Annotated in this window: 54 protein-coding genes and 4 tRNA genes (2 of these 58 cut by a window edge); 33 read left to right on the top strand and 25 right to left on the bottom strand. The window is 68.1% G+C overall.

The window, feature by feature from the left end; all coding sequences use genetic code 11:
- The 8 genes from BM362_RS00880 to BM362_RS00845 form a co-directional block, all read right to left on the bottom strand.
- Positions 1-1,225: the 5' portion of a DUF4910 domain-containing protein gene (locus BM362_RS00880; protein ID WP_093571897.1), read on the bottom strand. 41 nt of this gene lie to the left of the window's left edge; 1,225 of the gene's 1,266 nt are visible here — the first part of the coding sequence; it begins with the start codon at positions 1,223-1,225; its stop codon lies off the left edge, out of view.
- The gene (locus BM362_RS00875) at positions 1,225-2,247 is read right to left on the bottom strand and encodes an NAD-dependent epimerase/dehydratase family protein (protein WP_067590272.1); all 1,023 of its coding nucleotides are present in this window, start codon (positions 2,245-2,247) and stop codon (positions 1,225-1,227) included. The genes BM362_RS00880 and BM362_RS00875 overlap by 1 nt, the downstream gene beginning before the upstream one ends.
- A gap of 4 nt (positions 2,248-2,251) precedes the next feature.
- Positions 2,252-2,896, bottom strand: a complete 645-nt coding sequence (locus tag BM362_RS00870) for a PIG-L deacetylase family protein (protein WP_093571896.1) — start codon at positions 2,894-2,896, stop codon at positions 2,252-2,254.
- Positions 2,893-3,681 carry a sugar phosphate nucleotidyltransferase gene (locus tag BM362_RS00865; RefSeq protein WP_067590278.1) on the bottom strand — a complete coding sequence of 263 codons (789 nt, stop codon included), beginning with the start codon at positions 3,679-3,681 and terminating at the stop codon, positions 2,893-2,895. The genes BM362_RS00870 and BM362_RS00865 overlap by 4 nt, the downstream gene beginning before the upstream one ends.
- A complete protein-coding gene (locus tag BM362_RS00860; protein ID WP_093571895.1) occupies positions 3,678-4,916 on the bottom strand; it encodes a class I SAM-dependent methyltransferase in 1,239 nt (412 codons plus the stop codon). The genes BM362_RS00865 and BM362_RS00860 overlap by 4 nt, the downstream gene beginning before the upstream one ends.
- Before the next feature lie 203 nt (positions 4,917-5,119).
- Complete coding sequence (locus BM362_RS00855) at positions 5,120-5,992, bottom strand: LLM class F420-dependent oxidoreductase (RefSeq protein WP_093571894.1); 873 nt, start codon at positions 5,990-5,992, stop codon at positions 5,120-5,122.
- Entirely contained in the window at positions 5,989-6,858 is an 870-nt protein-coding gene (locus BM362_RS00850; RefSeq protein WP_067590287.1) for an LLM class F420-dependent oxidoreductase, read from the bottom strand. The genes BM362_RS00855 and BM362_RS00850 overlap by 4 nt, the downstream gene beginning before the upstream one ends.
- 39 nt (positions 6,859-6,897) lie before the next feature.
- Positions 6,898-7,860 carry a YncE family protein gene (locus tag BM362_RS00845; protein WP_093571893.1) on the bottom strand — a complete coding sequence of 321 codons (963 nt, stop codon included), beginning with the start codon at positions 7,858-7,860 and terminating at the stop codon, positions 6,898-6,900.
- Positions 7,861-8,007: 147 nt separating this feature from the next.
- Between BM362_RS00845 and htpX the strand changes: the two genes are divergently transcribed.
- Positions 8,008-8,856 carry a zinc metalloprotease HtpX gene (gene htpX / locus BM362_RS00840; protein ID WP_037816322.1) on the top strand — a complete coding sequence of 283 codons (849 nt, stop codon included), beginning with the start codon at positions 8,008-8,010 and terminating at the stop codon, positions 8,854-8,856.
- A 5-nt stretch (positions 8,857-8,861) separates the two neighbouring features.
- Here htpX and BM362_RS00835 read toward each other — a convergent pair whose 3' ends face one another.
- The 3 genes from BM362_RS00835 to BM362_RS00825 form a co-directional block, all read right to left on the bottom strand.
- Positions 8,862-9,656: a MerR family transcriptional regulator gene (locus tag BM362_RS00835; RefSeq protein WP_093572680.1), complete on the bottom strand. Its 795-nt coding sequence runs from the start codon at positions 9,654-9,656 to the stop codon at positions 8,862-8,864.
- A 17-nt stretch (positions 9,657-9,673) separates the two neighbouring features.
- The gene (locus BM362_RS00830; protein ID WP_067590293.1) at positions 9,674-10,162 is read right to left on the bottom strand and encodes a VOC family protein; all 489 of its coding nucleotides are present in this window, start codon (positions 10,160-10,162) and stop codon (positions 9,674-9,676) included.
- Between the two features lie 107 nt (positions 10,163-10,269).
- A tRNA-Tyr gene (locus tag BM362_RS00825) sits at positions 10,270-10,351 on the bottom strand.
- Positions 10,352-10,469: 118 nt separating this feature from the next.
- On the opposite strand from BM362_RS00825, the gene BM362_RS00820 reads away from it, so the two are divergent.
- Positions 10,470-10,961 carry a YajQ family cyclic di-GMP-binding protein gene (locus tag BM362_RS00820; RefSeq protein ID WP_067590297.1) on the top strand — a complete coding sequence of 164 codons (492 nt, stop codon included), beginning with the start codon at positions 10,470-10,472 and terminating at the stop codon, positions 10,959-10,961.
- A 25-nt stretch (positions 10,962-10,986) separates the two neighbouring features.
- Here the strand turns inward: BM362_RS00820 and BM362_RS00815 are convergent, their stop codons facing one another.
- From BM362_RS00815 to BM362_RS00800, 4 genes are read right to left on the bottom strand one after another with little or no spacing between them, the layout of a single operon-like run.
- Positions 10,987-12,195, bottom strand: a complete 1,209-nt coding sequence (locus BM362_RS00815; protein ID WP_093571892.1) for a tyrosine-type recombinase/integrase — start codon at positions 12,193-12,195, stop codon at positions 10,987-10,989.
- Positions 12,185-13,570 carry a replication initiator gene (locus BM362_RS00810; RefSeq protein ID WP_093571891.1) on the bottom strand — a complete coding sequence of 462 codons (1,386 nt, stop codon included), beginning with the start codon at positions 13,568-13,570 and terminating at the stop codon, positions 12,185-12,187. The genes BM362_RS00815 and BM362_RS00810 overlap by 11 nt, the downstream gene beginning before the upstream one ends.
- Positions 13,570-13,824, bottom strand: a complete 255-nt coding sequence (locus BM362_RS00805; RefSeq protein WP_093571890.1) for a hypothetical protein — start codon at positions 13,822-13,824, stop codon at positions 13,570-13,572. Before BM362_RS00805 ends, BM362_RS00810 begins: the two co-directional genes overlap by 1 nt.
- 42 nt (positions 13,825-13,866) lie before the next feature.
- Complete coding sequence (locus BM362_RS00800; RefSeq protein WP_093571889.1) at positions 13,867-14,265, bottom strand: hypothetical protein; 399 nt, start codon at positions 14,263-14,265, stop codon at positions 13,867-13,869.
- Positions 14,266-14,388: 123 nt separating this feature from the next.
- On the opposite strand from BM362_RS00800, the gene BM362_RS00795 reads away from it, so the two are divergent.
- The gene (locus BM362_RS00795; protein ID WP_093571888.1) at positions 14,389-15,210 is read left to right on the top strand and encodes a sigma-70 RNA polymerase sigma factor region 4 domain-containing protein; all 822 of its coding nucleotides are present in this window, start codon (positions 14,389-14,391) and stop codon (positions 15,208-15,210) included.
- On the top strand, positions 15,179-16,009 hold the full coding sequence (locus BM362_RS00790) for a hypothetical protein (protein WP_244287005.1): 831 nt from the start codon (positions 15,179-15,181) through the stop codon (positions 16,007-16,009). Before BM362_RS00795 ends, BM362_RS00790 begins: the two co-directional genes overlap by 32 nt.
- A 397-nt stretch (positions 16,010-16,406) precedes the next feature.
- Here BM362_RS00790 and BM362_RS46735 read toward each other — a convergent pair whose 3' ends face one another.
- Both BM362_RS46735 and BM362_RS00785 read right to left on the bottom strand, forming a co-directional pair.
- A complete protein-coding gene (locus tag BM362_RS46735; protein ID WP_143132347.1) occupies positions 16,407-16,883 on the bottom strand; it encodes a hypothetical protein in 477 nt (158 codons plus the stop codon).
- A gap of 455 nt (positions 16,884-17,338) precedes the next feature.
- Complete coding sequence (locus tag BM362_RS00785) at positions 17,339-18,034, bottom strand: hypothetical protein (RefSeq protein WP_093571886.1); 696 nt, start codon at positions 18,032-18,034, stop codon at positions 17,339-17,341.
- A gap of 198 nt (positions 18,035-18,232) precedes the next feature.
- On the opposite strand from BM362_RS00785, the gene BM362_RS00780 reads away from it, so the two are divergent.
- Together BM362_RS00780 and rfbA are read left to right on the top strand one after the other, a co-directional pair.
- Positions 18,233-19,381 (top strand): hypothetical protein, encoded by a 1,149-nt coding sequence (locus BM362_RS00780; protein WP_093571885.1) that lies wholly within the window; start codon positions 18,233-18,235, stop codon positions 19,379-19,381.
- Positions 19,382-19,455: 74 nt separating this feature from the next.
- Positions 19,456-20,337 (top strand): glucose-1-phosphate thymidylyltransferase RfbA, encoded by an 882-nt coding sequence (rfbA, locus tag BM362_RS00775; RefSeq protein ID WP_093571884.1) that lies wholly within the window; start codon positions 19,456-19,458, stop codon positions 20,335-20,337.
- Between the two features lie 554 nt (positions 20,338-20,891).
- Here the strand turns inward: rfbA and lon are convergent.
- The 4 genes from lon to BM362_RS00755 form a co-directional block, all read right to left on the bottom strand.
- A complete protein-coding gene (gene lon / locus BM362_RS00770; RefSeq protein ID WP_093571883.1) occupies positions 20,892-23,294 on the bottom strand; it encodes an endopeptidase La in 2,403 nt (800 codons plus the stop codon).
- 132 nt (positions 23,295-23,426) lie between these two features.
- Entirely contained in the window at positions 23,427-24,254 is an 828-nt protein-coding gene (locus BM362_RS00765) for an SAM-dependent methyltransferase (RefSeq protein WP_093572679.1), read from the bottom strand.
- Entirely contained in the window at positions 24,251-25,099 is an 849-nt protein-coding gene (locus BM362_RS00760) for an SAM-dependent methyltransferase (RefSeq protein WP_093571882.1), read from the bottom strand. The genes BM362_RS00765 and BM362_RS00760 overlap by 4 nt, the downstream gene beginning before the upstream one ends.
- A gap of 34 nt (positions 25,100-25,133) precedes the next feature.
- Positions 25,134-26,075, bottom strand: a complete 942-nt coding sequence (locus BM362_RS00755) for a GNAT family N-acetyltransferase (RefSeq protein ID WP_093571881.1) — start codon at positions 26,073-26,075, stop codon at positions 25,134-25,136.
- Between the two features lie 249 nt (positions 26,076-26,324).
- Here BM362_RS00755 and BM362_RS00750 point away from each other — a divergent pair, with 249 nt between their 5' ends.
- From BM362_RS00750 to BM362_RS00725, 6 genes are all read left to right on the top strand, one after another.
- Positions 26,325-28,946, top strand: coding sequence for a putative bifunctional diguanylate cyclase/phosphodiesterase (locus BM362_RS00750; RefSeq protein ID WP_093571880.1), 2,622 nt, complete (start codon positions 26,325-26,327; stop codon positions 28,944-28,946).
- 79 nt (positions 28,947-29,025) lie between these two features.
- Positions 29,026-29,098 (top strand) — tRNA-Thr (locus BM362_RS00745).
- Positions 29,099-29,247: 149 nt separating this feature from the next.
- A tRNA-Met gene (locus BM362_RS00740) sits at positions 29,248-29,320 on the top strand.
- A gap of 49 nt (positions 29,321-29,369) precedes the next feature.
- Positions 29,370-29,534 carry a 50S ribosomal protein L33 gene (gene rpmG, locus BM362_RS00735; RefSeq protein ID WP_005152047.1) on the top strand — a complete coding sequence of 55 codons (165 nt, stop codon included), beginning with the start codon at positions 29,370-29,372 and terminating at the stop codon, positions 29,532-29,534.
- Positions 29,535-29,660: 126 nt separating this feature from the next.
- The gene (locus tag BM362_RS00730; RefSeq protein ID WP_067583582.1) at positions 29,661-30,110 is read left to right on the top strand and encodes a MaoC family dehydratase N-terminal domain-containing protein; all 450 of its coding nucleotides are present in this window, start codon (positions 29,661-29,663) and stop codon (positions 30,108-30,110) included.
- Positions 30,107-30,505 carry a MaoC family dehydratase gene (locus tag BM362_RS00725; protein ID WP_043827683.1) on the top strand — a complete coding sequence of 133 codons (399 nt, stop codon included), beginning with the start codon at positions 30,107-30,109 and terminating at the stop codon, positions 30,503-30,505. Before BM362_RS00730 ends, BM362_RS00725 begins: the two co-directional genes overlap by 4 nt.
- Positions 30,506-30,853: 348 nt before the next feature.
- Here BM362_RS00725 and BM362_RS00720 read toward each other — a convergent pair whose 3' ends face one another.
- A complete protein-coding gene (locus BM362_RS00720; protein ID WP_067583585.1) occupies positions 30,854-31,762 on the bottom strand; it encodes an SGNH/GDSL hydrolase family protein in 909 nt (302 codons plus the stop codon).
- A gap of 50 nt (positions 31,763-31,812) precedes the next feature.
- Positions 31,813-32,715: a TIGR03619 family F420-dependent LLM class oxidoreductase gene (locus tag BM362_RS00715; RefSeq protein ID WP_167545173.1), complete on the bottom strand. Its 903-nt coding sequence runs from the start codon at positions 32,713-32,715 to the stop codon at positions 31,813-31,815.
- A 434-nt stretch (positions 32,716-33,149) separates the two neighbouring features.
- Between BM362_RS00715 and BM362_RS00710 the strand changes: the two genes are divergently transcribed.
- The 6 genes from BM362_RS00710 to BM362_RS00685 all read left to right on the top strand — a co-directional run bounded on the left by BM362_RS00710 (position 33,150) and on the right by BM362_RS00685 (position 36,777).
- Positions 33,150-33,222, top strand: a tRNA-Trp gene (locus BM362_RS00710).
- 32 nt (positions 33,223-33,254) lie between these two features.
- A complete protein-coding gene (gene secE / locus BM362_RS00705; protein ID WP_161269654.1) occupies positions 33,255-33,689 on the top strand; it encodes a preprotein translocase subunit SecE in 435 nt (144 codons plus the stop codon).
- A gap of 76 nt (positions 33,690-33,765) precedes the next feature.
- Positions 33,766-34,587 (top strand): transcription termination/antitermination protein NusG, encoded by an 822-nt coding sequence (nusG, locus tag BM362_RS00700; RefSeq protein WP_067583594.1) that lies wholly within the window; start codon positions 33,766-33,768, stop codon positions 34,585-34,587.
- 82 nt (positions 34,588-34,669) lie between these two features.
- Positions 34,670-35,104, top strand: a complete 435-nt coding sequence (gene rplK, locus BM362_RS00695; protein WP_009072206.1) for a 50S ribosomal protein L11 — start codon at positions 34,670-34,672, stop codon at positions 35,102-35,104.
- 74 nt (positions 35,105-35,178) lie between these two features.
- Positions 35,179-35,898, top strand: coding sequence for a 50S ribosomal protein L1 (gene rplA / locus BM362_RS00690; protein ID WP_037816302.1), 720 nt, complete (start codon positions 35,179-35,181; stop codon positions 35,896-35,898).
- Between the two features lie 69 nt (positions 35,899-35,967).
- On the top strand, positions 35,968-36,777 hold the full coding sequence (locus BM362_RS00685) for an alpha/beta fold hydrolase (RefSeq protein WP_093571875.1): 810 nt from the start codon (positions 35,968-35,970) through the stop codon (positions 36,775-36,777).
- Positions 36,778-36,781: 4 nt separating this feature from the next.
- On the opposite strand, the gene BM362_RS00680 is transcribed toward BM362_RS00685, so the two are convergent.
- Positions 36,782-37,801: a hypothetical protein gene (locus tag BM362_RS00680; protein WP_093571874.1), complete on the bottom strand. Its 1,020-nt coding sequence runs from the start codon at positions 37,799-37,801 to the stop codon at positions 36,782-36,784.
- A gap of 318 nt (positions 37,802-38,119) precedes the next feature.
- Here BM362_RS00680 and rplJ point away from each other — a divergent pair, with 318 nt between their 5' ends.
- The 13 genes from rplJ to BM362_RS00615 all read left to right on the top strand — a co-directional run bounded on the left by rplJ (position 38,120) and on the right by BM362_RS00615 (position 51,125).
- Positions 38,120-38,674, top strand: a complete 555-nt coding sequence (rplJ, locus tag BM362_RS00675; protein WP_067583603.1) for a 50S ribosomal protein L10 — start codon at positions 38,120-38,122, stop codon at positions 38,672-38,674.
- A 48-nt stretch (positions 38,675-38,722) separates the two neighbouring features.
- Positions 38,723-39,109, top strand: coding sequence for a 50S ribosomal protein L7/L12 (rplL, locus tag BM362_RS00670; protein WP_067583609.1), 387 nt, complete (start codon positions 38,723-38,725; stop codon positions 39,107-39,109).
- Between the two features lie 455 nt (positions 39,110-39,564).
- Positions 39,565-40,743 carry an ABC transporter ATP-binding protein gene (locus BM362_RS00665; protein WP_067583612.1) on the top strand — a complete coding sequence of 393 codons (1,179 nt, stop codon included), beginning with the start codon at positions 39,565-39,567 and terminating at the stop codon, positions 40,741-40,743.
- 32 nt (positions 40,744-40,775) lie between these two features.
- Positions 40,776-41,528, top strand: coding sequence for an MlaE family ABC transporter permease (locus BM362_RS00660; RefSeq protein WP_051165981.1), 753 nt, complete (start codon positions 40,776-40,778; stop codon positions 41,526-41,528).
- 2 nt (positions 41,529-41,530) lie between these two features.
- The gene (locus BM362_RS00655; protein WP_037360186.1) at positions 41,531-42,367 is read left to right on the top strand and encodes an MlaE family ABC transporter permease; all 837 of its coding nucleotides are present in this window, start codon (positions 41,531-41,533) and stop codon (positions 42,365-42,367) included.
- On the top strand, positions 42,364-43,695 hold the full coding sequence (locus BM362_RS00650; RefSeq protein ID WP_067583614.1) for an MCE family protein: 1,332 nt from the start codon (positions 42,364-42,366) through the stop codon (positions 43,693-43,695). The genes BM362_RS00655 and BM362_RS00650 overlap by 4 nt, the downstream gene beginning before the upstream one ends.
- Positions 43,692-44,720, top strand: coding sequence for an MCE family protein (locus tag BM362_RS00645; RefSeq protein WP_067583617.1), 1,029 nt, complete (start codon positions 43,692-43,694; stop codon positions 44,718-44,720). The genes BM362_RS00650 and BM362_RS00645 overlap by 4 nt, the downstream gene beginning before the upstream one ends.
- On the top strand, positions 44,717-45,703 hold the full coding sequence (locus tag BM362_RS00640; protein WP_067583620.1) for an MCE family protein: 987 nt from the start codon (positions 44,717-44,719) through the stop codon (positions 45,701-45,703). Before BM362_RS00645 ends, BM362_RS00640 begins: the two co-directional genes overlap by 4 nt.
- Entirely contained in the window at positions 45,700-46,881 is a 1,182-nt protein-coding gene (locus BM362_RS00635) for an MCE family protein (RefSeq protein ID WP_067583622.1), read from the top strand. Before BM362_RS00640 ends, BM362_RS00635 begins: the two co-directional genes overlap by 4 nt.
- Position 46,882: 1 nt before the next feature.
- The gene (locus tag BM362_RS00630) at positions 46,883-48,115 is read left to right on the top strand and encodes an MCE family protein (RefSeq protein ID WP_198545391.1); all 1,233 of its coding nucleotides are present in this window, start codon (positions 46,883-46,885) and stop codon (positions 48,113-48,115) included.
- Positions 48,115-49,377: an MCE family protein gene (locus BM362_RS00625; protein ID WP_067583625.1), complete on the top strand. Its 1,263-nt coding sequence runs from the start codon at positions 48,115-48,117 to the stop codon at positions 49,375-49,377. Before BM362_RS00630 ends, BM362_RS00625 begins: the two co-directional genes overlap by 1 nt.
- A 36-nt stretch (positions 49,378-49,413) precedes the next feature.
- Entirely contained in the window at positions 49,414-50,022 is a 609-nt protein-coding gene (locus BM362_RS00620) for a hypothetical protein (RefSeq protein WP_244287004.1), read from the top strand.
- 26 nt (positions 50,023-50,048) lie between these two features.
- Positions 50,049-51,125 carry a hypothetical protein gene (locus BM362_RS00615; RefSeq protein WP_244287003.1) on the top strand — a complete coding sequence of 359 codons (1,077 nt, stop codon included), beginning with the start codon at positions 50,049-50,051 and terminating at the stop codon, positions 51,123-51,125.
- Between the two features lie 60 nt (positions 51,126-51,185).
- Here BM362_RS00615 and aroQ read toward each other — a convergent pair whose 3' ends face one another.
- Positions 51,186-51,632 (bottom strand): gamma subclass chorismate mutase AroQ, encoded by a 447-nt coding sequence (aroQ, locus tag BM362_RS00610; protein ID WP_093572678.1) that lies wholly within the window; start codon positions 51,630-51,632, stop codon positions 51,186-51,188.
- A gap of 720 nt (positions 51,633-52,352) precedes the next feature.
- Between aroQ and rpoB the strand changes: the two genes are divergently transcribed.
- Together rpoB and BM362_RS00600 are read left to right on the top strand one after the other, a co-directional pair.
- The gene (gene rpoB, locus BM362_RS00605; RefSeq protein WP_067583631.1) at positions 52,353-55,856 is read left to right on the top strand and encodes a DNA-directed RNA polymerase subunit beta; all 3,504 of its coding nucleotides are present in this window, start codon (positions 52,353-52,355) and stop codon (positions 55,854-55,856) included.
- An 88-nt stretch (positions 55,857-55,944) separates the two neighbouring features.
- Positions 55,945-57,042: the 5' portion of a DNA-directed RNA polymerase subunit beta' gene (locus tag BM362_RS00600; RefSeq protein WP_067583634.1), read on the top strand. Its footprint extends 2,814 nt past the window's final position; only the first 1,098 of its 3,912 coding nucleotides appear in the window; it begins with the start codon at positions 55,945-55,947; its stop codon lies beyond the right edge, outside the window.

The raw sequence follows: 57,042 nt of genomic DNA, 5'->3' as shown, positions 1-57,042 counted from the left end.
CCGCGGCCACGGCACCGAAGGGCAGGTCCGCCCGTTCGGCGATGTCGAGGAGGCTGTGGTCGCCGTCGGAGAGGCTGAGCACCCACAGCATGGCCAGCTGCGCTTGTTTCGCGTCGCTGCGCCCGCCGAGCGAGTCGTACAGTCCGCGCTTGCCGAGCTGCGGTTCGCCGTACGGGCTGAGGTTCACGTAGCGCCGGTTGCGGTCCAGCACGGAAAGCGCCGTCCGCAGCGTGTCGAGGGTGTCGGCCATCGAATCCGGGTCGACGAAGGACGGGTTGTCCGCCGAAGTGTGGTACTCCGGGTAGCCCGCGTACGGCGTGCGGGTGAGCGAGCCGACGCCGAGGTTGAAACCGGGAGAGCAGAACTGGCGCTCGTCGTAGCCGTACGGCGAGAACTCGCGGATCTCGTGCGGTTTGTCCTTGAGGATGTGCGCGAAGACGCGGTCGATGTCGGCGTCCCCGCGTCGGCTGCGCTTGTAGGTCAGCGAACCCCGGTCTCCGGCACAGGCCAGCACGACGCCGTGCTTGACCTGCTCGATGCGCTCGGAATTGCGCGCCAGCCAGGTGATCGCGCCGATCGTGCCGGGCATGAACAGGAACCGGTAGGTGTAGTACGGCTTTTCTCCGGCCAGCGCGTGCGCGAGCGCGACGGCGACCGCGATGCCGGCGAGGTTGTCGTTGGCCAGCGACGGATGGCAGAGGTGGCACGAGACGAGCACCTCGTCGGACACCTCGCCCGGCACGACATGCTCGCCGTAGGTGAGGTGGCCGTCGGCGAGCGTCGAGTCGATTTTGACGTGGTAGTCGCCGTCCGGCAGCGTGTCGAGGACGTCTTGGGCGAGGCAAAAACCCCAGGTGGGGGAGTAGTAACTGGTGCGGTACGGGATCAGCGACGGCTGCTCGGGCAGCGTGTGCAGGTGCGTGCGCAGCTCGGTGAGGCTGACGACTCGGTCGACCGGGACGCTGTAGCCGACCACGTGCAGGTTTGACTTCCGGAAGTCGATCACCCGCCGTCCGGAGGAATCCGCGACGAAGGCGTCGCGGATGTTCCACTCCGGCGGCACGGTCCAGTCCAGCACCTCGGTGCCGCTGGGCACCTCGTACCGGTCGAGCGGGAGGTGCTCGCCGATGACGGCAAGGGTCTGCCGTACGCCGTCGCCGGTGATGCTCCGGCAGAACGGGTACAACCGTTCCACCAGAGCGTGCATTTCGGGCCCGGTGCGCATCAGGCGTGCCGCAGGGTGGCGTCGACGGCACCGGCGGCCCGCCGGTCGCTCAACCAGTTCAGCCGGGTGAAGCGGCGCTCGAACTGTTCTTGGGTGAGGCTGTTGCGGCGGTAGGCGTCGAACAGTTGCAGCGCACCGTCTTTCACGCCCCACTTGCAGTCGAACGCCGGGACCGCGTCGCGGAACCGGGAGAAATCGACCCGGTACGAACGCGGGTCGGCCCCGGCCTCGCCGGTGATCCGCAGCTTGGCGCCAGGCACCACCGCGACGACCTCTTCGGCGATTTCGGCGACCGTCACGTTATTGCGCTCGGTGCCGATGTTGAACGCTCTGTTGTGCACGGCTTCGCGCGGGGCTTCGAGAGCGGCGGTGAACGCGTGGGCGATGTCGTCGGCGTGCACCAGCGGCCGCCACGGTGTCCCGTCGGAAAGCACGAGGACCTCGCCGGACAGGTAGGCGTGGCCGACCAGGTTGTTCAGCACGATGTCGGCGCGCAGCCGCGGAGAGAAGCCGAACGCGGTGGCGTTGCGCAGGTACACCGGGGTGAAGTCGTCGTCGGCGAGGTCGGAAACCTCCGCTTCCACGCGGACCTTCGACTCCGCGTACGGCGTCACCGGCCGCAGGGGCGCGTCCTCGTCGACCAGGCCACCGCCGCCGGAAGCGCCGTAGACGGAGCAGGTCGAGGCATAGAGGAACCGCGAGACCCCGGCGTCCTTCGCGAGTCTCGCGAGCTTGACTGACGCGTGGTGGTTGATGTCGTAGGTCAGTTCGGGCGCGAGCGAGCCGAGCGGGTCGTTCGACAGCGCGGCGAGGTGGATCACGGCGTCGAAGCCCGGCAAGTGGGTGGCTTTCACGTCCCGCAGGTCGACGGCCAGCCCGACCGGATCGCGCGGGGCCGGGCCGAGCACACAAGCGGCGAACAGGCCCGAGTCGAGGCCGACGACCTCGTGTCCCGCCGCGGCGAGCACCGGAGCCATCACCGTGCCCAGGTATCCCGTGTGCCCCGTGAGCAGCACGCGCATGTCTTCAGCCCCTTAGGTCGATGACGAGTTTGTTCGTCTCGAACGCCTCGGCGTAGCGTTCTTGGCATTCGATTCCGCGAATCCGCGCGAGGCCGAGGAACGCCTCGCGGTCGTACCACGGCCGGTGCTGCTGCGAGCCGTAATGCTGGTGCAGCAGTTCGATCTTGCGCTGCATGACGTCGTCGGACATCGGCGAGTACGCGGGCAGCCGGCCGAGGTCCCCGTCCCATTTGACGATCTCGTAGCCCAGCGTCAGATGCCCGCGGAACACCGTCGGCACGAGCTGGGCGAGACCGCGGTGGTCCTGGTGCGCGTCGATGGTGCGGGGCGCGAACACGACGTCCGGATCGGTGCGGCGGCGGAGGTCCTCCAGTGCGTTCTTGGCTTCCTCCCAGTGCGAGGGGAGCCGGCCGTCCGGCAGCTTGAGCACGGTGACGTTCAGCTCGGCGCCCGGACAGAACGCGGCCAGCGCGGCGCGTTCCTCGGTCTCCCGGTCGGTGCCGCCGCCGGACAGCACCAGCGCGTCGACCTGAAGCCCGGGGCGCTGCCCGCAGATTTCCAGCAGCGTGCCGCCCGCCCCGATGGCGATGTCGTCGCAGTGCGCGCCGAGCACGACGATGCTCCTCACCTCGGCACCGAGGCGGATCACGAGTGCACCTTTTCGCGTTCCCACAACGCCCACGGCCGGTCGCCGTGCGTGTAAGCGGCGTCGAGTGCGTAGCGTTCCTTGACCGTGTCGGTCGGCTTCCAGAACCCGCGATAGGGGTAGGCGAGCAGCCGGCCGCGCTTGGCGAGTTCGCCGCAGCCGTCGGCGACCAGATCGCCGTTCTCCGGGATGTGGTCGAAAACCTCCTGCCGCAGCACGAAGTAGCCGCCGTTCTCCCACAGCGGGAGCTCGCTGACCGGTGTGATCGCGCCGATCCGGCCGCCCTCGTCCATCTCGACGCAGTGGAACGACGACTGCGGCGGCACGACGAGCATCGACGCGCCCGCGTCGCTGCTGGCGAACCGCTCGACGATGGTGTCCAGCGGCGCGTCGGTGAGGACGTCGGCGTAGTTGGCGAGGAACATCTCCTCGCCGTCGAGATAGTCGCGCACGCGGCGCAGCCGTTCGCCGATCGGCGACTCGATGCCGGTCTGCACGAAGGAGATCGTCCAGTCGGCGATGTCGGTGGACAGCAGTTCCGGTTTCCCGCCGCGCAGCACGAAATCGTTGGACGTCGTTTCCTCGTAGTGCAGGAAGAAGTCCTTGATGTGGTGCGCGCCGTAGCCAAGGCACAGCACGAACTCGGTGTGCCCGAAATGCGCGTAGTAGCGCATCACGTGCCAGATCAGCGGGCGCGGCCCGACCATCGCCATCGGCTTGGGCACGTCGGACGCCTCGCTGCTGCGCATCCGCATTCCGTAGCCGCCGCAGAACAGAACGACCTTCACTTCACTGCCACCTCGACGATTTCCAGGCGCGGAATCGGGAAGACGAGCTTGCCGCCCCACGCGCCGACGTAGGAAAGCTGCTCGGTCAGCTCGTCCCGCAGGTTCCAGGGCAGGACGAGCACGTAGTCCGGCCGGTCGGCCGCGATCCGGTCCGGCTCCACGACCGGGATCCGGGTGCCCGGCGTGAACCGGCCGTGCTTGTACGGATTGCGGTCCACCGTGTAGGCCAGCAGGTCCGGGCGGATGCCGCAGTGGTTGAGCAGCGTGTTGCCCTTGCCGGGCGCCCCGTACCCGACGACCGTTTTCCCGGCTTTGCGGGCGGCGAGGAGAAATTCGAGCAATTCGAGCCGGACGCGGGTGACCCGGTCGGCGAATTCGGTGTAGCCGGACAGCTCGTGCAGCCCGGCCGCCTTCTCCCGCGCCAGCACGTCGGTCATCCGCGCGCTCGGCTCCCCGGCGGCCGCCGCGGGCCGCGCCCAGAGCCGGATCGACCCGCCGTGCGTGGGCAGGAGTTCGACGTCGACCACGGTCAGCCCGCCGCCCGCCAGCGCCCGCCGCGCGGATTCGACAGTGTAGTACTGGAAATGCTCGTGGTAGATCGTGTCGTACTGGTTCTTCTCGATCAGCGTGAGCAGATGCTGCACCTCGATCGACACCCAGCCGTCGTTCGCGACCAGCGCGCGCAGCCCGTGGGTGAACCCGCGGATGTCCGGAATGTGGGCGTAGACGTTGTTCGCCACGACCAGGTCCGCCGAACCGTGTTCGGCGCGCACCTCCCGGCCGGTGTCCTCGGAGAGGAACGCGGTGTGCGTCGGCACCCCGGCCTCGCGGGCGGCTTGCCCGACGTTCACCGAAGGTTCCACGCCGAGACAACGGATTCCGCGCTCCACGACGTGCTTCAGGAGATATCCGTCGTTGCTGGCGACCTCGACGACGAAAGACCGGTCGGTCAGCCCGAGCCGTTCGACCGCGGCGTCGGTGAACCGTTTCGCATGCTCGACCCACGAGGTGGAAAAAGACGAGAAATAGGCGTAATCGGTGAAAGTATCGGCCGGGTCGAGCAACGGCGGGAGCTGCGCGAGCCAGCATTCCGTGCACACTTCGAGATGCAGAGGGAAAGTCGGTTCGGGTTCGGCCAGCTGCGCGGCGGTCAGGAACCGTTCGCACGGCGGGGTCGCGCCGAGGTCGACCACGCTGGCGGTTCTTTCCGAACCGCAGAGTCGACATGTGGTCATGTACCGGGCTCCTCCGACTCGTGTGCGCGATCTGCGTAGGGCAGGTCGATTCGCACCCGGCCGTCGTTACAGCACGCCGGGAACGTCGGCGGAGTCGATTCGGAACCGAGACAATGACAGCGGCGGAATGCCGCGAGGTGCTGCGGCGAACGGGTGGGCGGCCTGCACCGGATGGCGCAGCACCTCACCCGTTCGTCAGCGGATCACAGTTTTTCCGCCGCCGGGATCACTTCGGTGGCGAACCGTTCGAGCACCGTGGGATCCGGCACGCCGTGCGCCCAGCCGGTCGCGACGCTGAATCCGAGCTCCGACAGCCGGCCCAGTTCATCCAGCAGTTGCCCGGTTTTCTCGCCGTTTTCACCGGTGTCGAGCCGCAGCGAAGCGGTTTTCGTGATCTCGGCGTAGTCGCGGCCGGCGTCTTCGCAGTGCTGCTTCAGGACTTCCAGTTTGCGCGGGAGGTCCGCGTTGGGCAGCATATTGCAGATGTCGCCGTACTGCGCGACGAACCGCAGGGTCTTCTTCTCGCCGCTGCCCCCGATCATGATCGGCGGATGCGGCCGCTGGATCGGCTGCGGGCTGTTGAGCAACCGCTCACCGCTGACGTGCGTGCCGGCAAAGGGTTCGTCGCCATCGGCCCACATCTGGCGGACGTAGCGGAGCGCGTCTTCGAGTTGCTCGAACCGCTCCTTCATCGGCGGGAACCGGAACCCGAGTGCGCGGGATTCCTCCTCGTTCCAGCCCGCCCCGATGCCGAGGATCGCCCGCCCGCCGGACAGCACGTCGAGCGTCGTCGCCGCCTTCGCGAGCAGTCCGGGGTGCCGGTAAATGACGCCGGTGACGAGCGTGAGCAGCTTGACGCGCTCGGTGTGCGCGGCCAGGAAGCCGAGCGTGGTCCAGGCTTCCAGCATTTCGTGCTCGGGCGGGCCGTAGCTGGAAATCTGGAAGAAATGGTCCATCACCGACAGGTATTCGAACCCGGCCTCGTCCGCGGTACGGGCCACCCGCGCCAGGTCGGCGCCGAGCGCCGCCGGGCCGTTCGGCCAGGTCTGCTGAGCCAGGTGCAACCCGAGTTTCATGCCAACTCCTTAACCGCCGGAATGATGTCTTGCGCGAAAATCTCGATCCTGCTTCGGTCCGCGCCGCCGGGCATCGGGCCGATCACGGCGTGCACCCCGAGCCGGTGCAGCCGGTGCGCCTCGGCGAGAAATTCGCCGGTTTTCTCCCCGGACGGACCGATGTCCAGGTAGTGGTAAACGGTCTTGGCGATCTCGGCGTAGTCGCGGCCCTCGGTTTCGCAGTGCCGCTTGAGCACGCCGAGCTTCCGTTCGAGATCCGGGCCGTTGCCGATGTTGCAGAAGTCGCCGTACTTCGCGACCAGTCGCAGCGTCTTCTTCTCGCCGCCACCGCCGACCATGATCGGCGGCCGGTGCGGCGGCTGCGGACTGTTGAGCAGTCTTTCGGCGGTGAAATGCTTGCTGGCGAACGGTTTGTCGTCCTCGTCCCACATCTGCCGGACATACCGCAGGTTCTCCTCGAGTAGCTCGAACCGCTCCGAGGCGGACGGAAACGGAAACCCGAGACCGCGGGCTTCTTCCTCGTTCCAGCCGGCCCCGATGCCGAGCATCGCCCGCCCGCCGGACAGCACGTCGAGCGTGGTGACCGCCTTCGCGAGCAGTCCGGGATGCCGGTAAATCGCGCCAGTGACGTAGGTGAACAATTTCGCGCGCTGGGTGTGCGCGGCGAAGTAGCCGAGCGTCGTGTACGCCTCAAGCATCGCGCGGTCGCTCGGGCCGACGCTGGGAATCTGGAAGAAGTGGTCCATCACCGCGAGATACGCGAACCCGGCGTCGTCGGCCGCCCGCGCCGTCTCGGCCAGTTCCACACCGAGTGCGGCGGTCCCTCCCGGCACGGTGAAGTCGGGGACCTGGAGGCCAAGTTCCATACCCGACACCGTATACCTGGAGTAACTTCATGCGAGCAGTCAGAAATCGCGCACGACGTTGATCGTGCCGTGCAGCGGGTCGGTCACGTACACCGTGCGGGTGCGCTGATCCACCGCCACCGCACCCGGATTCACCCCGAGGCTCAGCTCGCCGGCAAGAGTTTCGGTTCGTCCGTCCACACGGGACAGTCCATTTTGCCCGCCGTTGGTGTACACGACATCGCTGCCCTGATGCACCGCGAGCGACGACGCCTCGCTGCGCAGCGGCACCGTCTTGACCGGTACCCGCGTCGATCCGTCCACAATAGACAAATGGTGGATCGCCGAATTCGCGACGAACACCGCCCCGCTCAGTTCATGGACACCGATCCCGGCCGGAGCAGCCCCCACCGGAACGCTCGCGGTGAACGCCCCGGCGTCAAGGTCGCAGATCTCGACCGAGTTCGTGCTCGGGCTGGTGCAGTAGGCGCGCCGCCTGCCGCGGTCGAGCGCGATCCCGGCGAGTCCCGGCTTCGGCGCGGGCAGCAGGTCCCGCTGAGTGAGACTGATGCTGTCCAGCACCGCGAACGTGCCGGTCTTGCCGCTCACCGCGTACACGAGGTCGGCCTGCGGATCGATCGCGAGCGCCGACGCGCCCGCCCCCGCGCTGACGCCGCTCAGGAACCGGTGCGTCTGGCTGTCGAACGCGAGCACCGTGCCGCCGGCCGGATTGGCGACGTAGATCCGGTCGGTGTCCACCGCCACATCGCTCGGTTCCCCGCCCACCGCGAGCGTCGCCACCACCCGCTCCGCGTCCGGATCGAGGACGACGACCATGCCGGACGCCTGGTCGGCCGCGTACACGAGCCCGGTGACCGGACTCACCGCGAGCGCCGAAAGTGCCCCGCCGACCTGCACGCTGGTGACCCGCCCGGCCGCTGCCGCGGTACTGCCGAGCAGCGCCGCCGCGCCCGCGCTGACCAGGCCGAACAGCCCTCGCCGGGACAACTGGGAACCTCGCATCGCTCACCTGCCCCGGTCGGTTGGGTTGCCCGCCGACCCTAACTCGGACAAGGATCGGGTGAAGGAACTTCGGGTCCCCCGATCGCGTTGTTTCCAGTGAGTAACCCACCTTGCGGCACCTGCCAGAGCGGACGGAGGCGAGCGCGCGTGCACAAGCACCACAACGGGCTGAAGACGGCGATGCTGCTCGGTCTGCTTTCGGCGATCATCGTCGGGATCAGCGGATTGTTCGGCCGTGGAGCCCTGGTGATCGGCCTGATCGTGGCGCTCGGGATGAACGCCTACGCCTATTTCAACTCCGAGAAAATGGCCCTGCGCGCGATGCACGCGCGGCCGGTGTCGGAGGTCGAGCAGCCCGCGATGTACCGGATCGTGCGAGAGCTGGCGACGTCCGCGCGGCAGCCGATGCCCTCGCTGTACGTGAGCCCCACCGCGGCGCCCAATGCCTTCGCGACCGGGCGCAACCCGCAGCACGCGGCTGTGTGCTGCACCACCGGGATCCTGGAGCTGCTCGACGAGCGCGAGTTGCGCGCGGTGCTCGGGCACGAGCTGTCGCATGTGTACAACCGCGACATCCTGATCTCATGCGTCGCCGGGGCGCTGGCGAGCGTGGTCAGCGTGCTGGCGAATATCGCGTTCTTCTTCGGCGGGAATGACCGCGAAGGCAACCCGTTCATGTCGCTGCTGCTGGTCCTGATCGGCCCGATCGCGGCCGGGGTGGTGAAGATGGCGGTGAGCCGGTCGCGGGAGTACCAGGCGGACGCTTCCGGGGCTGAGCTGACGGGGGATCCGCTGGCGTTGGCTTCGGCGTTGCGGAAGCTGGAGCGGGGGACGCGGGCCGCGCCGTTGGCTCCGGAGCCCGCGGTGGTGTCGCAGTCGCATTTGATGATCGCGAACCCGTTCCGGCCTGGGGCCGGGTTGAGCAAGATGTTCTCCACACATCCGCCGATTGAGGATCGGATCCGGCGGCTGGAGGAGATGGCTCGGGGCCGCTGACAGCGTTACTCCCACACCGCGGTAGCCGGATCCACCCCTTGCCCGATCGCGTTGGCGAAAATCACGTCCCGTAGCCAGCCCGCGAGCCCAGGCGCCAACGCGTCGTAGTACTCCGCGTACCCGGTCTCCTCCACGAACTTCCGCCCGAGACACACCTGCATCGAATGCGTGCAGTCGAAGTATCTCGACAACGTCGCCCGATGCCGCTCCGCGAGCGTGTTCGCCTCCGCCGACCCAGGCTCAACCCCCGCCCGCCGCGCCGCCGCCAGGTCCGCGTGGAGCGTCTCGTGCTCGGCAGCGGCCTCCTGCCAGTCCCGCGGGGTCAGTTCGGTGGTCCGCTCGCGGTACTCCGCCCACTGCTTGGTGCCGCCCCAGCGTTCCGCGGCCTCGTCGACCCACTCCGGATTCCACTCGGACCCGAAGATCCCGACCTGCTGCTCCGCCGTCAGCTGCATCCCGCCGCGGGTCGCCGCCGCCATGCGGTCCACTGCGGACACCATGTGCTCCAACCGCGCGATCCGGTCTCGCAGCTCGCGCCGTTGCCGGGTCAAATGCGCGTGCGCGTCGGCGGTCGGGTCGTCCAGAAGCCGCCCGATCTCCGACAACGGGAAGCCCAGCTCGCGGTAAACGAGCACCCGATGCAGCCGCGCGATGTCCTCGGCGGAGTACACCCGGTAGCCGGCCCTGGTACGCCCGCTCGGACGCACCAGGGCGACCGCGTCCCAGTGATGCAGGGTTTTGACACTCACGCCGACCAGTGTCGCCGTGCGTCCGACAGTGAGGCCGTCTTGCTCGGTCACGCCCTCAGTGTCGCAGCTCACGGCCGTGGCACGTCGATCCCCGCAGCACGCAACCGCTCCGCGACGGGTCCGTCCGGATCGATCGGCTCCGCCGCAGTCATCACGACTTTCGTGCCCTCCGGCGTGACGACCGTCAACTCCCGCGAGTTCCACGGCATCAACTCCGGCCCGCTGGTACAGCCCGGCGCGATTTCCGCACACCGCTTGGCGATTTCGTCGAGTTCGCCGAGCACACAGGAAAAACTGATACTGACCGCACTCGGAGCCGCCGGGGTCCCCGGCTTGAGCAGCACGTCCTGAAACGCCCAGCGCCGCAGGTGCACGACCTGGCCCGGCAAGGTGAACAGGTTGTCGAAGCCGAGCCCGCGAAGCCAGAAGTCAGCCGAAGCTTCGAGGTCGGCGGTGGGCACGTTCGGAAACATCGGCATCCCGTAAAAGCCGAGATAGTTGCCCGGCGACACCGCGTCGAAGGCGGGAGCCGGAACCGGGCCGCGAAATTCGTTCATGCGGGAGAGCCTGGAGCCTCCTGCCGCAGGAGGGTCAAGCCCGAGCCGGAAAGCCGCGGATACACGAGAACAGCCCCGTGACTGGATCACGGGGCTGTTCTGTGGTGTGGCAGGTGAGGGATTCGAACCCCCGAAGGCTGAGCCGTCTGATTTACAGTCAGATCCCTTTGGCCGCTTGGGTAACCTGCCATGGCCGGGCGAACCGGCCGGGAAGAAGGATACCCAACGGCCCGGACGGGCGGTCAACCGGGATCCCCCGGCGCTACGCTGGGGGTCCCTGACGAGCTGAGACAAGGTGTGAGGACACGTGGCGGATCCCTCTTTCGACGTGGTGAGCAAGGTCGACCGCCAGGAGGTGGACAACGCGCTCAACCAGGCCAGCAAGGAACTGGGCACGCGGTTCGACTTCCGCGGCACCGGAACCGGCATCAACTGGTCCGGCGAGGAAGCCATCGCGATCGAGTCGGAGACCGAAGAGCGCGCCCTCGCGGCGGTGGAGGTCTTCAAGGAGAAGCTGATCAAGCGGAACATCTCGCTGAAGGCCTTCGAGGCGGGCGAGCCCGCGATCTCCGGCAAGATTTACAAGATCAGCGGCAAGATCCTGCAGGGCATCGCGTCGGACAAGGCGAAACAGATCGCGAAGTTCATCCGCGACGAGGGCCCGAAGGGCGTCCAGGCCCAGATCCAGGGCGACCAGCTGCGGGTGTCGGGCAAGAAGAAGGACCAGCTGCAGGAGGTGATCTCGTTGCTGAAGGGCAAGGACTTCGAGATCGCTCTGCAGTTCACCAACTACCGCTGATACACCCTCGTTGACCTGCGGGTATCTACTTTCCGGTGCCCGTGGGTACAACCCGGGTACAACCCAGTGCGGAGTCGACCAGCGTCCGCGTCTGGTCCACCGCGTCCGGCCAGTAGCCGACGTAGGTGTTGAGCGTGACCGTCGGCGTGGTGTGACCCATGGCGAGCTGAACGGTCTTGACGTTCGCACCGCCGAAGATGAGCACGGTGGCGAAGTAGTGCCGTAGGTCGCGCAGGCCGAAGCCCTCGGGCAGGCCAGCGGCTTTCACGGCCGGACGCCAGATGTACGACCAGTCGGCCCGGTGGATCGGCCGGCCGTCGCCCCGGGTGAACACGAGGTCAGCGGGGCGCCGAATCGGCCGGCGAGGGTCGGTCTCGTCGTCGATCTCCTCCGGCATCGACCGGAAGGTCTCCAGGTGCCCCCGAAGGCTGTCCGCGACCAGCGTGGGCAGCTCGTTCGTCCGGCGGCTGTTCTTGGTCTTGGGCGGTGCCAGGTAGGGCGTGCGCCCCGCGACGACCGTCAATTGGTGCCGCACGTGGACTTCGCGGGTCTCGAAGTCGATCGAGTCCCGCTCGAGACCGAAGATCTCGCCACCGCGCCAGCCGCACCCTGCAGCGAGGTAGACGATCGGCCGGTACCGCTCGGGTAGAGCGTCGTGCAGCGCGTGCACCTCTTCTGGACGCGCGATGTAGTACTTCGCGTCGTCGATCTCCGGAAGGCGGACGCCGACGCACGGGGTCGTCCCGATGCGCTTGTCTGCCACAGCCGCGTTGAACAGCGGCACGAGCGTTCCGAAGTACACGACCGCGAGCGTGCTCGGGGCGAGCTTGGTGGATCGATCCTTGACCCAGCCACGAATGTGCGAACTGCGGATCTGCGCGATCGGCAGGTGCCCGAGCACCGGCACGACGTGACGCCGGATGACCCGCTCGGTCCGCTCCGCGGTGCTGGGCCGGTGCAGCAACGTGCTCCGCCACTGCTCCGCGAAGTCCGCGAGGGTCAGCTTTCCGGCGCGCGGGTCGACGTACAGGCCGCGCGAGATGTCGGCCTGAATGTTGGCGTCGTGCCGGTCAGCGTCCGCACGGCGCTCGAACAGCTCGGTCCGAGGCTGGCCGGTGTCCGGGTCGTCCCAGCGGACGCGCCAGCGCTTCCCACGGCCGTGGCGCTTGGACCGCAGCCGCTCCCCCGTTTCCGCATCGCGTTTGCGCAGATACCAGAGGTCGTCAACGGCCATGATCGGCTCCGTCGTCCTGCCCGTCGAGCTTGCGGTGGGCGAGGTGGAGCTCCGAGAAGACAGCGGCGAGGCGCCGTTCTGCCTCGTTGTGGTAACCGATGCCCGTCATGGCCCAGTCGTTGACGGCGTGCAGGGCCACGGCGTCGGCGATGCCAAGCGCTTCGCGTTCCTGGTCGAGGCGGTACTCGGTGCGGGTCCGCCGGATCTGCCCGAACGTGGTCGAGTAGCGGCGCGACTTGGTCAGGAAGTGGCCACGGAACCCGAGCATGTGCGCCCACTTCCGCAGATTGAGGTCCTTGAACTCCTCCATCCCGCCAAGACGCCAAGCGGTGCGCATGAGCTGCTTGTGGTGCTCGCTGATCGCGAGTTGCTCGATGTGCTCGGCCGACCGGATGCGGAAGTCGCTGCCTTCGGTAAGGCGAGTGCCCTTGGTCGCGTACTTGGCGACGTAGCCCGCGACGCGCTGGTCACGCCAGCCGGCCGAATCGTCCCGCGACGCGGCGATCGTCTCGACGTCGACCTGATCGCCCCAGGTCAGGTCACGCACACCGGTTGCAGCTGACTCGGGGCTGTAGACCACGACTGAGGCCGCCGCGTCCTGAATGACGGCGGTCAGCAGCGCGTCCGTGACCTCGGCGGGCGGGGGCGGCCCGGCCGGACCGTCCGCACCGTCGATGCGGACGACAGCGTGGAAGTGGATCAGGCCGCGCCGCTGGTACTCCGCCACCTTCGCGTACGACAGGCGCATGACCTCGCGCAGCTCCGTTGGACGCAACCCAAGGGCGCGTGCGAGCTTGCGGTTCACGGCGATGGTGAACCGACGCCACAGCTCCCCCGCGTGCGCCTGCCAGAGCACCGAGCCCACATAGTCGTAGGTCGTGGGGTCCAGCGGCGTACCCAAGGCGTCGTCGTACTGGGAATGCAGGACACCACAGGAGCAGCGGCGAAACGCGCCACCTCGGAACGGTCGTGAGTGGACCTTCCCGAACGAGGGCGCGGTCAGGGTCGCGAACACCCGCAGGTGACCACCCACCGTCTCCGGCACACCCTTGCCGCCGGACAGACCGGCCCGGATCAGGTGGAAGGTGTCGTGCGCGTAGTGCGCTGAGCAGGACTCACACACGGAGGCGCGCCGGTTCTTGCACGGCACAAAGACGCTGCCGGAGAATTCCGAGACGACAGTGCCTGCACCGTCGACCAACGTGGACGACCCGGACATGCGCACCGGCTTCACGCACCCGCGAGCTGCCCGAACCTTCCCCGCCCAGGTGTCGAAGTCACCGCGAGCGAGCACGTGCGCCAACGCCGGGTCGAGGTCCCCGAATTCGGTGTACGCGGACACCAGCTCACGGAAGCCCATCGGAGCAGCGCCCATCAGGCAGCCACCCCCGATCGAGCGGAGCCGGGCCAACCGACCGAGGTCGGAAGCGCACGCCAGTTGACCTCGCGCGGGACTCGGTGCCAACCGTCGAAGAACGGCAGCTCCAGCACTTCTCCACGCTCGACCAGGCGGTTCCAGCGGTCCGGCTGGACACCCATGTTCAGCACCAGGTCCATGACCCAGTCGGGCAGCTCAGCGAACCGTTCCTGGCAGTACGGGACGCCGCTGCCCGGGTCGAGGTCGGACAAGCGGACACGTTCTCCGAGCCGTCGAGAAGCCATGGCCATGGTTCAGACCCCCACGCAGACACACACGACGGCGGCACCGACACGGCCCGTCATGGATCCATCCACATCGGACATCGCGAGCGAGCCCCAGCAGTCCGGGCAGACTCCGGCAGGACCTGAGCGGTGGCCACGACGAGCAACCGAGCGGAGAAACCGGGCCAGCGAGTAGTACTGGAACGGGCCGACCACCGAGTACGTCTCCCCCTGGTCCACCAGGGCGTCCCACTCAGCCTGAGTCAGGCCAACCACATCGGTGATGACGTCTTCGATGTACGGCGGGAGGTCGCCGAACTTGTTCCGCGCGTACGGGTCCAAGGTCAGCGGGTTCTCGTCGGAGAAGCGGAATCGGTCCGGGATCACCGTCACGTACGGCTCGTCTTCCAGCAGGGCCAGCGCGCCCATGTCAACCTCCGGTTTAGGGCCCTAAACTCTCTGAGCGAGAGGCGGTCGTCAGTCGTTTAGGGGTGGTAAACCGAGGTTACGCCCACCTGGTGATCAGCGTCAAGGGGGTCTAAACTCTGCACGATGAGCAGCGAATTCGAGGCCGTGCGGCGGGAGCCCGACCCTCTCCGTCAGGGTCGGCGCGCGACTGAGCTACTCACCGTCTACCAGCAGCAAGCAACCGAGCTGGCACGCCTCCGACGCCACGCGATCGAGCGGGCACACCGCGAGCTAGGGCTGAGCTACACGGAGATCGCGGCGAAGCTCGGCATCACCAAGGGGCGCGTCACCCAGATCCGAAGCACGGCACCTGTACCTGAGCGGGCGTTCTTCGGCGTCGGCCCCGTCAGCGTCGGTGTGCCGTATCGGTACCAAACGACCGACCGTGAGCGGCCGTTGATCGCGGCGGAGGACGCTAAGACCACCGAACAGCTCGACCGGTTCTTGGACTCGATGGCCTTCACGACCTCGCAGTTCCAGATTGAACCGGATCGGGAGAACCCGCCGGCCGGGGACACCGTGGTCGTGTGCGGGCCGAAGTCAGCACCTGTGGGCGCATGGCTGCTCGACCAGGACCCGACCCTGAGCATGGTCGAGGATGACGGCCGTTGGTGGATCGAGGAGACCGCCACGGGTGACCGGCACGGCTCCCCCTCAGATGCTGCGGAAACCGAATCCATCGACGTTGCCTACGTGGGGCGGCACCTCGTCGACGATCGTGTGGTCGTGCACATCGCGGGTATCCACGGGATCGGGTCCCTCGGAGCGACCGACTACCTCGTGAGAAACCTCGGATGGGTGTTCGGCACGACGGCGGACAAGCCGTGTTCGCTGGTCGTCCGAGCCGAGTACGACGGCCTGAACATCGTCCACAGTGAACTTGCAGCCGGACCTTTCGTGTGGTGATCACATGCGCGCAGTAGTCGCCCAGCTCCCCGCGTCCGAAGACAGCGACGACAAGGCGTTCCTGACCCCAAACGCGGTCGTGCTCTTGGACGGAGCGTCCGCGTTCCGCCCTGTGCCCGTGCCTCCGGCGACGTACGCGAGTCAGCTCGGAGCCAACCTCCGGGACCAGCTACTTGCCGAACCGTCTGGCGACCTGCGGACGATGCTCGGACGGGCGATCAAGGAGACGGCTGCCGGACTGGAGCTGGTGCCGGGGCGTTCTCCGTCGAGCACGGTCACGATCGCTCGCGAGACGGGCGGATGGGTCGACGTGCTGGCGCTCGGAGACAGCGTGGCCGTCCTGCCTAATGAGGTGATCACGGATGACCGCATGGACGCGCTGGACCTCGAACCACGTCGTACATACCGGGAGCGGTTGTCTGCCGGTGGCGGATTCGACGACCGACACCGTGAGATCCTCCGCAGCCTTCAAACCGAGCAGGCCGCTCGGCGGAACCGTGAAGGCGGGTACTGGATCGCCGAGGCCAGCGAGAAGGCCGCTCAGCACGCCCTGATCGAGCGACGTCGTGTTGACGAGGTTCCGTGGCTGGTGCTGGCTACTGATGGCGCCTACGACCCGATGAAGCACCTTGGCTTGAACGATTGGCCTCAGGTCTCTGCCATGGATACAGACTCGCTGCACGGGCTCTTGGTGCAGTGCCAGGCGTGGGAATCCGGAGTTGATCCGTCCGGAGAGGCGCTGCCACGCGCCAAGCGCCACGATGACAAGAGCCTGGTGGCCGTGCTGCCCGGAGCGTGACACGCGTAGCCGGTGAGAAGTTTCTTTACTGGATCAAGGCGGCCCCTCCGGGGCCGCTCGGCCCCATGCCTTTGCCCCGGCCAAGCCCTCGCGGGGGCGTGCGGCCTGGCGGCCGGTCCCCCGCGAGTCGGCCGGGGCGAATGGGCCGATGGACGCGGTAAGTCGCAGATCAGAGATGTCCTCGCCGGACGGGCAGGTCTCCGAGATGGCCGGCAGGGCTCGCACGTTGCGTCCGTGGTTGGCCAAACGGCATCTCGCCGACCTCCCAAAGGGCTATCACGCCGCGTCAAGGGGGCGTTTTCGCAGTTCAGGCACCCAGGGCGGAAGGTGCCCCCTTGACACGACGTGATCGGGCTGCGCCAGGTCGACGAGATGCCGAGAGGCCACCCACTTGTGGTTAGAGACACGGTTGACTTGCGTCAATTTTAATGTCCAGGCAAGTTTGCCCCTGCACCAGCCGGTAGAGATAAGTAAAAGTACCTCGATCAGGGCGCGTTATGGTTACGTCCGGGAAACCGGATGACAGACCGGGCGGAAGTACTGAAGACAACGCCCGAACAGCCTGAACAGCAGTCGGAGTACCGAATATGTACATATCATTCAGGCGGTCTTGATAGTTAGACCTTGCCGAGTTGAACTCGTTAGCTCTTGGACATATTGAGTACAACGACTCCAGAGTTGCATGAGGCTGCGGCGCACAGCCATCGAGCAGGTCGTTAGTTGCGACAGAGTACTGGTTGGCGGCGTCGAGGTACGCCTTATATACCGGCTCGCGCTTAGCTCTAGCCTCTTCTGTTCGCTGACTGTCAATTTGCCGCTGCTGAATATCGCGATCTTTTTCGATCGTTGCGTTCGTCGTGATGATGGTGGTCAACGATGCAACTATGGCAACAAGAAAGCTTGCACCAGTCGACACAATTACAGTAAAAGAACCCGTTTCACGGAAAGGCTTCTTGGCTTCAGTAGGCGCCTTTGCGACTACTGCGGACGATTGGCGTCGGATGCCACTGTAGAGCCTGCGGCTCCTCATCGATCGTACGCGCGGTTCAGGAACGCTCACTCTGCGTCCTCGCGACGATGTAGATGTACCTCAACATGGTTGATCAGTCGCGCGCACTGACCCGTCGTTACATCGCAAGACGTCGGCGCGATGTGATGCGGGTACAAATCCGGTACAGACGGCACCAGCCAGCGCTGACCAACGACGACCGCCAACGGACACAAACCCGCAGCTCAGAGTCCCACGGCGGCACGTTTGCCCAGGTCGGACGCAGTTCACCAACTACCGGTGAGCGACGGCGCTGCGGACGCCAAGCCGTCCGCAGCGCCTCACCAGGCGGTAAAGGTCCACTCCGCCTCGAACGTCTCCACCGCCACATACGTGGGTCCGGTGAGCGCGAACTCCCCGGTCGTCTCGCCGATGTGGTTCACCGCCAGACGCGGGTAGCCGTCGGCAAGCACCCAGACTCCGTTCGAGCCCTTCGAACCTGTGAAGAACTTCCCCATGACCATGCCTGGGGGCACCGCGAGGACCGCGTCCCCGTGGCCGTTGTACGGCTTGCCCGGTTCGACGGCAGGCACTCCGCGGTAGTCGGTGATCGTCGCGGTCCACGAGCCCGTTGCCTCGACCGCCAGCGTGTGCACCGATGTGCCGCCGGGGGAGACGTTGAACCAGGCCGTCCCGTGGTAGGCGTCACCGTCGTTGACCAGCAGGCTTTCCGTGCCGTCGGTCGTCACGGCGACGTGTCCGGTGCACTTCGGGCAGTCGAAGGTGAGAAATCCCGAGACCCCGGACGGCCAGGTCAACGGCACGGTCGCGGTGTTCTTGCCCTGGTGGGTTTCCGCCGGGTGCTCGGCGAGGCGCGGCTTCTCCGGTCGCGGCGGCAGAACCGGCGCGGGGGTGTCGCCGGGTTCGTCTTCCATCGGGTACACGATCGCTCCGATGCCAGTCGGCCGCGGGGAGCACGACGCGGTGAGCGCGACCGCCGCGCAGACGGCGGCCAGACGCACGGCAGTGCGGCGCATGATCCCCCCTAGCTTGCCCCGACGGGGCCTCCGGATGATCTTTCGTCACGCTTCGCCCAGTCGTTACGAAACGGGCACCCCGAACAGCCCAGTGATCTCCTCGAAGGGGTGGACTCACGCGGGTGACCAGGAGAAATCGATGGTGGCGAGGCGACCACGTGGTGTAATCGCCCGTCCGGTCGTGAGAGGAGTTTCTGGATGCGCCGCTGGACTCCCGTGCTTGCTTTCCTCACCTCGCTGGCGGTCCTCGTGACCGCGATCGCGCCCGTCGCGGAAGCCGCCGGCAAGAAGCTGCTCGTACCCGGCTTCGGCTCGTACCCGCGGCTGATCCGGCTGGAGTACTCGCCGTTCGGTCGCGGGACCATCATCGCGTCGCTGACCAGCGAGGACGGCAACGGCCGGTTCGCGCCGATCCTGGAGAGCACCGACGAGGGCGCGAGCTTCCACCAGATCGGCGAGATCCGCGACCCCGACGCCAAGCTCGGCCAATGCTGCGGAACCCTCTACGAACTGCCGCGGCGGGTCGGCCGCATGCGGGCGGGCACGCTGCTGTGGGCGGCGACCTACCGGCAGGACGCGGGACCGCAGCGCCGGATGGGGATCAAGGTGTGGGCCAGCCGCGACGGCGGCCGCGACTGGCGGTATCTGTCCGAGGCCGCGCTCTCGCACAACCACGACGGCGTCTGGGAACCGGAGTTCACTGTGGACGCCGGCGGCACGCTCTGGCTGCACTACGCCGACGAGACGCAGGCGCCGAAGTACGGCCAGGTGCTCAACCGCGTCGCCTCGACCGACGGGGTCAACTGGGGCACCAAGCAGCTCACGATGGCCATCGGGCCGTCCCGGGTGCGTCCGGGCATGCCGATCATCCGCAGGCTGCCCGACGGCCGGTACTGGTTCGGCTACGAGATCTGCAACTACCGCGACCGCTACTGCGATCCGTACTACAAAATCTCCGCCGACGGCGCGAACTGGGGCGACCCGGCCGACCCCGGCACCAGGGTGAACACCGCGAGCGGCAACTACTTCCAGCACGCACAGACCACCACCCTGTTCCCCGGCGGCCCGAACGGCGTGCGGCTGGTGATGGTCGGCCAGATCTACACGACCGCCGACGGCACCCCGGTGTCCGGAAACGGGCAGACGCTGCTGGCCAACGACAACTTCGGCGCCGGGGACTGGTACGAGCTCCCCGCGCCGGTCCACATCACCGGCATCTACAACAACTACTGCCCCAACTATTCGTCCACCGTGCTGCCGGTCGAGGGCGGGAAGAACGTGCTGGAGATCGCCACCGAGTACGCGAACGGCTGCCAGGCGTTCTTCGGCAAGGGCCCGGCCTTCTGAGTTGAGGGAAGCCCCAGACGGCCTCCATGCTCACTCGGTACGGTGAACACCACCACCGCACGCGAGGAGGGGCTGTGAAGGGCATCGTGCTCGCCGGGGGCAGCGGAACACGTCTGCATCCGATCACGCAGGCCGTGTCGAAGCAGCTGCTGCCGGTCTATGACAAACCGATGATCTACTACCCGATCTCGGTGCTGATGCTGGCCGGGATCCGGGAGATCCTGATCATCTCGACGTCAGCCGACCTGCCGAACTTCCGCCGCCTGCTCGGCGACGGCAGCCAGTTCGGGCTGTCCTTCTCATTCGCGGAACAACCGAGCCCGAACGGCCTCGCCGAGGCGTTCGTGATCGGCGCGGACTTCGTCGGCGACGATTCGGTCGCGCTGGTGCTCGGCGACAACATCTTCTACGGCCAAGGCTTCTCCACGACCCTGCGCACCGCCGCGACCGACCTCGACGGCTGCGTCCTGTTCGGCTACCAGGTGAAAGACCCCGAGCGCTACGGCGTCGGCGAGGTCGACGAGAACGGCACCCTGCTGTCCATTGAGGAAAAACCCGAGAAGCCGCGGTCGAACAACGCGATCACCGGACTGTACTTCTACGACAACGAGGTCGTCGACATCTCCCGCAACCTGAAGCCCTCCGCGCGCGGCGAGCTGGAGATCACCGACGTCAACCTCTCCTACCTGCGCCGAGACCGCGCCAAACTGATCGAGCTGAGCCGCGGTTTCGCCTGGCTCGACACCGGCACGCACGATTCGCTGCTGGAAGCCGGTCAATTCGTGCAGGTACTGGAACACCGGACCGGAGTGCGGATCGCGTGCCTGGAAGAGGTCGCGCTGAAGATGGGCTTCATCAGCGCGGACGAATGCCACGCGCTGGGTACCAAGCTGGCCAAGTCGGGGTACGGCGAATACGTGATGAACGTGGCCGTGCTCGCGGGGGCGCAGAGCTGATCCTTTCCGGAAGGGATCTTGAGCTGCGACCTGGGGGTCTGGGCCGACGATCCCCAGCCCGCTACGCCAGCCTTCGCGAGGGCTCGGGCCGGCTCGTCCTTGGCCGCGCGTTCTGTCGCGACTTGCGATCCAGCGCTCGCGCGTGTTGTCCTTGGCCTGGCTCGAAAACGCGGCTTGACGGTGTTCAATCCGCAGACCGGCGAAGTGCATCGGCCGAACGTGCTGGACCTGACCCGGTGCGACGGTTCCCGCGTGGAAAACGATCGAGGCGGCGCTGGGTCGGTTGTCGGCGAAGAGCCGGTGCGCCGTCTTGGAACGCGGCGACCACTATGTCCAAAATGGACACGGGAAGTTCGCGCTGGAGCGCCAGGACGGCGTTACCGCACGGAGGCGAAAGCCTGGCGGAGGTGGTGACGGCGTTCACCGGCTCCGCGGAGGGCGATTCGTCGTGGGTGGAAGGCTTTGAAGGGGGGAAGCTCGACTTCTCTTGACGTGCTGCGAAGGGCTCCTTGGGGGAATCAGATTCCCCCAAGGAGCCCTTCACGGACCTACGATCAAGCAGCCTGCCGAATCTCCGAAGAAGCCGGCGTCAAAGCCAACTCCAGCACCTCCCGCACATTCGCCACCGCGTGCACCTCCAGCTGCGAAAGCACCTCAGCCGGCACATCATCCAAATCCGGCTCGTTCCGCTGCGGGATGATCACCGTCTTCATCCCCGCCCGGTGCGCGGCCAGCAGTTTCTGCTTGACCCCGCCGATCGGCAGCACCCGCCCGGTCAGCGAAACCTCCCCGGTCATCGCCACATCGGCCCGGACCACCCGGCCCGACAGCAGCGAAGCCAGCGCGGTCGTCATCGTGATGCCCGCGGAAGGACCGTCCTTCGGCACCGCGCCCGCCGGGACGTGCACGTGGATTCCCCGCTCTCGCAGGTCTCCCACCGGCAGTTCCAGCTCCGCGCCGTGCGAGTGCAGGTACGACAGCGCGATCTGCACCGACTCCTTCATCACCTCACCCAGCTGCCCGGTCAGTTGCAGGCCCGAAGCTCCGCTCTCCGGATCGGCCAGCGACGCCTCGATGTACAGCACGTCACCGCCAGCGCCGGTGACTGCCAAACCCGTTGCCACGCCTGGCAAAGACGTCCGCTGGGTCGCCGTCGGCAGCGACGATTCCGGTACGTGCCGTGGCCGGCCGAGGTAGGTTTCCAGGTCCGCCGCCGAAATCGACAGCGGCAGCGAGACCGAACCCAGAGCCACCTTCGTGGCGATCTTCCGCAGCACCTTCGCGATCGTCCGGTTCGCGTCGCGCACCCCGGCCTCGCGGGTGTACTCCGCGGCGATCCGGCTGAACGCCTCGTCGGTCAGCACCACGTCGCCGGGCGCCAGGCCGGCTCGTTCGAGTTCGCGGGGGAGCAGGTGATCCCGCGCGATGGTGACCTTCTCGTGTTCGGTGTAGCCGTCCAGCGTCACCAGTTCCATCCGGTCCAGCAGCGGGCCGGGGATAGTCTCCAGTGCGTTGGCCGTCGCGAGGAAGACCACATCGGACAGATCCAGTTCGACCTCGAGGTAGTGGTCGCGGAACGTGTGGTTCTGTTCCGGGTCCAGCACTTCGAGCAGCGCGGCCGTCGGGTCGCCGCGGTAGTCGGCTCCGACCTTGTCGATTTCGTCGAGCAGCACCACCGGGTTCATCGAGCCGGCCTCCTTGATGGCCCGCACGATCCGGCCGGGCAGCGCGCCGACGTAGGTGCGCCGGTGGCCGCGGATCTCGGCCTCGTCCCGGATGCCGCCCAGCGCGACGCGCACGAACTTGCGTCCCATCGCCTTCGCGACCGATTCGCCCAGCGACGTCTTGCCGACCCCGGGAGGGCCGGCGAGCGCGAGCACGGCACCGGAACGCCGTCCGCCGACCGGGCCGAGGCCCGATTCCGCGCGGCGCTTGCGCACGGCCAGGTACTCGATGATCCGTTCCTTGACGTCGTCCAGACCCGCGTGGTCCGCGTCGAGCACGGCCCGCGCGGCGGCGATGTCGTAGACGTCCTCCGTCCGCTCAGTCCACGGCAGCTCCAGCACCGTGTCGAGCCAGGTCCGGATCCAGCCGCCCTCGGGCGACTGCTCGGACGTCCGCTCCAGCTTGTCGACCTCGGCCAGCGCGGCCTTGCGCACCTCGTCCGGCAGATCGGCGGCTTCCACCCGGGCGCGGTAGTCGTCGTCGGCCGCGGCGCCGTCGAGTTCGCCCAGTTCCTTGCGGATCGCTTCGAGCTGGCGGCGCAGCAGGAATTCCTTCTGCTGCTTCTCCATCCCGTCCGCGACGTCCTTGCGGATGGTCTCGGTGACCTCCAGTTCGGCCAGGTACTCCCGGCTCCACTCAAGGGCCTTCTCCAGCCGGACGCTGATGTCGAGCGCGCTCAGCAGCTCCAGCTTCTGGTCGGTGGACAGGTACGGCGCGTTGCCTGCCAGGTCGGCGATCGCGGACGGCTCCTCGACCTGCTGGACGGCGTCGATCATCTGCCAGCCGCCGCGTTGCTGCAGCACGGAGATGACCACGGCCTTGTACTCCGCGGCGAGCTGCGCGGTGCGGTCGTCGGAAGTTTCGTCCGCGGCGTCGGCGTGCACCCAGCGGGCCGCGCCGGGGCCGTCGGCGATCCGGCCGACGGAAGCGCGCGCCGTACCGCGGAGCAGCACCGCGGTCTTGCCGCCGGGAACGCGGCCGATCCGTTCGACGGTCGCGACGGTGCCCAGTTCGGCGTACTCGCCGTGCACGCGCGGGACGATCAGGACTTCGGCCTTGCTCGCCGCGCCCGAGCGGATCCCGGGGAACGACGCGGTCGCGGGGGTCTTGGCTTGGGCGGACTCCACTGCGGCCCGGGTCTCTGCGTCGCCGAGGTCGAGCGGGACCACCATGCCCGGCAGCACGACGTCGTCATCGAGCGGGAGGACGGGCAGGAGGCGGGGGTCGGACATGTGCACTCCTCGAATAGTTGAGTCGTAGGTGCTCAACTCTCTGAGGGGCGGGTTTGTTTCCCCGGGAGTGTTCGCTGGGAGAGAAGCCGGGGGGTCGTGAGTGGCAATCCCGGTTCTCACCGGCATGAACACTCACGACGGTTTTCGCGCGACCGCACCCCAGGCAAACGGCCGGACCTCCGCCGCGAACTCCGACACCGCTTCGTCCGGCCGCCAGTCCGGCAGCGCGCTCATCCCCGGCTCCAGCAGCGGCCAGCCGCCGAAGAACGGCAGGATCTCCTCGTCCGAGCGCAGGTACGCCGGGTTCGACGTGTCCCGGTACGCGTCGACGAACGCGCGGACCTCGGCCGCCCGCTCCGGCGGCGCGTCGTCCCGGCAGGTGCCGTGCGTGACGGCCAGCCACGAGCCGGGCGCGAGCTGGTCGCGGTAGGCGGCGACCAGCTCGTCCGGCCGGTCGCCGGGGCCGAGGAAGTGCAGCACGGTGATCATCAGCAGGCACACCGGCTGCGACCAGTCGATCAGCTCCTGGGTGATTTCGTCGGCGAAGATCGCCTCCGGATCGCGGATGTCGCGTTCGACGATCCCGGCCCATTCGGTCGCGTCCTCGCTTTCGAGGATCACTCGCGAATGCGCCGCCGCGACCGGTTCGTAGTCGACGTAGACGACCCTCGCCGGCAGCTGGTCACGGACGATCTCGTGCACGTTGCCCGCCGTCGGCACGCCCGACCCGAGATCGACGAACTGCCGGATCCCGGCGTCGAGCGCGGCCCGCACGACCCGGTTCATGAACGCCCGGTTCTCCCGCGACATCGGCCGGATGAGCGGCCACACCTTCTCGACGCGGCGGCCGAATTCCCGGTCCACCGCCCAGTTCTGGGTGCCGCCGAGGTACCAGTCGTAGATCCGGGCGGCGGAGGGCTTGTCGACGTCCACGCCCCGCGGTGCGTCGGGGGCGGTCACGGCTTGCGCGCCACCGCGCACCAGGCGAACGGGCGAGCCTCCGCCTCCACGGCGTTCAGCTCGCGCTCCGGCCGCCAGTCCGGCAGATGGGTGATCCCCGGCTCCAGCAGCGGCCAGCCGCCGAAGAACGGTTCGATCTCGTCGCGGTCCCGCAGCCACATCGGATTGCTCGTCTTGCGGTACTGCTCGACGAACCACCGCAGTCCCTCCAGCGCGGGACCGCTGCCGTCGCCCTCGCTCATCTGCGAGATCGCCAGCCAGCTGCCGGACACGAGCTTGTCCCGATAGGCGCGCACAATGCCGTCCGGATCGTCGTCCGGGCCGACGAAGTGCAGCACCGCCATCAGCATCACGCACACCGGCTTGTCGAAGTCGATCAGCTCGCGGGTGCGCGGGTCGTTCAGCACGGCCCGGGGATCGCGCATGTCGGCCTGGACGATCCCGGCCCAGTCGGTGGCCGCCTCGTCCTCAAGGATCAGCGTCGCGTGCGCCACGGCCACCGGCTCGTAGTCGACGTACACCACGGTGGCCTCGTCGTCGTCGCCCAGCGCGCCCTCGACCACCTCGTGCACGTTGCCCGCGGTCGGCACGCCGGAGCCGAGGTCGAGGAACTGCCGGATGCCCGCGTCCAGCGCGGCGCGCACCACGCGGTTCATGAACTCGCGGTTCTGCTTCGCGCCAGGCCGGGCGAGCGACCACATCTTCTCGACGCGGCGGCCGAACTCCCGGTCCACCGCCCAGTTCTGCTTGCCGCCCAGGTACCAGTCGTAGACCCGCGCGGCCGAGGGTTTCTCGACATCGACGCCTTCCGGCGCTTTCGGCGCAGCGTCGGGTTTCTCGGTCACTGGGGCTCCCCTCGGATCGCCTGGCAACGCCAGACTAGCGAGAACGCACGGCGGGCCTTCGCTGCCAGCCGGTCCACAGCGGCCGGTAGCCCTGCGCGTACCAGAACGGCGTCGACCGAGGGTTCGCCACGGCGTGGTGCAGCAGCACGACATCCGCGCCTGCCTCGTCGAAGACCTGGTGCGCGTGCGCGGCCAGCGCGGTGCCGACACCGGAGGACCGAGCCGCCTCGGAAACCGCCAGCGAAGACAGGTAACCCACGCGAGTAGCGGCCACCCGGTGCCGGATCCAGCCGGTCTCGTCGGGCATCTGCAGCACGACCATGCCGAGCGGCTGGCCGTACAGCTCCGCGATCCAGACCTGCGGCTCAGGCCGTTCGAGGTGGTGCAGCAGCTCCTTGGTGATCAGCTCCTCGACGCCGGGGCGGAGCGTGATCCGGCCGAACTGCGCGTCGTACCGCTGCAATTCGAGCTGCAGCGCGACCGCGGTGGAGAGGTCGTCCGGCGTCGCGTGCCGGATGCAGACGCCCGGTGTCGCGTCGGGTCCGGCGGCCATCCGCTGCGCCGGGCGGACCGCGAGCACGCCGACCGGGGCGAAGCCGTGCCGGAGGAGTTCGGTGGCTCCGGCGGTGTCGCGGCTGGGCCGGGAGAGCACCGCGGCGCACTCCGTATCCCCCACTCGGGCGAGGGACCGCAGGTGTTCATCCCATCGAGTGAGCAAGGCGTCGAGTCCGGCGGCCGGATCGGGGCCGGCCAGCTGGACCTCCAGCCGGTGCTCGACGAGTGCCCGCCACATCGACTGAGGGCTGTCCGGGCCGAGCCCGGTGCAGGTCGTCAGACCGGCCGCGGTGGTGTCGCCGACCTCGGCGGAAAGCAGGACGGAATCCCCTCCGACCTCGAAGGGGAGTGGCGCGGGAAGCAGTGCGTCCACCGTGGCGATGCGCGCCGCATGGCCGGTGGCTGTCACGTCGTTGTGCATACCGCCATTGTCCGCCGACGGATGCGGAAAAGACCCCCAGAACACTCCCCGGCCCGGGGGTTCCGGGGCGAACCGGGAGTTTCACTCCTTGGTCCACGCAGGTCAGAGAAGAACGCCCATTGTTAACCCTGGGGTGATCTCCTACTGTCTCGAAAGGGACGCCGGTACGCCCTACGGGGTAAGGTGGCGCCCTCGCCCACACCTGACGTCACGGACGAGCGCGACCGGGCAGCCGGGAAGGAAGGTCGGATGCCGGACAGCAACGCCCATCCCGGTACCGCGCCGGAGGCGATGGGCTCGGGAGGAGCTGGCTCCGCACCGGCCGACGGCCGCACGGACGAAAGCCGCTTCCGCGTTTACACCTTCTTCGTGCTGGGCCTCGGCCTGCTCGCGGCCTTCGCCGTCGGCTCCTGGCTGCCGTTCCACGGCTCGGCGAAGCTCTGGTGGATCGGCCCGGTGCTCGCGGTCGCGTTCCTGCTCGCCGAACAGCTCGGCATCAACGTCGACGTCCGCAGCGGCATCTCGTGGACCATCTCGTTCACCGAGATTCCGCTGGTAATCGGTTTCTTCGTCGCCCCGTTCGAAGTGGTGCTCGCCGCGCATCTCGTGGCGGGAATCGGCACCCTGCTGGCGCGCAAGGTCGCCGGCCGCGTCCTCTACAACGCGGGCGCGTTCCTGCTCGAAATCACCGGCGCGTTCGCCGTCGCCGGGCTCGTGCACCTGGCCATGGGCGGCGGGCCGACCATGCCGTGGGTCGCCGCGCTCGCCGGAACGCTCACCGCGCCGCTGGTCAGCACGCTGCTCGCGCTGGCCGCGGTGCGCGTGCTGCGCCGCCGGATGCGCGTGAGCACCGCGATCCGGCTGACCGGCCGCATCCTCGTGGTCGGCTTCGTCAACGCTTCGGTCGGCCTCACCGGCTACCTCGTCATCGCGAGCACCCCGCAGGCCTGGCCGCTGGTGCTGGCGGTGTTCCTCGGCCTGACCGCGCTGTACTGGGCTTACTCCGATCTGCTTCGCGAACAGCGGGACATGGAAGCGCTGTCCGACGTCAGCCTGATGGTCGCGCGGTCCGGGCAGCAGGCGGCCGCTCGTCCGGCGAGCCGCGGCGAGGAGCTGGTGGGCGAGGTCGACGTGCGCGAATGGGCCACGATCGCCGAGCGGATCAAGGACCAGCTGGCCGCCGGACGCGTCGTGCTCCGCCTGCGGCTCGAGGCCGATGATCCGATGCGCGTCGTCGTCGCGGGCAACGAACTTCCGGCCTCGGACCCGGCCAGCGACGACCCGCTGCTGCGCCTGCCCGGTGCGCACGTGCGGCACTTCCGGATCACCGAGGCCAACCCGGACGTCCGTGCGGCGCTGCTGGAACGCAGTGCGCAGGAAGCGCTCGTGGTGCCGCTGCGCAGTGCGAACCGGCTGCTCGGAGTCGTCGAAGCGCACGACCGGCTCTCGCGCTGGCGCGGTTTCGGCAAGTACGACGTCCAGTTGCTCGGCACGATGGCCAGCCACCTCGCGACGTCGCTCGACAACCGGCGGCTGCTCGCCACGCTCCGCCACGACGCCTACCACGACCCGCTCACCGGGCACCTGAACCGGCCGGGATTCCAGCAGGTCTCGCGGGATCCGCTGCGCGAATCGGCGGAGGCCGTGGTGCTGCGGATCGACCTCGACGTCTTCTCCACGGTCAGCGACGCGCTCGGCTACTCGTGGGCGGACCGGATGGTCGTCGCCGCGGGCACCCGCATCCGCGGCGCACTCGGCCCGGACGTCCCGCTCGCCCGGCTCGAAGGCGCGTCCTTCGCCGCGCTGCTCGTGGACTGCACGATCGAAGACGCCCACCGTGCCGCCGAACGGCTGCGGGTGCAGCTGTCCGAGCCGTATCCGGTGGACCGGCTTTCGGTCGAGGCCAACGCGATGATCGGCTACGCCAGCTCCGTGGACGACGCCGGCGAGGTCGACGTCGACGGCCTGCTGCAGCGCGCCGACGTCGCCGTCCGCGCCACCCGCGGCGGCGAGGAAGTGCGCGGCTACGTACCGAGCATGGGCCAGATCTTCCTGCGCCGGTTCCAGATGGTCACGCAGTTCCGGCAGTCGCTGGAAGACGGCCACGTCTCGGTGCACTACCAGCCGAAGGTGACGCTGCCGAACCGGCAGGTGCAAGGCGTCGAGGCGCTCGTGCGCTGGGTACACCCGGAATTCGGCAGGCTCGGTCCGGACGAGTTCGTGCCCGCGATCGAGGCGGCCGGCCTGATCGGCGTGCTGACGTCGTTCGTGCTGGAGGAATCGCTGAAGCGCGTGCGCAAGTGGCTCGACGAGGGCTTGCGGATCTCCGCGGCAGTGAACCTTTCGGTGCGGAATCTGTCCGACGACGACTTCCCGGCGAAGGTCCAGCGCGAACTGGAACGCTTCGACGTGCCGCCGGAACTGCTGACGTTCGAACTGACCGAGTCCGGCGTGATGTCCGACCCGCAGAAGGCGCTGCCGATCCTGCGCGAGCTGCATTCGCTGGGCATCGTGCTGGCGGTGGACGACTTCGGCACCGGGTACTCGTCGCTGGCGTACCTGCGCCAGCTGCCGGTGGACCAGGTCAAGATCGACAAGAGCTTCGTGCTCGGCATGGGCACCGATCTCGGCGACCTCGCGGTGGTGCGCTCGATTGTCGAACTCGGGCACTCGCTGGGCCTGACGGTCGTGGCGGAAGGCGTCGAGGAGGACGTGGCGCGCGATCAGCTTGAGGCGATGGGGTGTGACGTCGCCCAGGGTTATCTGATCTCGCGGCCGCTGCCGGAGGACCGCCTCGAGGCGTGGCTGCAGGCCCGCACGGCGCGCTCGCCGGGACGGCACTCGGAGACCGTGCTGACCCTGCTGACCTGAGGTTTTGCGGTTAACCGACCCCGGTTGCACAGCCGGGTGAACCCCCTTGCTAATCTTTCCAAGTCCTCGCGAGAGGCAGGCCCCTTTAGCTCAGTCGGCAGAGCGTCTCCATGGTAAGGAGAAGGTCTACGGTTCGATTCCGTAAAGGGGCTCGCGAGTAGGCGAGCTATGTCTGCGGAAAACGCGGACGTGGCTCGCTTCGCGGCGTCCATCTGGGGGTCGAACCCCCAGACCCCCGCCAGGGGCTAGCCCCCTGGACCCCCGGAGCGTTTCGGCCGGGTTGGGGTTGGCCGTCACGTAGGGCGGTGTAGCTCAGTTGGCAGAGCAAGCGGCTCATAATCGCTGTGTCGCCGGTTCAAGTCCGGCCACCGCTACGCGGTAACGACGGGGCTGGCCCCCGGATCTGAGAGAGAAGGAAACGCTGTGGCTGCCACCGACGTGCGACCCAAGATCACGCTGGCGTGCGAGGAGTGCAAGCACCGCAACTACATCACCAAGAAGAACCGGCGCAACAACCCGGATCGCCTGGAGATGAAGAAGTTCTGCCCGAACTGCGGTACGCACCGGACTCACAAAGAGACCCGCTGACGCAGGCGGTCTTTTACCAGCTTCGAAGAGCCGCCCCGGCACTGCGCCGGGGCGGCTTTTCGCTGTCTACTGGCCAGTTCTGGCACCCGCGCGGGTCGGCGCCGAGGTTCGGTTAGCCTTCTTCGCGTGCCTTTGGACCAGTCGTTCACCGGGCGGGAGTACCCGTCGGACAGCAAGTACTTCGTGAGCCGGGAGAAGATCCGCGAGTTCGCCGACGCGATCGACGACCCGAACCCGGTGTACCGGGACCCGGAGGCGGCCCGCGCGGCCGGCCACCCGGACGTGCTCGCGCCGCCCACCTTCCTCACCATCCTGAACCTGCCGAAGATCAACGGCATCGTGTCCGACCCCGCGCTCGGCCTCGACTACTCCCGGATGGTCCACGGCGACCAGGGCTTCCGCTACGAACGCCCGGTCCACGCAGGCGACGAGCTGGAAATCTCGGCCACGATCGAGGCGATCATGGCGAGGGCGGGCAACGACTTCATCAACCTCCGCGCGGAAATCACCGACGCGGACGGCAAACTCGTGTGCACGACGCGGGCGCAGCTCGTGGTTCGGGGGGCGGAAGCGTGAACGTCGGCGACGAACTGCCTCCGCTGGAGGTCCGCATCACCCGCGCGCAACTGGTCCGCTACGCCGGGGCCTCGCTCGATTTCAACCCGATCCACTGGAACGAGAACTTCGCGACCAAGGTCGGCCTCCCGGACGTGATCGCGCACGGCATGCTCACGATGGCCCTGTCCGGCCGCATCGTCACCGACTGGCTCGGCGACCCGGCCCGCCTCGTGGACTTCAGCACGCGCTTCACCCGCCCGGTCGTGGTGCCGGACAACGACGAGGGCGCTCTGGTCGAGGTGACCGGCAAGGTCGGCGCGCTGACGGACGAGGGGCTCGCGCGGATTGACCTGACGGTGAAGTTCGAGGGCAAGACCGTGCTGGGCAAACCGCAGGCTCTCGTCCGCCCCTGATCGCCCGGCTTCGCCCGCAGCGCCGACTTCGCCCGCAGAGCCCGCTTCGCGCCCAATGTGGCGTTGGGTGCGCTCAACGCCCCCCCACCCAGCGGAGCTATACGTAAAACTCCCCCCCCGCGGGTCTGGCGCCAGTCCGGCCAATGCCACGTTGGGTGCGTCGGGATGCCCCAATGCCCCATCGGGGGTTTCTCAGAAGCGTGCGGCCTCGCTGCGGAGGTGCACAGCCTGCGGGCCGAGCCGCGTGGCCCCGTTCACACCGGCGGGACCGGGGAGCTGCTGCACCAGTGTGCGGTGGTCGCGAACCCGCCGCGCAAGCAACCGGGAAAACCTCATTGGGCCGCCGCCTCAGTGCGCTCCGAGCACCGACTCCACCACGTCAGCCATCCCCGCCTCGCCCCGCGCGTTCGGGTGCAGGGCCGCGGCCGAGGACGTCGGGACCACCCCTTCGACCCATTTGACGTCCGAATTCGCGCAGACGTCGTGGCCCTTGCTCGGCTCGGCGGTGTCCGCGAATCCGGCGTCGTGCGACTTGGCCTGGTCGGACAGGGCGTCGTTGAGCTTGCCGAGGGCGTCCCGCAGGTACGCCACGTCGCCGGAGCCCAGCGGCAGCACTGGCCAGCAGCCGTCGCCGTCCGGGAGGACCGTGGGGTAGCCGACGACCACCACTCGCGCTTTCGGGGCCTTCTGGTGGATCTGGTCGAGCGCGGTGCCGACCTTCTTCGCGGTCCCGCTGATCCGGTCGGCCAGTTCGTCCTTGCCGCCCGCGGTGAGCCGGTCCTTGCACGGCGAGGCGCTCTGGTGGGCGGTCACGCAGGTCTGGGCCAGTGAGATGAATCCCACATCGTTGCCGCCGATGCCCAGGGTGACGAGCGTCGTGTTCGCGGTGACCGAGTCGAACTGCGGCGGGTTCGAGCCGTTGCGGGTCGACTGCGCGCCGGTCAAGTCCTCGGTCGTCGCGCCGCTGCAGCTGACGTCCACGAACTTCGCCGGCTTCAGCTTCGCCGACACCAGATGCGGATAGTTGTTGTCCGACCGCGCGCATCCGGTCGGCGAGCCCGCCTGCTTCCCGGTGCGCGGCGCCGACGTGTAGGAGTCGCCGAGCGCGACGTACCGGCCGCTGCCGCCGCCGGTGTCCGCGCCGGACGGCGGTGCGGACGACGAGTCGTGCTTCGACTTGTAGTAGCCGACGGCCAGCAGCGCCCCCACGACGACGAGGACGAGCAACCCGCATCCACCGCTTTTGTTTGCCCCCACCCGACCGTTTTACCGGTCCGGCCCCTCGCCGACGACCCGCTTACGGGTGATCACGCGAAGACAGCAGTATGCAACTCGCCCGCCAGCTCCAGCGCGTGCGGGACGGTTTCGGCCAGATAGTGCAGATCGACCAGGGCCTCAGTGATGCCGTCGGCTTCGGCGGCCTTCAGCTGAGCTGCGACGTCCTCGACGGTCGCCGTTTTCGAGCCCGGCGTCGGGTTGATCCGCAGCACCCGGCGCAGCGACTCGGGATCCCGGCCCGCCTTCTCCGCGGATTCGACGACCATCGCCCACTTCTGCCGCAGCAGCGGGATCGGGAGCCCGGCGGGCAACCAGCCGTCGGCGATCCGGCCGACGCGGCGCAGTGCCGCGTCCGACGCCCCGCCCAGCAGCACCGGCGGGCCGGGCCGCTGCAGCGGACGCAGGCCGATCAGGGAGTCCGGGATGTCCCAGCGTTCGCTCTGGTGCCCGGCCGGGTCCGCGGTCCAGAGCGTCCGCAGCACCTCGACCAGTTCGGCCAGCCGCGCGCCGCGGTGCTCCCACGGCACGCCGGCGGCGGTGTACTCGTCGCGAAGCCAGCTGAGCCCCAGTCCGACGTCGAGCCTGCCGCCGGACAGCAGGTCCAGCGAAGTCAGGGAGCGCGCCAGCAGCACCGGGGAGTAGAGCGGGCCGTTGAGGGTGCTCGACCCCAGCCGCGCGGTCTCGGTCGAATTCGCCGCGATGGTGAGCGCCAGCAGCGGATCGACGAAGCGGACGAACTCCGGCGGGTACGGCTGTTCGGGTGTACCGGACGGGTAATAGGTCTTCGGGGCGACCGGGGTCAGCACCCGGTCGCCGACCCACAGCGAAGCGAAGCCCATGCGCTCGGCTTCGGTGGCGAAGCCGGCGATGGCGGAGGGGTCGGCGAGCTTGCCGTACTGCGGCAAAGCGAGCCCAAGCCGGAATGAGGTCACCGATGCTCCTTGATCAGAGTTCCGCTTGCGAGTCAACGAAGATCATCTTCCCGTGGGCCGGTCTTGGCTGCCTGGTGGGGAAATTCGCGGGTGCGGAAGCGGTTTCGCTTGCCGTGCCAGCAATCCGGAACGGCTACGAAGCCGGGCGAGGCGGCGGTCGCCGACGGCTTTGCGATTAATCGGATTACGGGCACGGGCTAATATTCGCACGATCAGGTGATCTTCGCCGAGGATTCCGGGGTGCTGTCCGAAGGGTCCGGAACGGCCGTCTCCGGGGTGCCGCGAGACCGCCGCGGCGCGGTCGAGGGGGCTGGGTTGCGAGGCTTCATCCGGCTTGCCGTAGACTTCGGAACTCGGAACGCACTACGGTCATCCCCGCCGGATGGTGGGGATGATGGAATGCGTCCTCCGGAGCCAGGGTGACCGGGCTCCACAGGGGTGTAGCTCAATTGGCAGAGCAGCGGTCTCCAAAACCGCAGGTTGCAGGTTCAAGTCCTGTCACCCCTGCGTACGGGAACTGGTGGAGCGGAGGAGTGGTCGTGAGCGACAGCGACGCCAGCGGCGAGCACGAGCAGGACGATTCGGGCAAGCAGTCCGGAGTCGAATCCCGCCCGGTGTCCGCCGCGGCTCGGCGCGAACGCCGCGCTTCCGCTCGGCCGGCAGGCAAGTCCGAGGCACGGCCGGGCTCGACCCGTCCGTCCGGCAAGGCGGGCGACAAGGTCGCGAAGCCCGCCGACGCCAAGGGCGCGCCTACCCCCAAACGGGACCGGAAGGCCAAGAAGGCCTCGGTGTTCGCCCGGTTTACGCGGTTCATCCGCGAGGTCTGGGCCGAGCTCCGCAAGGTCATCTGGCCCAACCGCAAGCAGATGGTCACCTACACCGCGGTCGTGCTGGTGTTCGTGGTGTTCATGGTGGCCCTCGTGAGCGGCCTCGATCTCGGCTTCAAGGAGCTGGTCGGGCTGGTCTTCGGCTGACGCCCGCAACGGGCGCGCCACCGCGCTGGCCGGGCCCCGGTCCGGCCCGGCAAGCGATCAACTGAGAGGACGGAACGTGACCTCCGACAACGGCACCGAAGCCGGTCGCGACCTGACCGAGCTTTCCGACGAGCAGGTGCAGACGGCACCCGGCGACGAGGAGTCCGCCGACGCCGTCGAGGTGCCCGTCGCCGAGGACGAGGTCGTCGCCGAAGAAGCCTCCGCCGACGACAGCGACGCGGACGACGCCGACGTGACCGAGCCCGCCCCCGAGGCGGACGACCCGGTCGCCGCGCTGCGCGCCGAGCTCAAGGCCGCGCCGGGCGAGTGGTACGTCGTGCACTCGTACGCCGGTTACGAGAACAAGGTCAAGACCAACCTCGAGACGCGTACCCAGACCCTGGACGTCGAGGACTACATCTTCCAGATCGAGGTTCCGACCGAAGAGGTCACCGAGATCAAGAACGGCCAGCGCAAGCAGGTGCAGCGCAAGGTGCTGCCCGGCTACATCCTGGTCCGGATGGACCTCAACGACCAGTCGTGGAGCGCGGTCCGCAACACCCCGGGCGTCACCGGGTTCGTCGGAGCCACCTCGCGGCCGTCGCCGCTGACCGTGGACGAGGTGCTGAAGTTCCTCGCCCCGCAGGTCGAGAAGGAAGCCCCGGCCAAAGCGGCCAAGGGCGGCGAGTCCGCCGCGGCCGCGCCGTCCGGTGCGCCCGCCGTCGAGGTCGACTTCGAGGTCGGCGAGTCGGTTACCGTCATGGACGGCCCGTTCGCCACGCTGCCCGCCACGATCTCCGAGGTCAACGTCGACGGGCAGAAGCTGAAGGTCCTGGTGTCGATCTTCGGCCGGGAGACCCCGGTCGAGCTCTCGTTCAGCCAGGTCTCCAAGATCTGACGGCCGGGCCATCCCGGTCGGCAGTCCCCGCGTACTGGCAGGTGTGCGGGGGACTCACGTCAGTTAAGAAGGACACAAGGTAATGCCACCCAAGAAGAAGAAGCTTGCGGCGATCATCAAGCTGCAGATCAAGGCGGGTGCGGCCAACCCCGCGCCGCCGGTCGGCCCGGCGCTGGGTCAGCACGGCGTCAACATCATGGAGTTCTGCAAGGCCTACAACGCCGCGACCGAGTCGCAGCGCGGGGACGTCGTCCCGGTCGAGATCTCCGTGTACGAGGACCGGTCGTTCGACTTCAAGCTGAAGACGCCGCCGGCCGCCAAGCTGCTGCTCAAGGCCGCGGGCGTGGAGAAGGGCTCCGGCGAGCCGCACAAGACCAAGGTCGCCAAGGTCACCTGGGACCAGGTCCGCGAGATCGCGAAGACCAAGGAGACCGACCTCAACGCGCACGACATCGACCAGGCCGCGAAGATCATCGCCGGCACCGCCCGTTCGATGGGCATCACGGTCGAAGGCTGACCTTTCACCGCAATCCGTGGGAGAGCCGGGTGCGGCTCGCCACCACACTGATCCATTGATTTGAGGACAGAAGCATGACCAAGCACAGCAAGGCCTACCGCCAGGCCGCGGAGCTGATCGACAAGGCGCGGCTGTACGCGCCGCTCGAGGCCGTGAAGCTGGCGAAGGAGACCTCCAAGACGAAGATGGACGCGACCGTCGAGGTCGCGATGCGTCTCGGGGTCGACCCGCGCAAGGCCGACCAGATGGTCCGCGGCACCGTGAACCTGCCGCACGGCACCGGTAAGACCGCCCGCGTCATCGTTTTCGCCGTCGGCGACAAGGCCGCTGAGGCCGAGGCCGCCGGCGCGGACGCGGTCGGCACCGACGAACTGATCGAGCGCATCCAGGGTGGCTGGCTCGACTTCGACGCCGCGATCGCGACGCCGGACCAGATGGCCAAGGTGGGCCGCATCGCCCGCATCCTCGGCCCGCGCGGCCTCATGCCGAACCCGAAGACCGGCACGGTGACCCCCGCGGTCGAGAAGGCCGTGAAGGACATCAAGGGCGGCAAGATCAACTTCCGCGTCGACAAGCAGGCGAACCTGCACCTGGTGATCGGCAAGGCGTCGTTCGACACCGAGAAGCTGGTGGAGAACTACGCGGCCGCGCTGGACGAGATCCTGCGCGCCAAGCCGTCGTCGGCGAAGGGCCGCTACGTCAAGAAGATCACCTTCACCACGACGATGGGCCCGGGCATCCCGGTCGACCCGGCGCGGACCCGCAACCTCCTCTCCGAGGAAGCGGCGGTCTGAGTCGCACATCACGCGAAAGGGTGGTCACGCAACGTGGGTGACCACCCTTTTTTCGTGTCTCATGGACATATGCCAACGACGTTCCTCGCCCCCGACGGGCTCCAGCTGAGCTACACCGTTTGGGAGGGCGACGGACGGCACCGGCGGCCCGTCGTGCTGCACCACGGTTTCGCCGCCGATTCCCAGGTGAACTGGGTCAACCCCGGAGTCGTGGACGCGCTGGTCAAGGCCGGGTTCACGGTGATCGCACCGGACGCGCGCGGCCACGGCGCGTCGGAGAAACCGCACGACCCGGCGGCCTACGGCGAGGACATCATGGCCGCGGACCTGACCGCGCTGTTCGACGAACTCGGCCTGGACGAGGTGTGCCTGGCGGGCTACTCGATGGGCGCGATCGTCTCGCTGCTGGTGGCTACGAGTGACCCGCGAGTCCGCTGCCTCGCGGTCGGCGGCGTCGGCGCGGGAATCGTGGATTTCGGCGGGGTGGACGCCCGGGTGATCAACCGGACTCAGATCGCGGAGGGCCTGCTGGCCGAAGACCGGTCCCAGGTGCCCTCGGCGGTGCGCCCGTTCCGCCGGCTGGCCCGCCGCGCGGGCGCGGACGTCGAAGCGCTGGCCGCGGTCATGCACGCGACCCCGCACGGCCCGATGCGGCTGACGAACCTGTCGGCGGCGACGCTGATCCTGGCCGGGGAGTCGGACGAACTGGCGACTCAGCCGGAACGCCTCGCCGCGGGGATCGCGGGCGCGCGGCTGGTGCGGGTACCGGGGAACCACATGGAAGCGGTGGCACACCCGGCTTTCGCGGCGGCGTTGGTGGACTTCTTCGCGTACTCGGACACGGGGGAGACCCGGTTGCCGATCAGTTCGCCTGCCTGACGGGTCAGCCCGGGGTGGAGGTCGCCGTGGGCGGAGGGCACTTCTCGGGTCCGCGTTGATGCCCGACGATCAGCCACTGTCCTTTGTCGACCTGCTTGACGGTGAAGTCGCCGAGTGCCGGACCGCCAGTGATGGCGAAGTCGCACGACTTGATCACCACGTTCTCGCCTGGCGGCCATCCGGAGTGCTTTGAGATCGACTCGGCGTAAGCGTCGACTGAACCGGGCGCACGGTCGAGCCGGTCGTGCAGGCCCTGTACCGCGACAGCGCAGTCCGTGAAACCGAGATCGGTCGCGAACTTCTGTTGCGTGGCCTGGTCGAAAAGGCCGCAGACGTGGTCGACCATGCTCTTCTGCCCGGGGCCGTGCTGCGCGATCCCGTCATAGACGCGACGGACCGATTCGTACGGCGAGGCCGTCGTGAGGATCTGGTTCGTGTGGAACTGCCCGCCGCCCTCGGCGGCGATCTGGGCTGAGCTTTTGCCGTCGTCGCTGGGAAAGATCTGGTGATACCCCCAGTTGACCAGGATGCCGAGGATGACCAGTGCGATCACCCAGCCAAGGATTTTCCCGCCGAGCCGCTTGACCCAGCGCGGCACCGGGCGGCGGTTGCGCGGCGGTTGCTCGTACTCGGTCAGTGCGCCCGGCTGGTTCGGCGGGGCGGGCGGCTGCCCGCCGGCGAGTGGTTGCGGCTGGCGGTTGCCGGCCGGGACCAGGCCCGGGTCGGGCGCCGGAGCCGGTTCGGCGCCCCGCTGGGACTGGGTGAACCGCAGATACTCCTGGAATCGCTGGAATTCCTGGAACTGCCGCAGCTGCTCCGGATCCAGCTGCGGCTCGGCCGATCCGCTCGGCTGCGGGAGATTCGGCGCGGCCGGTTGGGGCGGGTTCGCCGACGGCGGGGCGGGAGTTCGCGGCGCGACCTCGTCCCCGCCGGGCTGCGGCAGTGCGGGCGGTTGCGCCGAGGATCCACCCGAACCGGGAGAGGGGGTTTCTTCCGGCTTTCCGTGATCACGCTGTTCCGCCACGTCACCAATGATGCCCGCTCCGCCGGGATTTCCCGAGACTGACCCGGTTCTCGCAGCTCAGCAAGGGGGTGCCCGCTAAGGCCGCGGAGCCCTCCCGTATGCTGGTCGACGGTTCTACCAAAGACCGCTGGTTCTCTCCGGATTCCCGGGGAGCGAAGGTTCGCCCGCAACGGCGACGGCCCGCGCAGGAGGAACGAGGCCCTAACCCAGTCTTCATGGCTGGGCAACGCCCCGCGTCTGACTGCGCGTGGGCGTTTTTTCGTTCGGGGGCGCCTCCGCCGAAGCCAGTGGTGACACTAGCCAAGAGAGGAGGCGACCATGGCGAAGCCCGACAAGGTGGCGGCCGTCGCCGAGATCGCGGAGAGCTTCCGCAGCAGCTCGGCCACCGTCGTTACCGAGTACACCGGCCTCTCCGTGACTCAGCTGTCCCAGCTGCGCCGCGCTCTCGGCACCAGTGCCAAGTACCGGGTCGCGAAGAACACCCTCGTCAAGCGTGCCGCTGAGGACGCCGGCCTTGAGGGGATCGAGGACCTGTTCGTCGGCCCGACCGCGATCGCTTTTGTGCACGGCGAGGCAGTCGACGCCGCGAAGGCGCTTCGCGACTTCGCGAAGGACAACAACGCGCTTGTCATCAAGGGCGGCTACATGGACGGCAAGTCGCTGTCCGTGGACGAGATCACCAAGATCGCCGATCTCGACAGCCGCGAGGTGCTGCTCTCCAAGGCGGCGGGCGCGTTCAAGGCGAAGCTTTCCCAGGCCGCCGCGCTGTTCCAGGCGCCGGCGTCCCAGGTTGCCCGCCTGGCTGCCGCGCTGGAGGAGAAGCAGCGCAACGCCACCGGTACCGAAGCAGCCGAAGCACCCGCCGAGAGCTGAACCACCCCACCCCGAACGTCTCGTTCGTTTTTCTGAGAGGAAGCCATCATGGCGAAGCTGAGCACCGCCGAGCTGATCGACGCCTTCAAGGAGCTGACCCTTCTTGAGCTGTCCGAGTTCGTGAAGGAGTTCGAGGACACCTTCGACGTCACCGCCGCCGCCCCGGCCGCCGTCGTGGCCGCCGCCCCGGGTGCCGCGCCCGCCGAGGCCGCCGCGGAGCAGGACGAGTTCGACGTCGTCCTCGACTCGGCAGGCGACAAGAAGATCCAGGTCATCAAGGTCGTCCGCGAGGTCGTCTCCGGTCTGGGCCTGAAGGAGGCCAAGGAGCTGGTCGAGGCCGCTCCGAAGGCGCTCCTGGAGAAGGTCGACAAGGAGGCCGCCGACGCCGCCAAGGAGAAGCTCGAGGCCGCCGGCGCCAAGATCACCATCAAGTGATCCCGGGCGCGCAAGCGCCTGCCGCACCACCTCGAAAGGGGCGGACACCCGACACGGGTGCCCGCCCCTTTCGCTGTTCGGACAAAAAGCGCACAGTCGCCGAGCCGGACCCGCGGCACCCTCGTTCAGGCGAACACACTGTTCGCCCGACGGCCCCGAGTCACCCGCTGTTGGCCGCGTTTCCGCCGGTTAACCCGTCAGGGTGAGCGACGGTCGGCCATCTGAATCTGCGCCCGAACGTGACGTGCACTACCGTGCTGCCAGCGGTCGCCGTACTGGATCCCCGTCGCGTGAGGTGTGCACGGGGGCTGGCCAGCGAACAAAACTGGTGAGTAACCTGTTCGCGCTCAGCTCGTTGCACCTGGTTGAAGCGGAGTTCGCCGCGCGAGCTCCGCCGCTGCCAGCGGTGACGGGGCGGCGGTGCGCGACGACGCGGAACAGCTCCTGGAGGTGCGATGGGTGCCGAGGTGGTCATCGAAGGTCTGACGAAGTCCTTCGGAAAGCAGACCATCTGGCGGGACGTGACGCTGACCCTGCCTCCCGGCGAGGTTTCGGCGATGCTCGGCCCGTCCGGAACCGGCAAGTCCGTGTTCCTGAAGTCGATGATCGGCCTGCTCAAGCCGGATCGCGGACGGTGCGTCATCAACGGCGTCGACATCGTCACCTGCTCCGAGCACAAGCTGTACGAGATCCGGAAGCTTTTCGGCGTCCTCTTCCAGGACGGCGCGCTGTTCGGCTCGATGAACCTCTTCGACAACGTGGCCTTCCCGCTGCGGGAGCACACGAAGAAGTCCGAGACCGAGATCCGCCGGATCGTGCTGGAGAAGCTTGAGATCACCGGTCTCGCCGGCGCGGACAAGAAGCTCCCCGGCGAGATCTCCGGCGGTATGCGCAAGCGCGCCGGCCTCGCCCGCGCCCTCGTGCTGGACCCGGAGATCATCCTGGTCGACGAGCCGGACTCCGGTCTCGACCCGGTCCGCACGACCTACATCTCGCAGCTCTTCCTCGACGTCAACGCCCAGATCGACGCGACGTTCCTCATTGTGTCGCACAACATCAACCTCGCCCGCACGGTGCCGGACAACCTCGGCATGCTCTTCCGCAAGGAACTCGTCATGTTCGGCCCGCGCGAGGTGCTGCTGACCAGCGAAGAGCCGGTGGTCGAGCAGTTCCTCAACGGCCGCAAGCTCGGCCCGATCGGCATGTCCGAGGAAAAGGACAGCGCCCAGATGGCCCGCGAGCAGGCGGAGGCCGAGGCGGGCCACGGCGACGTGCTCAACGAGGACGTGCGTGGCGTCGTGCCGCAGATGCAGGTCAGCCCGGGCGTTCCGGAGCGGGCCGGGGCGAAGCGGCGGATGGACCGGGTCATGCGGATCCTGCACACGCTCCCGGCGAACGCGCAGGAGGGGATCATCGAATCCCTGACGCCGGAGCAGCAGCGCCACTACAACGTGCGGCCGCACGCGAGCGCCCCCCGCCAGCCCGGCCCCGAGGACACCCAGCAGCTGCCGCCGGTCACGTCACCGGGTCCGGTGCCCAACCAGCACCAGGGACAGCTTCCCGCCGACCAGGTCGCGCGCATTCCCGGCGCCGCGGACCGCCGGTCGCCCCGGCACGGGCAGGGTGGCGCGTGAGCACCACCTCGGCCAAGATCCCCGGCTACGGAATGCTGCGGGAGACCGGGAACCTGTTCGCGCTCGGCCTCGACATCATCCGCGGCATCTTCCAGCGCCCGTTCCAGTTCCGCGAGTTCATCCAGCAGGCCTGGTTCGTCGCGAGCGTGACGATCCTGCCGACCGCGCTCGTCGCGATCCCGTTCGGCGCGGTCATCTCGCTGCAGTTCGGCGCGCTCGCTCGCCAGCTCGGCGCGCAGTCCTACACCGGTGCTGGTTCGGTGCTGGCGACCGTGCAGCAGGCCAGTCCGCTGGTCACCGCGCTGCTGGTGGCCGGCGCGGGCGGCAGCGCTGTCTGTGCTGACATCGGCGCGCGGACCATCCGCGAGGAGATCGACGCGATGGAGGTGCTGGGCGTCTCCGCGGTCCAGCGCCTGATCGTGCCCCGCACGCTCGCCATGATGCTCGTCGCGCTCCTGCTCAACGGCATGGTCAGCGTCATCGGCGTGCTCGGCGGCTACTTCTTCAACGTCGTGCTCCAGGGCGGCACCCCGGGCGCGTATCTGTCCAGCTTCTCCGCGCTCGCGCAGCTGCCCGACCTCTGGGTCGGTGAGATCAAGGCGCTGATCTTCGGCTTCATCGCCGCGGTCGTGGCGGCCTATCGCGGCCTGCACCCGAGCGGCGGCCCGAAGGGCGTCGGCGACGCGGTGAACCAGTCGGTGGTCATCACGTTCCTGCTGCTGTTCGTCGTGAACTTCGTGATCACGCTGATCTACCTGCAGCTCGTGCCCGGAAAGCTGGACTGACCATGACGTTCCTCTCGGGGGCGAAGCGGATCGCCAACCGCCCGCTGGAGACCCTGGACACGCTCGGCGACCAGATGTCGTTCTACGGCCGGGCTCTGCTGTGGACGCCGCGCACGCTGCGCCGCTACACCAAGGAAGTGCTGCGGCTGCTGGCCGAGGTGAGCTTCGGTTCCGGCTCGCTCGCGGTCATCGGCGGCACGGTCGGCGTGATGGTCGGCCTGACGCTGTTCACCGGTGTCCTCGTCGGCCTCCAGGGCTACTCGGCGCTGAACTCGATCGGCACCTCGGCCTTCACCGGCTTCCTCACCGCGTTCTTCAACACCCGCGAGATCGCGCCGCTGGTCGCCGGGCTGGCGCTGTCGGCGACGGTCGGCGCGGGCTTCACCGCGCAGCTCGGCGCGATGCGGATCTCCGAGGAGATCGACGCGCTCGAAGTGATGGGCGTGCCGAGCCTTCCGTACCTGGTGACCACGCGGATCATCGCCGGGTTCGTGGCGGTGATCCCGCTGTACGTGATCGGCCTGCTGAGCTCGTACCTCGCCTCGCGGCTGGTCGTTATCTATATCTACGGACAATCCGCGGGTACCTACGATCATTACTTCGACCTGTTCCTACCACCGCAAGACGTGCTCTATTCGTTCATCAAAGTGCTGATCTTCAGCGTTTTGATCATTCTTTCGCACTGCTACTTCGGGTACCGGGCCAGCGGCGGGCCCGCCGGGGTGGGCGTGGCCGTCGGCCGCGCGGTGCGGCTTTCCATCGTCACGGTTTCGGTCGTGAACTTCTTCATCGGTTTCGCGATCTGGGGAACCGACGTCACGGTGAGGATTGCGGGATGACCACACTACGGCGCAGGTTGCTCGGCCTGCTGCTGGTGGCGGTGCTCGTCGGCGGGATCGCGCTCAGCATCGCGATGTATGACAAGGCGTTCAGCAAGTTCGTCACGGTGAAGCTCGACGCGGGCAGCATCGGCAACCAATTGCTGAAGCAGTCGGACGTGAAGGTCCGCGGTTTGATCGTCGGTTCGGTGGAGGACATCAAGGCCACCGGGAACGGCGCGGAACTGACGCTGGCGATGGACCCGGAGTCGGTGAAGCTGATTCCGCAGAACGTGTCCGCGCGATTCCTGCCGAAGACGTTGTTCGGCGAACGCTATGTGTCGCTGGAGATTCCGAAGGACCCGTCGGCCAAGACGCTTTCCCAGGGCGACGTGATCACCCAGGACCGCACGTCGAGCGCGGTCGAGCTGGAGCAGGCGCTGGAGCACCTCATGCCGGTGCTGCAGGCGGTTCAGCCGCAGAAGCTGTCCAGCACGCTCACCGCGATCTCGACCGCGCTGCAGGGCCGCGGCAAACCGCTCGGCGAAACGCTCTCGCAGCTCGGCCAGTACATCGGCGACCTGAACCCGCACGAGCCGGAGCTGCAGCACAACCTGCAGGCGCTCGCGGAGTTCTCCGGTCACCTGAGCAACGCGACGCCGGATCTGGTGCAGAGCCTGGACAACCTGAGCACGACCACCCGCACCGTGGTCGCCGAGCAGGCGAACCTGTCGAGCCTCTACGGCAACCTCACCACCGCGTCGCAGGACCTGCAGTCGTTCCTCGAAGCGAACTCGCAGAACCTGATCAGTCTCGCCAGCACCGCGCGGCCGACCGCTGAGCTGCTCGCCAAGTACTCGCCGGAATACCCGTGCGTGCTCGGCCAGATGGCGAAGATCGTCCCCACGGTCGACAAGGCGCTGGGCAAGGGCACCGGCAAGCCCGGTCTGAACGCCACGCTGGAGATCGTGGTGAACCGCGGGCCGTACAAGCCGGGCGAGGAGCCGCGGTTCGAGGACAAGCGCGGCCCGCGCTGCTATGACCTCAACCCGCTGCCGGACCCCTTCCCGCAGCAGCCGCCGGACGGCCCGTTCAAGGACGGCACCAAACAGGGCCCGGCTCCGAAGACCGTGGGCGAGGGCCTGAACCCGGCCAACTTCAAGGCGGACGCGGCGGGGATCAACGGCGGCGGCGCCTCGGGCGGCAACCCGGTCAACACCGCGGCCGAGAACAACTTCCTCGCCGCGCTGGTCAGCCCGGAGATGGGGATTTCGCAAAACCAGTTCCCGGGCTGGGGCTCGCTGCTCGTCGGCCCGCTCTACCGGGGCACGGAGGTGACGGTCAAGTGAGGGGACTCGCCGCACCGCTGATCAAGCTGACGATCTTCGTGGTCATCACGGTGCTGTTCACGACCGTGCTGGGCATCAGCATCGCGAACATCAACACCACCAGCACCAGCGCATACTCCGCGCGGTTCACCGATGCCACGCTCCTGCTGCCGAACGACGACGTGCGCATCGCCGGCGTCCGGGTCGGCCAGGTCAAGGACGTGAAGATCGTCGACAAGCGCCAGGCGCAGGTGGACTTCGAGGTCGACGCCGGGCGCAAGCTGCCGGCCGGCGTCACCGCGCAGATCAAGTTCCGCAACCTGGTCGGCCAGCGCTACGTCTCGCTCGGCGAGGGCGACGACACCAGCGGCGCGACGCTCAAGCCGGGTGACACCATCCCGCTCGAACGCACCACGCCCGCGCTGGACCTGACCGAGCTGTTCAACGGCTTCAAGCCGCTGTTCACCGCGCTGAACCCGGCCGACGTGAACAAGCTGTCGTACGAGGTCATCCAGGTACTCCAAGGCGAGGGCGGCACGGTGGAAAGCCTGCTGTCGCACACCGCGTCGCTGGCCACCACGATCGCCAACAAGGACCAGGTGATCGGCGAGGTCATCGACAACCTCAACTCGGTGCTCGACACGGTCAACCAGCACACCCCGCAGCTCAACGACCTGATCGTGAAGCTGCAGCAGCTGGTCTCCGGCCTCGCCGCGGACCGCAAGCCGATCGGCGACGCGATCGAGGGGCTGGGCAACCTGGCCACCACGACCGCCGGTCTGCTCACCGACGCGCGGGCCCCGCTGAAGGACGACATCGCCGCGCTGGGCAAGCTCACCACGAACCTGAACCAGAACGAGCCGCTCGTCGAGCACTTCATCCAGTTCATGCCGAAGAAGGTCAGCGCGCTCACCCGCACCGCCGACTACGGCTCGTGGTTCAACTTCTACGCGTGCGAGATGACGGGGACGGTCGGCGCGCCGCCACTGCTGCCGAACACGGACTTCACGCTCTTGCCGACGAACCGGGACAGGTGCAAGGGATGAAGTCCTTCCAGAAACGCAACCCGATCCCGATCGCACTGGTCGGCATCGCGGTGATGGCGCTCGGCCTCGTCGCCGCGATGAACTCCGAGGACCTGCCGGTGATCGGCGGCGGCACCACCTACAGCGCGGACTTCTCCGAAGCGGCCGGGCTGCAGAAGGACAACGACGTGCGGATCGCGGGCGTGAAGGTCGGCAAGGTGTCCGACATCAAGCTGGACGGCGCGTCGGTGAAGGTGTCGTTCAAGGTCAAGGACGCCTGGATGGGCGACAAGACCACGGCGGCGATCAAGATCAAGACGCTGCTCGGCCAGAAGTACCTCGCGCTCGACCCGCAGGGCAACGGCAACCTCGACCCCGGCTCGCCGATCCCGCGCGACCGCACGATGTCGCCCTACGACGTGCTCGACGCCTTCCGCGGCCTGTCGCAGACGGTCGACGCGATCGACACGAACCAGCTGTCGAAGAGCTTCGAGGCGATCACCCAGACGTTCTCGAACACTCCGCAGGATGTGAAGGGCGCGCTGTCGGGGCTTTCGAAGCTGTCGGACACGATCGCCAAGCGCGATTCGCAGCTGGCGAACCTGCTGGCCAACACGCGCCAGGTGTCGCAGACCCTGGTCGACCGCGACGCCGAGGTGCAGAAGCTGATCACCGACGGCAACCAGCTGCTCGACGAGATCGGCAAGCGCGAGCAGGCGATCAAGACGCTGCTCGACGGGTCGAAGCAGCTGTCGGCGCAGCTGCAGGGCCTGATCGACGACAACGACGGCCAGCTGAACCCGGTGCTCACCCAGCTCGACCAGCTCACGTCGATGCTGCAGCGCAACCAGGACTCGCTGGCGCAGGGAATCCAGAAGTTCGCGCCGTTCATCCGGGTCTTCAACAACACGATCGGCACCGGGCACTGGTTCGACAACTACATCTGCGGCCTGGTGCTTCCTTCGGTCGGCCCGCTCAATCCGGAGGGGTGCAACTCCAAATGACCGACACCCGCTTCGGCCAGTCGCTCATGCGCGGCATGACGATCGCGATCGTGCTCGCGCTCGTGGTCGCGGGCGCGCTCTGGTGGACTCTCAAGGACGCCGGCCGCACCCACCTGACCGCGTACTTCTCCGGCGCCGTCGGCCTTTACGAGGGCAACAGCGTCCGGATGCTCGGCGTGGACATGGGCACGGTGACCAAGGTCCAGCCGATGGGCAACCAGGTCCGGGTCGACCTCGAATACGACCGCTCGGTCGCGGTGCCCGCCGACGCGAAGGCGGTCATCGTGTCGCCGTCGCTGGTGAGCGACCGTTACGTCCAGCTGGCCCCGGCCTACACCGGCGGCCCGCGGATCTCCGACGGCGCGACGATCGGCCTCGACCGCACCGAGGTGCCGCTGGAGGTCGACCAGCTCGCCGCCAGCCTGGCGAAGGTCAGCGAGACGCTGGGACCGAACGGGGCCAACAAGAACGGCTCGCTCTCGGACCTGCTGAACACCGCGGCGAACAACCTCGACGGCAACGGCAAGGCGCTGCACGACACGATCACCAAGCTCGGGCAGGCGTCCGGCACGCTGGCGGGCAACAAGGACGACCTCTTCCAGACGGTGCAGAACCTCGGCAAGTTCTCCCAGTCGCTGGCCAACAGCGACGGCCAGGTGCGCCAGTTCGAGAGCCAGCTCGCCGACGTGAGCGGATTCCTCGCCGGGGAGAAGGACAATCTCGCCCAGACCGTGCAGCAGCTCGGCACCACGCTGCAGTCGGTGCAGGGCTTCATCGAACGCAACCGCGGCCGGTTGAAGTCCAATGTGGACAAACTGGCCAGCGTGACCAAGGTGCTGGTGGACCAGCGCAGCTCGCTCGCCGAGATCCTCGACGTCGCGCCGGTCGCGCTGTCCAACATCGTCGGCGTCTACAACGGCTCGTCCGGCACGCTCGACGCGCGGCCGAACCTCAACGAGCTGACCCAGCCGCCGCTGGTGATGGTGTGCAGCCTGCTCAAGCAGACCTCGGTGACCAAGCAGCTGCTCGGCAACGCCTGCGACGGCATCGCCAAGGTGGTCGACGGCACGATTCCGCTGCCGTCCACCGCGCAGGTCCTCCAGGCGTTGCAGAACGGCCAGCTGCCGCCGCTGCCGCTCCCGCTGCAGGGCCAGGTCTACGGGACGCAGGGGAGCTGACGTGAAGCGACTGACGAAGTTCGCCGCGGGCGGGGTGCTCACCACGGTGACCGCGCTCGTGCTGAGCGGCTGCGCGTTCAACGGCGTCTACGACGTCCCGCTTCCCGGCGGGGCCGACCTCGGCAGCCACCCGTACACGGTGAAGATCCAGTTCAAGGACGTGCTCGACCTCGTCCCGCAGTCCGGGGTGAAGGTCAACGAGGTGCCGGTCGGGCAGGTCAAAGCGATCGGGCTGACGCCGGACGGCTGGCACGCCGAGGTGACCGTCGAGGTCAACGGCGACGTCAAGCTGCCCGCCAACGCGATGGCCAACGTGAAGCAGTCGAGCCTGCTCGGCGAGAAGTACGTCGAGCTGGCCTCGCCGGGCGGCACCGAGGCGACCGGGCAGCTGGCGAACGGGGCGACCATCCCGCTCGCGCGCACCGGCCGCGACGTCCAGGTCGAAGAGGTGCTCGGCGCGCTGTCTCTGCTGCTCAACGGCGGCGGCGTGGAGCAGCTCAACACGATCACCAAGGAACTCAACAACGCCACGGCCGGCCGCGAGCCGGACATCAAGGCGCTGCTGGCCAACGCGAACGAGCTGGTCACCAACCTCGACAACCAGTCGGCCAACATCACCCGCGCGCTCGACGGCCTCAACCGGCTGTCCATGACGCTGCGGGACCAGAAGGACAAGCTGGTCGGCGCGGTCGACAACCTAGGGCCCGGGCTCGGCGTGCTGGAGCAGCAGCGCGGCCAGCTGGTGACCATGCTGAACGCGCTCAACAACCTCTCCGGCGTCGCGACCGACACGGTCAACAAGAGCAAGGCGGACCTGGTCGCCGACCTCAAGGCGCTCACGCCGACGCTGCAGAAGCTCGGCGAGGCGGGCAGCGACCTGCCGAAGGCGCTGGAGATCCTGCTGACCTATCCGTTCACCGACCAGGCCTACAACGACGTCAAGGGCGACTACTTCAACCTGTTCGCCAAGGTCGACCTGAACCTCAAGGACGTCGTCGACAACCTCGGCCGCAGCAGGCAGAACGCGCTGAACGGGCTCATCCCCGCGCCAGGACTGACCGGCGGCGTCGAGGGCACGCCGGCGAACCAGCCGCCGCCGCTGTCGTTCCCGGGCAGCCAGCCCGCGCAGCAACAGCAGCAGGCTCCGTCCTCGACCGGCGGCCAGGGCGGCGGACAGCCGGCGCAGAGTGGGCTGTCCGGCCTGTTCGGGGTGCTTTCCGGAGGTGCTGGCTGATGTTGCTGCGCAGGACGAAACTCCAGCTGGTGGCCTTCGCGATCATTTCGATCGTGGCCATCGTGTACGCGCTGATCCGCTTCGCTGGCCTCGGCACAGTGTTCGGCAGCAGCGGGTACACGGTGAAGCTTCAGCTCAACGAATCCGGCGGGATCTTCACCAACGCCGAGGTGACCTACCGCGGCTTCAACGTCGGCCGGGTCGGGCAGCTGCGGCTGACCCAGACCGGGCTCGAAGCCGACCTGAACATCGACCCGTCGGCCCCGCGCGTGCCCTCCGATCTGGACGTGGTCGTCGCCAACCGGTCCGCGGTCGGCGAGCAGTACGTGGACCTGCGGCCGAAGAACGACCAGGGTCCCTACCTCGCGGGCGGTTCGGTCATCCCGGCCGCGCGCACGACCACGCCGGTCAGCACCGACCGGCTGCTCGGCGACCTCGACTCGCTGTCGGCCTCGGTGCCGACCGATGCGCTGCGGAAGGTCGTCGACGAGTCCTATGACGCGTTCCGCGGCACCGGCGGCGACCTGCAGCAGCTGCTCGACACCGCGCGCAGCTTCACCACCACCGCCCAGCAGTACCTGCCGCAGACCGTGCAGCTGCTGCAAGCCGGCGGCAAGGTGCTGGACACGCAGAACGACGAGGCGTCGAACTTCGCGTCCTTCTCCAAGAGCCTCAACCAGCTCAGCGGGACGCTCAAGAACTCCGACGGCGACCTGCGCAAGCTGATCAGCGTCACCCCGCAGGTGGCGACCCAGATCAGCCAGGTGCTCAAGGAGACCGGGCCCGGCCTCGGCGCGCTGACCGCGAACCTGCTGACGACGGCCAACCTGACCGTGACCCGGCTGGACGGCCTCGAACAGGGCCTGGTGACCTATCCGGCACTGGCGGCCGCCGCGCCGTCGGTGGCCCCCGGCGACGGGACCGCGCACCTCGGCCTGGTGCTGAACCTGTTCAACCCGCCGTCGTGCACGAAGGGCTACCTGCCCTACAGCCAGTACCGTCCGGGTTCGGACACCTCGGCCCGGCCCGCGGACGACAAGGCCTACTGTGCCGAGCCGAAGGGGAGCCCGATCAACGTCCGGGGTTCCCAGAACGCGCCCTACAACGGCGTGCCGGTGCAGCCGTCGCAGCAGGACATCGCGGCCAACCAGAACCGGCCCGCGCAGGAGCTGCAGGAGATGCGCGACGCTCAGGTGCCGGGCGTCGTCGGCAGCCCCGGGGTGTCCCTGAACAGCATGGGCTCGCTGCTGGGACTCGGCTGACCGGGATTTGATGACTGTTACCTACTCTGGAGTGTTATGAGTGCCGAGCACGCGGTCGCCGAGGAAGAGGTGACCGCAGATACGCCCGAACCGGCGACGGCGGTGGCGGCGAAGGAAAAGTGGACGCTTCCCGGATCGCCGCGCGTCTGGCTGTTCGGGTCCGGGGCGTTCGCTCTCGCCGCGCTGGTGGTGGCGATCGTGTTCGGGATCATGTGGCTGGTCGCGGAGATGGACGGAGACCGGGGTCTCGCTTCGGCGCGCGACGACGTGCTCAAGGACGGCACCGCGGCGGTGCTGGCCTACACCCAGGTCGACTATCAGCACCTCGACGACTACTTCGCCAAGCAGAAGGACGTCTCCAGCGACGACATGGCCAAGCAGATCCAGCAGGCCCAGCCGAACTACTCGAAGGCGCTGACCGACCAGAAGGTCAAGGTCACCACCACGATCCAGGACATCGCGGTCGAGGAGCTCAACGACCACGACGGCAAGGCCAGCTTCCTGGCCGCGATCAGCACGGACACCTCGGCGGGCGGGAAGAACGCCACCAAGGCGCTGCGGCTCGAGGTCCAGATGACCCGGGTCGAGGGCAAGTGGAAGCTGTCCGGGATCGACCAAGTGCCGCTCGTCGCCGCCGGCAAGTAGCTTCACCCGCAGATCGGAGTTCCGCAGTGCCCCCCTCCCGTCGCCAGCCACCGCGCAGCAGCAGCACGCCACCGGCCCGCAGGCCGAAGGTCGCCGGGCTGCGCAAGCCGTCGGACCCGGCGGCACCGGCGGCCTCGCCCAAGCCGCGCCCCCGGCCGCGGCCGCTCCCCGACGCGGATCCGGCCGAGGTGACCCAGGAGCTGCGGATTCCCCGCGGCGGGCTGGTGCGCCCGGCCGAGGCCGAGCCGGTCGAGACCGAGCCTGCCGAGGCCGAGGTCGCGGAGACCGCGGTCGAGGAAGACACCGTCGCCGACCCCGAAGCCGAGGTCTCCGGGGTAACCAAGGAAGCCCCGGCCGAAGAGGTCGACGCGCTCACCGGCGAGACCGTAGAGGACGAGAAACCGGCCCGGCCGAGTCCGCGGCGCAAGAAGCGGGACACCGGCTCGGAGAAGCCCTCGGACGTCGAGGAAGCCGAGAACAAGGCCCGGGCGGACGAGGAGGCTGAGGTACCGGCGCAGCGGTCCGTGGTCAGCCGCAACACCGTGCGGGTCGCGCTGCTGCTGGTGGTCGGGCTGGCCCTGGTCGCCGCGGCGGTCATCTTCCAGGTCAAGGGCTCGGACGCGGCCGATTCGACGAGCAACCGCGCGGTGCTCGACGTGGCGAAGACCGCGCAGGTCAAGGACCAGGTCTCGAAGTCGATCGAGACGCTGTTCTCCTACGACTTCAACAACATCAAGAAGACCGAGGACGCGGCCAACCAGCTGCTCGCCACCGACCAGGTCAAGACGAGCTACAACGCGCTGATGGGCCAGGTCAAGAAGCTCGCGCCGGAGCAGAAGGTGGTCGTGACCTGCAAGGTCACCCGCAGTGCGGTGATCCGGCTGAACGGCGACCTCGCCAGGGTGATGCTGTTCATCGACCAGACGTCGACGCGCGCGGACACCAAGCAGACCGCCGCCGGCACGGCGCAGATGCACGTGGACGCCCAGTTGCAGGGCAACACGTGGAAGATCACCGACATGGACACGTACAAGGCCGCCGGTGCGCCTGCGCCGTCCGCGCCCGCGTCTTCCGCGCCCGCGTCGGCTCCGCCGTCGAAGTAAGCGTCTTCAGCAGATGTCACGGCCCGCTCCCGGAAGCTCCGGGGGCGGGCCGTGGTCGTGTCAGCAGGTGCCCCGCTGGGGCAGGGACCGGAAGGCCGTCCGGAGCGGCTCCTTCAGCTCGTCCGGGCTTTCCGGCGGCCCCATGGCCGCCGAGCCGCTCACGGTGAGCCGGTCCAGCAGAGCGACCGTGAGACCGTCCAGTTCGGCCCGGAGCACGGACAGGTCAGGACCGCCCTCGGGCAGGTCGCCGGGATGCGCGGTCCAGTGCGCGAAGAGCCGGCGCTGGACCTGTTTGCTCGCCAGGATCTGATCGGAGAGGAACCTGGCGGCGAGGTCCGGGTCGAGGCCGATTTCGCGGGCGAGCGTCCGTACGCGGGCCAGCTCCCGCTGCTCGCGGACCGGATCGTCGACCGGCCGCCCGGCCTCGAACTTCGCGGCGGCGACCTGCTCGCTGATCGCCAGCCTGCGCAGGACCAGTTCGGGAAGCGACGCGTCGGGTCCGGGCATCGTGCGCACCTCCGGGAGTTCGGCCCCGCCCAGTTGATCACCGGGACGCACCCGTTGCCAACCGCCGATTCCGGCGCGCGCAACCCCTGTCCGGGGGACCCGGAATCCGGGGCCGAGCTGCCCGAAGTCCCCCTGTTCCGACCACGGTGCCCCGCGTGCGACCGCTCGCGGATTGTGATCCATCCCGCGCCCGCCGCGCCGATGCGGAAACCACCGCCGAAACCGCGTTCCGGCCGCTCACCTGCACCGCTGTCCGGCCGACCTGCGCGGTGATCCCGGGGTACCCGGCGGTAACCGGGACGGCGGGCGGATCGGTCACCCTGCGCTGTCCGGGTTCGACGCTGCGCCAACCGGCGGGAGAGCCGCGCGGCATCTTGACTCCAAAGCCGCGTGGGTTCACGCTTACTGCCAACGGTCACGGCCGGGGAACGCGAACCTTGCGGGAGGGGCGCGAAAACCCGGGCGAACCGGGAGCCGGAAGGACGCAGTGAGGCTCAGGGAGACGCACTGCCCCAAGGTGACGCGATGCAGGCTGGGCCCCGTCGGGAGCGCTCCCTGGACAGACCGCGCCATCGGGGCTAGACTGCTTCTTTGCGCTGCCCTCTTTCAGGCTGCCCGGAGCCGGTAGTTAGGATAGTGGGCACACGGCACCCCTGACAGTCCGCGACAGCTGTTGCCATCGCGGCTGCTCACCGCTCATTGTCCCCGGAAGGACGCATCTTGGCAGTCTCTCCCGCGAACCAGGCCACTGCTGCGACCACCTCGGCTGAATCCCGCGCGCAGGCCACGGGAATCCCCGGAGCGCCCAAGCGGGTCTCCTTCGCGAAGATCCGCGAGCCACTCTCCACCCCCAACCTGCTTGACGTCCAGATCCAGTCGTTCCAGTGGTTCACCGGCAACGAGGCGTGGTTCGAGCGCCGCGTCAACGAAGGCGAAGAAAACCCGGTCGGCGGCCTGGAAGAGGTCCTCAACGAGATCTCGCCGATCGAGGACTTCTCGGGCTCGATGTCCCTCTCCTTCTCCGCTCCGCGCTTCGACGAGGTCAAGGCCTCGATCGAGGAGTGCAAGGACAAGGACATGACGTACGCGGCCCCGCTGTTCGTCACCGCCGAGTTCGTCAACAACAACACTGGCGAGATCAAGAGCCAGACGGTCTTCCTGGGCGACTTCCCGGTGATGACCGACAAGGGCACCTTCATCATCAACGGGACCGAGCGGGTCGTCGTGTCCCAGCTGGTGCGTTCTCCGGGTGTGTACTTCGACAGCAGTGTCGACAAGACGACCGACAAGGACGTCTTCAGCGTGCGCGTGATCCCGAGCCGCGGCGCGTGGCTCGAGTTCGACGTGGACAAGCGCGACACCGTCGGCGTCCGCATCGACCGCAAGCGCCGCCAGCCGGTCACCGTGCTGCTGAAGGCGCTGGGCTGGTCCACCGAGGCGATCCGCGAGCGCTTCTCGTTCTCCGAGACGCTGCTGGCCACCCTTGAGAAGGACCACACCGCGGGCACCGACGAGGCGCTGCTCGACATCTACCGCAAGCTGCGCCCGGGCGAACCGCCCACGAAGGAGAGCGCGCAGACGCTGCTGGAGAACCTGTTCTTCAAGCCGAAGCGCTACGACCTGGCCAAGGTCGGCCGCTACAAGGTCAACAAGAAGCTGGGCCTCGACACCCCGTACGAGACCGGCACGCTGACCGAAGAGGACATCGTCTCGGCCATCGAGTACCTGGTCCGGCTGCACGCCGGCGAGGACAAGATGACCAGCTCCGCCGGCGTCGAGGTGCCGGTCGAGACCGACGACATCGACCACTTCGGCAACCGCCGCCTGCGCACGGTCGGCGAGCTGATCCAGAACCAGATCCGGGTCGGCCTCTCCCGCACCGAGCGCGTCGTGCGCGAGCGCATGACCACCCAGGACGTCGAGGCGATCACTCCGCAGACCCTGATCAACATCCGCCCGATCGGCGCGGCGATCAAGGAGTTCTTCGGCACCTCGCAGCTGTCGCAGTTCATGGACCAGAACAACCCGCTGTCGGGCCTGACGCACAAGCGTCGCCTTTCGGCGCTGGGCCCGGGCGGTCTGTCCCGTGAGCGCGCCGGCATGGAGGTCCGCGACGTCCACCCGTCGCACTACGGCCGGATGTGCCCGATCGAGACGCCGGAAGGCCCGAACATCGGCCTGATCGGCTCGCTGTGCTCCTACGCGCGGGTCAACCCGTTCGGCTTCATCGAGACGCCCTACCGCAAGGTCGTCGAGGGCCAGGTCACCGACCAGGTCGACTACCTGACCGCGGACGAGGAGGACCGTTACGTCAAGGCGCAGGCCAACGCGCCGCTGACCGACGACAGCCACTTCGTCGAGGCCAAGGTCCTCGGCCGCCGCAAGGGCGGCGAGGTCGAGCTGATCGACCCGCTCGAGATCGACTACATGGACGTGTCGCCGCGGCAGATGGTCTCCGTCGCCACCGCGATGATCCCGTTCCTGGAGCACGACGACGCGAACCGCGCGCTGATGGGCGCGAACATGCAGCGGCAGGCTGTTCCGCTGCTGCGCAACCAGGCCCCGTACGTGGGCACCGGCGTGGAGCTGCGCGCCGCGGTCGACGCCGGGGACGTCCTGGTCGCCGAGCAGGCCGGCGTGGTCGAGGAGCTGTCCGCGGACATCATCACGATCATGCACGACGACGGCACGCGCAAGAGCTACGGACTGTACAAGTTCCGCCGCTCCAACCACGGCACGTGCTTCAACCACCGGCCGATCGTCAACGAGGGCGACCGGGTCGAGCAGGGCCAGGTCATCGCCGACGGCCCGTCCACCGAGAACGGTGAGATGGCGCTCGGCAAGAACCTCCTCGTCGCGGTCATGCCGTGGGAGGGGCACAACTACGAGGACGCGATCATCCTCTCCGAGCGCCTGGTGCAGGACGACGTGCTGACGTCGATCCACATCGAGGAGCACGAGATCGACGCCCGCGACACCAAGCTGGGCGCCGAGGAGATCACCCGGGACATCCCGAACGTCTCCGAGGAGGTGCTGGCCGACCTCGACGAGCGCGGCATCATCCGGATCGGTGCCGAGGTCCGCGACGGCGACATCCTGGTCGGCAAGGTCACGCCGAAGGGCGAGACCGAGCTGACCCCGGAGGAACGCCTGCTCCGCGCGATCTTCGGCGAGAAGGCGCGCGAGGTCCGCGACACCTCGCTGAAGGTGCCGCACGGCGAGACCGGCAAGGTCATCGGCATCCGGGTGTTCTCCCGCGAGGACGACGACGAGCTGCCCCCGGGCGTCAACGAGCTGGTCCGCGTCTACGTGGCCCAGAAGCGCAAGATCCAGCCGGGCGACAAGCTCGCCGGCCGGCACGGCAACAAGGGTGTCATCGGCAAGATCCTGCCGGTCGAGGACATGCCGTTCATGGAGGACGGCACCCCGGTCGACATCATCCTGAACACCCACGGTGTGCCGCGACGGATGAACATCGGCCAGATCCTCGAACTGCACCTCGGCTGGCTGGCCTCGCAGGGCTGGACGATCGAGGGCGACCCGGACTGGGCGAAGAACCTGTCGCAGGAGCTCTACGACGTCGCGCCGAACACGAACACCGCGACCCCGGTGTTCGACGGTGCGAAGGAGGAGGAGCTCACCGGTCTGCTGGGTGCGACCAAGCCGAACCGCGACGGCGAGCGCATGGTCAAGGAGAACGGCAAGGCCACGCTGTTCGACGGCCGCTCCGGCGAGCCGTACCCGTACCCGGTGTCGGTCGGCTACATGTACATCCTGAAGCTGCACCACCTGGTCGACGACAAGATCCACGCCCGCTCCACCGGCCCGTACTCGATGATCACCCAGCAGCCGCTGGGCGGTAAGGCGCAGTTCGGCGGCCAGCGCTTCGGCGAGATGGAGTGCTGGGCGATGCAGGCCTACGGCGCGGCTTACACGCTGCAGGAACTGCTCACGATCAAGTCGGACGACGTGGTCGGCCGCGTCAAGGTGTACGAGGCGATCGTGAAGGGGGAGAACATCCCCGAGCCGGGCATCCCGGAGTCGTTCAAGGTGCTCCTCAAGGAGCTCCAGTCGCTGTGCCTCAACGTCGAGGTGCTCTCCAGCGACGGCGCGGCGATCGAGATGCGCGACTCCGACGACGAGGACCTCGAGCGCGCAGCGGCGAACCTCGGCATCAACCTGTCCCGCAACGAGTCGCCCTCGGTGGACGACGTCGTGCACTAAGTCCGGAGCGAGCGGGGACCTGCCTCCCGTGGGTCCCCGCCCCGCCTCCGACCCCTCTTAGTCGAAACAACCCCAAGGGGATTCAGACTTGCTGGACGTCAACTTCTTCGACGAGCTTCGCATTGGCCTCGCCACCGCCGACGACATCCGTCAGTGGTCCTTCGGCGAGGTCAAGAAGCCGGAGACCATCAACTACCGCACGCTCAAGCCGGAGAAGGACGGGCTCTTCTGCGAGAAGATCTTCGGTCCGACCCGGGACTGGGAGTGCTACTGCGGCAAGTACAAGCGCGTCCGGTTCAAGGGCATCATCTGCGAGCGCTGCGGCGTCGAGGTCACTCGCGCCAAGGTGCGCCGTGAGCGGATGGGCCACATCGAGCTGGCCGCGCCGGTCACCCACATCTGGTATTTCAAGGGCGTTCCGTCGCGCCTTGGCTACCTGCTGGACCTGGCGCCGAAGGACCTCGAGAAGATCATCTACTTCGCGGCCTACGTGATCACCGGCGTGAACACCGAGCTGCGGCACAACGACCTGCCGACGCTGGAGAACGAGATCGGCGTCGAGCGCAAGAACCTGGAGACGAAGCGCGACTCCGACATCGAGGCCCGCGCGCAGAAGCTGGAAGCCGACCTGGCCGAGCTGGAGGCGGAGGGCGCGAAGTCCGACGTGCGCCGCAAGGTCAAGGAGGGCGGCGAGCGCGAGATGCGCCAGCTGCGCGACCGCGCCGGCCGCGAGCTGGACCGGCTTGAGGAGGTCTGGACGACCTTCACGAAGCTTGAGCCGCGTCAGCTGATCGCCGACGAACTGCTCTACCGCGAGCTGATCGACCGGTACGGCGAGTACTTCACCGGCGGCATGGGCGCGGAGGCGATCCAGAAGCTGGCGACCGAGTTCGACGTCGCCGCGGAGGCCGACAGCCTGCGCGACACCATCCGCAACGGCAAGGGGCAGAAGAAGCTCCGCGCGCTGAAGCGGCTCAAGGTCGTCGCCGCGTTCCAGGCGACCGGCAACGACCCGCGCGGCATGGTGCTCGACGCCGTCCCGGTCATCCCGCCGGACCTGCGCCCGATGGTGCAGCTCGACGGTGGCCGCTTCGCCACCTCGGACCTGAACGACCTGTACCGCCGCGTGATCAACCGGAACAACCGGCTCAAGCGGCTGATCGACCTCGGCGCGCCCGAGATCATC

This window comes from Amycolatopsis rubida (assembly GCF_900115345.1).
Taxonomy (GTDB): Bacteria; Actinomycetota; Actinomycetes; order Mycobacteriales; family Pseudonocardiaceae; genus Amycolatopsis; species Amycolatopsis rubida.
Note: the sequence above shows the minus strand (reverse complement) of the source record. Positions and strands in the feature narration are given on the sequence as shown.

Coding starts and splice junctions, on each gene's coding strand:
- BM362_RS00875 (WP_067590272.1), bottom strand. CDS start 2,247: ATGCGCGTGCTGCTCACGGGGCACACGGGATACCTGGGCACGGTGATG.
- BM362_RS00860 (WP_093571895.1), bottom strand. CDS start 4,916: ATGACCACATGTCGACTCTGCGGTTCGGAAAGAACCGCCAGCGTGGTC.
- BM362_RS00855 (WP_093571894.1), bottom strand. CDS start 5,992: ATGAAACTCGGGTTGCACCTGGCTCAGCAGACCTGGCCGAACGGCCCG.
- BM362_RS00850 (WP_067590287.1), bottom strand. CDS start 6,858: ATGGAACTTGGCCTCCAGGTCCCCGACTTCACCGTGCCGGGAGGGACC.
- BM362_RS00845 (WP_093571893.1), bottom strand. CDS start 7,860: ATGCGAGGTTCCCAGTTGTCCCGGCGAGGGCTGTTCGGCCTGGTCAGC.
- BM362_RS00830 (WP_067590293.1), bottom strand. CDS start 10,162: ATGAACGAATTTCGCGGCCCGGTTCCGGCTCCCGCCTTCGACGCGGTG.
- BM362_RS00815 (WP_093571892.1), bottom strand. CDS start 12,195: ATGGCCGTTGACGACCTCTGGTATCTGCGCAAACGCGATGCGGAAACG.
- BM362_RS00810 (WP_093571891.1), bottom strand. CDS start 13,570: ATGGGCGCTGCTCCGATGGGCTTCCGTGAGCTGGTGTCCGCGTACACC.
- BM362_RS00800 (WP_093571889.1), bottom strand. CDS start 14,265: ATGGGCGCGCTGGCCCTGCTGGAAGACGAGCCGTACGTGACGGTGATC.
- BM362_RS00795 (WP_093571888.1), top strand. CDS start 14,389: ATGAGCAGCGAATTCGAGGCCGTGCGGCGGGAGCCCGACCCTCTCCGT.
- BM362_RS00785 (WP_093571886.1), bottom strand. CDS start 18,034: ATGCGCCGCACTGCCGTGCGTCTGGCCGCCGTCTGCGCGGCGGTCGCG.
- BM362_RS00780 (WP_093571885.1), top strand. CDS start 18,233: ATGCGCCGCTGGACTCCCGTGCTTGCTTTCCTCACCTCGCTGGCGGTC.
- lon (WP_093571883.1), bottom strand. CDS start 23,294: ATGTCCGACCCCCGCCTCCTGCCCGTCCTCCCGCTCGATGACGACGTC.
- BM362_RS00755 (WP_093571881.1), bottom strand. CDS start 26,075: ATGCACAACGACGTGACAGCCACCGGCCATGCGGCGCGCATCGCCACG.
- BM362_RS00750 (WP_093571880.1), top strand. CDS start 26,325: ATGCCGGACAGCAACGCCCATCCCGGTACCGCGCCGGAGGCGATGGGC.
- rplK (WP_009072206.1), top strand. CDS start 34,670: ATGCCACCCAAGAAGAAGAAGCTTGCGGCGATCATCAAGCTGCAGATC.
- rplA (WP_037816302.1), top strand. CDS start 35,179: ATGACCAAGCACAGCAAGGCCTACCGCCAGGCCGCGGAGCTGATCGAC.
- BM362_RS00685 (WP_093571875.1), top strand. CDS start 35,968: ATGCCAACGACGTTCCTCGCCCCCGACGGGCTCCAGCTGAGCTACACC.
- rplJ (WP_067583603.1), top strand. CDS start 38,120: ATGGCGAAGCCCGACAAGGTGGCGGCCGTCGCCGAGATCGCGGAGAGC.
- rplL (WP_067583609.1), top strand. CDS start 38,723: ATGGCGAAGCTGAGCACCGCCGAGCTGATCGACGCCTTCAAGGAGCTG.
- BM362_RS00665 (WP_067583612.1), top strand. CDS start 39,565: ATGGGTGCCGAGGTGGTCATCGAAGGTCTGACGAAGTCCTTCGGAAAG.
- BM362_RS00660 (WP_051165981.1), top strand. CDS start 40,776: ATGCTGCGGGAGACCGGGAACCTGTTCGCGCTCGGCCTCGACATCATC.
- BM362_RS00655 (WP_037360186.1), top strand. CDS start 41,531: ATGACGTTCCTCTCGGGGGCGAAGCGGATCGCCAACCGCCCGCTGGAG.
- BM362_RS00650 (WP_067583614.1), top strand. CDS start 42,364: ATGACCACACTACGGCGCAGGTTGCTCGGCCTGCTGCTGGTGGCGGTG.
- BM362_RS00640 (WP_067583620.1), top strand. CDS start 44,717: ATGAAGTCCTTCCAGAAACGCAACCCGATCCCGATCGCACTGGTCGGC.
- BM362_RS00635 (WP_067583622.1), top strand. CDS start 45,700: ATGACCGACACCCGCTTCGGCCAGTCGCTCATGCGCGGCATGACGATC.
- BM362_RS00625 (WP_067583625.1), top strand. CDS start 48,115: ATGTTGCTGCGCAGGACGAAACTCCAGCTGGTGGCCTTCGCGATCATT.
- BM362_RS00620 (WP_244287004.1), top strand. CDS start 49,414: ATGAGTGCCGAGCACGCGGTCGCCGAGGAAGAGGTGACCGCAGATACG.
- aroQ (WP_093572678.1), bottom strand. CDS start 51,632: ATGCCCGGACCCGACGCGTCGCTTCCCGAACTGGTCCTGCGCAGGCTG.